This is a genomic window from Bacteroides sp. MSSM.1001136sp1_RTP21357st2_D2_RTP21359_211015 (assembly GCF_040913205.1).
GTDB lineage: Bacteria > Bacteroidota > Bacteroidia > Bacteroidales > Bacteroidaceae > Bacteroides > Bacteroides ovatus.
On record NZ_JBDFVF010000009.1, the window covers coordinates 115,343 to 164,508 of the forward strand.

Genomic DNA, 49,166 nt, shown 5'->3' on the forward strand with positions numbered 1-49,166 from the left:
AAAATGCACTGACAAATCCTAGAAAAGCAACGAACTTTGGTTTTCAATTTTATAAACATCCCATAGCACTTAAAGGATATTATAAATTTAAAGCTGGGGAAGTTTATTCTGTAGAAGGACAGCCACAAACCGGAAAAAGGGACAAATGTGATATTTATGCTGTTATGTATGAGGCAGAAAATAATTCTATCATGCTTAATGGTGATAACGTATTTAACTCTGATAAATTGGTATTATTAGCACGAATAGAACCTGAAGATATTGTTGAATCAGATGAATGGAATGAGTTTACTATACATTTCGAATCAGTAAAAGGACGAGAAATTGACGATACGAAACTACAAAACGGTAAATATAAATTAGGTATTGTACTATCATCCAGCGTAGATGGCGCCTATTTTAGAGGAGCTGTCGGTAGCACTCTATACGTTGATGAGCTAGAACTTATTTGTAAAGAATAAATAAAACTAACACAATGAAAAAATATCAATCAATCAATATCATAGTTGTGCTGCTATTTGTAAGCATATTCACAGCTCAAGCACAGGAAGAAAGAAACCAAGGTATCATCTGGTCTTATTTACATGGATGGGAATATGGAATAAAAGCCGGTTTCAATATTGGTGGAACTTCACCATTACCTCTACCAAAAGAAATCCGTAAAATTGATAGTTATGCACCAGGAATCGCAATTTCAATTGAAGGTAATGCGACGAAGTGGTTCGATCCCAAATGGGGGATGACTGTAGGAGTGCGACTTGAAAATAAGAATATGACCACCGAAGCTACCGTAAAAAATTACGGTATGAAAATTATCAACACCAATGGTGGAGAATTACAAGGATTATGGACAGGAGGAGTAAAGACCAAAGTTAAAAACTCATATCTGACAATTCCGGTGGTTGCTAACTATAAGATAAGCAAGCGTTGGAAATTGTCTGCAGGTCCATACATATCATACCTCATCGAAGGAGGATTCTCCGGACATGTATACAACGGTCATTTACGTACCCCGGACCAAACAGGTTCACGAGTTGTTTTCTCTGGGGAAAGCATAGCTACCTATGATTTTTCCGAAAATCTCCGAAAATTTCAATGGGGACTACAACTAGGCGGCGAATGGAGAGCATTTAAACATCTAAATGTATACGCTGACTTAACGTGGGGGATGAATGATATTTTCAAAAAAGATTTTGATACAATCTCATTTGCCATGTATCCTATTTATTTGAACGTGGGATTTGGATATGCATTTTAGCATATTGTTTTATACTAAACGATCCAGAATATTGTGTCAATAGAAAACTACGGGAATTCTTCTCGTAGTTTTTTATTTATGTATGGGCTAAATCAATAAATACAGGGTAGTATCGTAAGCGTCTCTGCGTTTCTATACCACCAAAAAGCGGGTATCTCTCATCAATAAAATAGTCCAATAAGGTTCAAACAGGCGTAAGATGGCTTGTTTTTGTTGCAATGAATCTATATAAATCCGGCTTGTATGGCTTAATAATCCCACTTTGATAGCCAGGGCTGTACAGCCTACATATGTAGGCTATAAAAAGATTACCGTTTCCAATGTATTATTTAGCTGCCAAATACAAGTTATCATCCTATAAAGTGAATATTCTTGTGGCTTCATATGGGTGTTTTTCCATGATACTACACTAAAGCGGATGCAGTAGGGGTATGATAGATACCTGTTTGAGAAATCATCTATCACACTTATCTTATTGAAAATTAGCTTAATATAAAAATAAATGATAGTATGGTAAATATTTTTCACTATGTAGTATTTGCTGAGTTCAAATTCATTGAAACTTTATATCCGGAGTTATTCTATAGTGAACAAATTCTTTTCTGTATCGTATATTGAATGACATTTTGGGTATGATTGCCATAAACAAATAATTATTCTCCCTCACTACAAAAAAATTCCCCACTGTCCAAAAACAGTAAGGGAAATTTATTTAATATTTATTTGATATATATACAGGATTTTACAGAAAAACGAGGATATCCTCATAGACACCCTCGTTTATACAATAAACACACATTAAATGTATGCCAACTTATATTATAACAATCTTATTCACATATTACTTCAAATTCATCCACAATCAAAGTACTACCACCAGCACCTTTAAATAAATCACCATCTTTACTTGAAGAGCAAACTATAGCAAATTTATATTTTGCATTTCGATCATACTCTTGTAAATATTCAAATTCAATGTTAAAAGGAGTATATTCTTTAATATCCTCAACGATAATATTAGCAACAGCAACTCTTAATTCCGAAGTGTTCACATCGTGACCTGTCAATACAATCTCTTTACCATCCTCGCCTGTTTGCACTTTATACAATACGGCTTGAATCTGTCCTTTATCTTTAATATCAACCGGTTTTACATCTTCATAATTAGAAGCATCAAGATAATTAGAACCTGATTCATATTTATAAACACCCTTAAAACAAAGCGGTTTTCCACCTAAACTAACTGTTTCTGCATCAAGACCAAATTTAGTACAACTCAACCTATCACCTTGTAAAGCAGGCATCATATCAAATTTACCAATAAAAATAGAACCGGCAGTAATCTTCGGAACTAATGAATTTGGCTCATTTGGATATTCAAAAGTTATCAGTTTAGCCGCATACGTACCATCCTCTCTAGTTTCCTTTCTCAACAAAGTACCACCTAAAATACCAGCTCCAGCAGCACTTCCTGCCCACAAATCTTTGGGTAACAGTTCATCATTCTTACTACCTTCCTTCCAGTCTTCAAAAGAATATTTCAATACCTTACGAGTACCTTCCACAAAAGCTGTATAAACTTTCACGGTGCCATCTTCCGCCGTCACAGTATAAGTCACTTTCTTATTATTCGAGAAGTCCTGTGCTACGCCGGAAGCCGGAGTAATAGTTGCTCCTTCAGATATTTCAATAATAGGAGTAAACTTTAAAGATTCTACTTCCTCATTAACAGCAAAAACAATCGTACCAGCTTCTTCATTTATAACTGGTTGTTCTACTACTGCCTCATCGTCAATAATAAAACTTGTTATTTTAGCCTCCGAACTTTCACTACCTGTCAATTTACGACCAACAAAAGTAGCCTTTACATTTTGATTTAAAGGAGCACCAACCTTTACACCTATTTCAATATTAATATTGCTACCTTTCACAGTACCAGAAATACTAACAGGGCAATTACCAAGTGGCTGTACCAAATCTAGATTCTGTTGACCTTCAAAAGCATAACCACTATCTATAGCTTTCACAGTGCAAGGATCAACTTCAATATCACCAACATTTACCAAAAAAGTAAAATTCTTCAATGATAATGCAATTTGGTTAGTTCCCTTATTAGACTGTGAAATTGTGATTTTTTGATTTTCGGTAGTTCCCATTTGATTACCATCCACATTTACAGACAGATTACCAACATAGCCTCCAGCCAATTCTGTATCTATCGGATATTTCACTTCATCGTCATCATCACTACAACTCATGAATATGCTAACAGAACAAACAAGCATAAACAAGTACAATAAACTCTTCTTCATAATTCTCATAATTAATTAATAATCTATTTGATCACAAAAACGAGTGCAAAGTAACAACTTTATAATAATTCACACAAGGTCAATTCTTTGTATTTTATGTTCTATTTTTAAGATTATAAGACCATATTTCCTGTCTATATAGACTTTTTTAAGGTTAATATTCACACTATACGGTATGCTACGGAAGATTTAAATCATATTTTAATTTAGTTAAAAAGACCAACGGTCAGAAAATAGAATCTTATCAATTCCAACACATAAAAAAACGATCCTCCTAGTACTTCCAAAATTTGTTTCACATTAAATTATTGCGAGTTCCACTTAAAAAGGCATCAACACTACTCCCAGCTTCTTCTTTCCATCCATCTTGACCACCATCGGTTTCTCAAAGCGAACATGACGAAGATATTTCGTTTCTTCCACCGCAGGTTGCGCATTGAGGAAGTCCTGATTATACACACCATCATTCATAAAGGCGTTAATAGTAAAATATCCAACTCCAAATGAAGTCAAATTTTGGAAAAAGTGTGTCCCTTGACTTGGATCTACCCGATAATTAGTCAATCCGGCTTCCACAATCACACGGGCAGCCGAAATATGCGGCCACTTCACAGGGATGCCGAGCCAAGTATCGCTGCTTCCCCAACGTCCCGGACCGACAAGCACATAATTCTTTCCTTCATTCAAGAATTGTTGGTTAATCTTTTCTATCTCCCAGGCAATTGTCTGATTGTTGGAGGCACTATAATTATCGGTCTTTACATAGACCACATCATAAATATCATTCATGATACCATGTCCCAATGAATTATATGAGCGGAGAATCACATCTTCATCCGGTATCTCGTTCAAATCCTCATCCAGCATTTCTTTACTGTCTACGATAGGACGGATCTGCAACAGATAGAAAGTTCCGGATTTATCATGTTCGCGACTTAACGTTGCTGCAAATTCAATTTCAACCGGACGGCGCATCTCCTGTTCACCATATTTCAATACTAACTGCAGAATACGAGCTAACGGAAAAACATCATGTTGCAGGATATTAGCAAAAGTAATCACCTTACGTCCTCCCGGATATAAACCATCACGAATGATCTGATCGTACGGATCGTAGGTAGAAGCAATATAACGCAGAGCACCGTCACTTTCTGCCTCTTTGACATGAAGTTTCAGCAAATTAAAACCATCGTCGATAGAAAAATCATGTCCGGCATTTTTCAAATCCAATGCATAGAAACGGGTTTGAGTCTCCTTGAGAGCAATTTCCATTTCGCTGGTCTGTAACACCTGATTAGGATGATAAGGAGAAAAACGAAGGGTCATGCCACCGTCAACAATATATTTTCCTAATCCCAAAGCCAGATTCACCGTTCCCTCTTCTGCCTTTTCATTCCCCAACGGATAATAATTGAGCGAGCGTGCCACACCGGACATGGAAGGATAATAACGGTCACCATACTGATTGCCAACTACTTCCTGTAAGATAACAGCCATTTTCTCCTGATCGATTACATTCGACGTAGCTTGCATATACGCTTTGCTGTCACGGAAATAAACCGAAGCATACACCCCTTTGATGGCATCGGAAAGCATCCGCAACATTTCATAGCGGTCGTCCAGATAAGGAATCATGTAAGTGTTGTAAATTCCGGCAAACGGTTGATAGTGAGAATCCTCCAACAAGGAAGAAGACCGAATGGCAATCGGAGACTTCACGACATCGAAGAAAGTGAAAAAGTCCTCTATCAACCGGTCCGGTAATTTAGCCTTCAGGAAGTATTTCAAAATCGTAGCATCATCCGCATCCGACAGTGCAATCTGATACAAGTTGTTGGTGTCCATGAACTCATCAAAGACATCCGTACAAAGCACCACTGTTTTAGGAATAGCAATACGCGCATTTTCAAACTCGTCAAACTCCGGATGACGCTTCACCATATTATCAATAAATGCCAGTCCACGCCCTTTTCCTCCGAGAGAGCCATCCCCGATACGGGCAAAGTTAGAATAACGGTCGAAGCGATCGCGCTTAAAGACCGCCACAACTCCCTGGTTCTTCATCTTACGATATTTCACAATCGCCTCAAAGATGATTTTACGGTGAGCATCCACATCCTGAAGACTATTCCAGGTTATCGGTTTCAAAAATTCAGCCACCGGGAACATGGCACGTGAATAAAACCAACGCGACACGTGATTCCTGCTGATATGATATAAGAAAGATTCCGCAGGTACGGCAAAAAGAATGTTTTGCAGCTCCTTCAAATTCCGGACGCGGGCAATCTCCTCCCCGGTATCCGGATTGCGGAAAATAAAATCACCAAAACCAAAATTATCGGAGACGATACGGCGCAAATCAACGTCCATCTTCTTGGAGTTCTTATCGATAAAGCTAGCACCATACTTGACTGCATAAGACGAATTTTCAGATTCGGAAGACTGAATAATCAAAGGAACAAACGGATCATTCTTACGTATCTCCGCACACAGCTTGATACCTGCCAGACCGTCTTTCTCTCCCCGTTCCACTTTCGGGAAACGGACGTCAGTGATTACCCCCAATATATTATTCTGATACTTATGATAGATCTCCATCGCCTCCTGATACGTACGTGCCAACACTATTTTAGGACGTCCGCGCATACGGAGCGTACGCTGGTGTGCATTCAAGGCTTCGGTAGAGAATTCCTGACTCTGCTTCAACACGAACTTATACAGATTCGGCAAAATGGAAGAATAGAAACGAATGCCATCTTCCACCAAAAGAATCAGCTGCACACCGACCTCCTGTACATCGTGTTCCAGATTCATCTTGTCCTCTATCAACTTAATGATAGACACCAACAGGTCGGTATTACCCAACCAGCAGAACACATATTCGAACGCACTTAAATCTTCATTGATAATCCGTTTGGTAATACCATGGCTAAAAGGAGTCAGTATGACGATAGGAATATGCTCGTATTTCTCTTTGATGTGACGGCCGATATCGAAACTGTCATTATCCCCCGTGCTCGGCATACAAATCACCAGGTCGAACGACATATTTTCCAACTGTGACAATGCTTCCTCCTCCGTAGATACCTGCGAGAAACGAGGTGGATAGCGCAGAGACAAAGAAGTGTATTCATTGAAAATCTTCTCATCAATGCGCCCGTCATCCTCCAACATGAAAGCATCGTAAGGATTAGCGATTAATAACACGTTAAAAATCCGCCTTGTCATCAAGTTAGCGAATTGCGTATCTTTGAAGTAAAGCTGGTTTAATTTATATTTACTAAGCATAAAGTCATTCTCCTTTCTTATTTCAAATCGTCTATCTGCAGAATCACATTTTGCAAAGTTAATTCTTTAAATCTCATTTTCCACCATCTTCTTTATAAAGTTTACTTGTTTATCTCTTATTATTTTGTAGATTTGTAACTTTAAGTTTATTCAAAAAGACTTTTTATTCACATGAAAAAAGTAACTTTATTAATGAGTGGAATCATGGTGATGTCATGCGCTCCCCAACAGAAAAAGCTAGTCTACCCCGAGACGGCAAAGGTAGACACCGTAGACGTGTACTTCGGTACACAAGTTCCCGACCCTTACAGATGGCTGGAAAATGACACCAGTGCAGCTACTACTGCCTGGGTAGAAGCACAAAACAAAGTAACGAATGAGTATCTAAGTCAGATTCCATTCCGGGAAAACTTGTTGAAACGATTGACCACACTGGCCGATTACGAGAAGATCAGTGCGCCAATCAAGAAACATGGCAAATATTACTTCAGTAAAAATGATGGCCTGCAAAACCAGAGTGTATTCTACGTACAGGATTCACTGGACGGCGAGCCTCGCGTTTTCCTCGACCCGAACAAGCTCTCGGACGATGGCACAGTGGCACTGACCGGTCTTTACTTCTCAAACGACGGCAAATATACCGCTTACAGTATCTCACGCAGCGGATCGGATTGGTCTGAAATATTTGTCATGGACACTGAAAGTGGCAAGTTATTGGAAGAGCACATCGAATGGGCCAAATTTACCGGTGCCGCCTGGCAGGGAGACGGCTTCTACTACAGCGCCTACGATGCTCCCGCCAAAGGAAAAGAATTCTCCAACGTAAACGAAAAGCACAAAATCTATTATCACAAAATAGGTGAACCGCAATCGAAAGATAAACTGATTTATCAGAATCCGGCTTATCCGAAACGTTTCTATACAGCCAGCACCAGCGAAGACGAACGTATTCTCTTCCTCACAGAATCCGGTGCCGGAAGAGGCAACAACTTATTTATAAGGGACCTGAAAAAGCCGAATTCTCCTTTTATCCAACTGACTACCGACCTTGACTACCAATACTACCCGATTGAAGTGATCGGCGATCAGATGTATATTTATACTAACTATGGCGCACCGAAAAACCGGATCATGGTAGCCGACATCAACCGTCCGAAACTGGAGGACTGGAAAGAACTCGTTCCCGAATCGGAAGCCGTTCTTTCAAACGCAGAAGTGATCGGTGGCAAACTGTTCCTTACTTACGACAAAGATGCTTCGAACCATGCATACGTTTACGGCCTCGACGGCAAACAAATTCAGGAGATTCAACTGCCGTCACTCGGTTCCGTAGGCTTTAGCGGCAACAAAGACGATAAAGAATGTTTCTTTGGATTCACTTCATTCACCATTCCGGGTGCCACTTACAAATATGATATGGACCAGAACACCTACGAACTATACCGTGCACCGAAAGTACAGTTCAACTCGGATGATTTTGTGACGGAACAAGTATTCTTTGCCAGCAAAGACGGTGTAAAAGTCCCGATGTTCCTTACCTATAAGAAAGATCTGAAGAAAGACGGCAAAAATCCTGTATTCCTCTACGGATACGGTGGTTTCGGCATCAGCCTCAACCCGGGTTTCAGTGCAATGCGCATCCCATTCCTCGAAAATGGCGGTATCTACGCACAAGTCAACCTGCGTGGTGGCAGCGAATACGGTGAAGACTGGCACGTAGCCGGAACTAAGATGCAGAAGCAGAATGTATTCGACGACTTCATCTCTGCTGCCGAATATCTTATCAACGAAAAATATACGAATAAAGACAAAATCGCCATTGTAGGTGGCTCCAACGGTGGTCTGCTGGTAGGTGCCTGCATGACACAGCGTCCGGACCTGTTCCGTGTAGCAATTCCGCAGGTAGGCGTGATGGATATGCTTCGCTATCATAAATTTACTATCGGTTGGAACTGGGCAAGCGATTACGGAACAAGCGAAGACAGCAAAGAAATGTTTGAATACCTCAAAGGCTATTCTCCATTGCACAACCTGAAACCGGGCACGAAATATCCGGCAACACTAGTGACCACTGCCGACCATGACGACCGTGTGGTTCCCGCCCATTCATTCAAGTTTGCCGCTACGCTGCAAGCAGACAACGACGGTACAAACCCGACACTAATCCGCATCGACAGCAAAGCAGGTCACGGTGCAGGCAAACCGATGGCAAAAGTACTTGAAGAACAGGCAGACATTTACGGTTTCATCATGTACAATTTGGACATGAAGCCGGATTTTAAGAAGTAAAAAGTACAAAGTATTAAATTCAGGTATCAAGTATTAAGTATTAGCACTGAATACTTGATACCTAATGCTTTTTCTACTATCATTTTATCATTATTTAATCAAAATAATGGCATAAAATCAATCACATCTGAAAAATTTTCCTATATTTGCAGTGAGTTAGTTGACATTTTATCAGAATTAACCTTTTAAAATATAGTATCATGAACATCCAGAAAATCATGTCCTCTTTGGAGGCTAAGCATCCCGGTGAATCTGAATATCTTCAGGCAGTGAAGGAAGTTCTTCTTTCTATCGAAGATATATACAATCAACATCCTGAATTTGAAAAAGCTAAAATCATAGAAAGATTGGTAGAACCTGATCGTATCTTCACTTTCCGTGTGACGTGGGTGGATGATAAAGGTGAGGTGCAGACCAACCTCGGTTATCGTGTACAATTCAATAATGCGATAGGCCCATATAAAGGTGGTATCCGTTTTCATGCATCCGTTAATCTTTCCATTTTGAAGTTCCTCGGTTTCGAACAAACATTCAAGAATGCACTGACTACCTTGCCTATGGGTGGCGGTAAAGGCGGTTCCGATTTCTCTCCACGCGGAAAGAGTGATGCTGAAATCATGCGTTTCTGCCAGGCATTTATGCTGGAGTTGTGGCGTCATCTCGGACCGGACATGGATGTGCCTGCCGGTGACATCGGCGTAGGAGGACGTGAAGTGGGCTATATGTTCGGCATGTACAAGAAACTGACTCGTGAATTTACCGGTACATTCACTGGTAAAGGATTAGAATTCGGCGGTTCATTGATTCGTCCGGAAGCTACTGGTTTTGGAGGACTGTATTTTGTCAATCAGATGCTTCAGGCAAAAGGGATTGATATAAAAGGTAAGACAGTAGCCATCTCCGGTTTCGGCAACGTTGCCTGGGGAGCAGCTACTAAAGCTACCGAACTGGGTGCAAAAGTGATTACGATTTCCGGTCCGGACGGATATATCTACGATCCGGATGGTATCAGCGGCGAGAAGATAGACTATATGCTCGAACTTCGTTCTTCGGGTAACGATATTGTGGCTCCTTATGCTGAACAGTATCCGAACGCAACCTTCGTAGAAGGAAAACGCCCGTGGGAAGTGAAAGCAGACATCGCACTTCCTTGCGCCACCCAGAACGAATTAAATGGAGAAGATGCTCAAAATCTCATAAAAAATGACGTACTTTGCGTCGGAGAAATTTCCAATATGGGATGTACCCCTGAAGCTATCGATCTTTTCATTGAACATAAGACGATGTACGCTCCGGGTAAAGCGGTCAACGCAGGTGGTGTAGCCACTTCCGGCTTGGAAATGTCTCAAAACGCAATGCACCTTAGCTGGAGTGCTGCCGAAGTGGACGAAAAACTCCATGCAATCATGCACGGCATCCATGCACAATGCGTGAAATACGGCACGGAACCCGACGGATACATTAATTATGTGAAGGGTGCCAACATTGCCGGATTTATGAAAGTAGCTCACGCAATGATGGGGCAAGGCGTTATTTAGAAGACTTTGTTTAGTTGTATTTGTATTTGTGGTTTGCGCTGCTCGTCTCCTGTGACAGGACGCGGGTAGCGCTATTTTTTTGAGATTAACATTATTTTCGCTGGAATTAATTATCTTTGTAGCATGATAGGTTAAATAATAGTTTGTGAATTTGTTATATGCGATAAACAACTCACAACTAATAATTTACCATTATTGGTTTTGTAATTAATAATCAAGTAATAAATAAAAAATGCTACAACCCGAATTGAAATTTCGCCGTGACAAAATTCGCAGTCTGATGGTGTCGCAGGGCATTGACGCCGCACTTATCACGTGTAATGCAAATTTAATTTACACGTATGGCTGTGTAGTCAGTGGCTATCTTTACCTCCCCCTTCATTCGCCTGCACTATTATTTTTTAAACGTCCTAATAACATCACAGGAGAGCACTCATTCTCTATCCGCAAACCGGAACAAATTGTTGATCTGCTGAAAGAACAAGGATTACCGATGCCAACCAAACTGATGTTAGAAGGTGACGAACTTCCTTATACGGAATATTGTCGTCTGGCCGGTCTCTTCCCGGAAGCGGAAGTGGTAAATGGTACCCCGTTGATTCGCCAGGCACGCAGCGTGAAAACACCTGTAGAAATTGAAATGTTCCGCCGCTCCGGCATTGCTCATGCAAAGGCTTATGAGCAGATTCCAGGTGTTTATCGTCCCGGTATGACGGATATTGAATTTTCCATCGAAATAGAACGCCTGATGCGCCTGCAAGGTTGCCTCGGAATTTTCCGGGTATTCGGACGCAGTATGGAAATATTCATGGGTAGCATACTGACCGGAGATAATGCCGGTTACCCCTCTCCTTATGATTTTGCCTTAGGCGGTCAGGGACTTGATCCTGCCTTGCCGGGAGGAGCAAATAAAACTCCGTTAAAAGAGGGACAAAGCGTTATGGTGGACTTAGGTGGCAACTTCAACGGTTACATGAACGATATGAGCCGTGTATTCTCCATCGGCAAACTGCCCGAAGAAGCTTACACCGCCCATCAGGTTTGTCTGGATATCCAAGAAAAAATTGCTTCCATTGCCAGACCGGGTATTGCCTGTGAAGTGCTTTACGACACAGCAGTCGAAGTGGTCAAAGCAGCCGGATTTGCCGACAAATTTATGGGAACAGGACAACAAGCCAAATTTATCGGTCACGGCATCGGGCTTGAAATTAACGAAGCTCCGGTACTGGCTCCCCGCATAAAGCAACAATTAGAACCGGGTATGGTCTTTGCCCTCGAACCGAAAATCGTTATTCCGGGTGTAGGTCCCGTAGGTATCGAGAACTCTTGGGTAGTGACCAACGAAGGAATAGAAAAACTGACGAACTGCAATGAAGAAATCATTGAATTAAGTTAAACAGACGATGAAAAAGATGTGTCCGGCAAAGAACAGGCACATCTTTTTCTACTAATAATAACACACTTAACCCCCAAAACCAATGAAACAACCTTTCATTCTAACCCTTGTATCCTCTGTTGCCTGTGCTGCAACAGCCGCCAATAAAGCACCGGAAAACACCACACCGACAAAGTCAAAAACACCCAACGTTGTATTTATCTACGCCGACGATCTCGGCTACGGCGATCTGGAATGTTACGGAGCTAAAAACGTACAGACACCCAACGTCAACCGACTGGCAAAATCGGGAATCCTTTTCACCAATGCTCACGCAACAGCCGCCACCAGCACCCCTTCCCGCTACTCCATGCTAACCGGAGAATACGCATGGCGCAAAGAAGGAACGGATGTAGCGGCAGGAAATGCCGGAATGATTATCCGTCCCGAACAATACACCATGGCAGATATGTTCAAAAGTGTCGGTTACACCACTGCCGCAGTAGGCAAATGGCATCTGGGACTCGGAGATCAAACCGCCACTCAAGACTGGAATGCTCCGTTACCGTGCGCACTGGGCGATTTAGGTTTCGACTATCATTACATTATGGCAGCCACAGCCGACCGTGTACCCTGTGTATACATCGAAAACGGGAAAGTAGCCAACTATGATCCGAGTGCTCCCATCGAAGTCAGTTATCAAAAGAACTTCGAGGGTGAACCTACCGGAAAAAGTAATCCTGAATTACTTTATAACCTCAAGCCAAGTCACGGTCACGACATGTCGATCGTTAATGGAATTTCACGCATCGGTTTTATGAAAGGCGGTGGAAAGGCGCTCTGGAAAGACGAAAACATTGCTGATTCACTTACCACACACGCCATTCAATTCATCGAGGAAAACCAAAACAAACCTTTCTTTCTCTACTTTGCCACCAATGACGTACATGTGCCCCGCTTTCCTCACGACCGTTTCAGAGGAAAAAATCCGATGGGATTAAGAGGCGATGCTATCGTACAGTTCGATTATTGTGTCGGTGAAATCCTGAATACACTCGAAAAACTGGGATTAAGAGAAAATACACTCATTATTCTTTCAAGTGACAACGGCCCGGTAGTAGACGACGGATACGATGACAAAGCAGAAGAACTACTCAACGGTCATAGTCCTGCGGGACCACTACGGGGCAACAAATATAGTGCCTTTGAAGGAGGAACCCGTATTCCTGCCATCGTCAGCTGGCCTGCAGGAGTAAAAAAAGGAATGACTTCAGACTTATTGGTTTCACAAGTGGACTGGCTCGCCTCTCTCGCTTCCCTGACCGGAGCTACGATGCCTAAGAATACCGCACCGGATAGTTACAACTATCTGGGAAGTTGGCTGAGTAAAGAAAAGACAGACCGCCCGTGGGTAATAGAGCAGGCTTCTAATCACACGCTTTCTGTCCGCACCAAAGACTGGAAATACATCGAACCGAATGACGGACCGAAAATGATTCAATGGGGACCGAAGATAGAAACCGGAAACTCTAAAGAACCCCAGCTTTATAAGATGAAAGAAGTGAAAGAGGTAACCAACTATGCAAAGAATATGCCGGAGAAAGTGGCAGAACTGCAAAGTATCCTTCAAAGCGTACGCGAAGGAAAGGACTTAATCGGGAAATAATTCCAGATATGAAACACTGAAACGCTTTTATTTTAATGACAACAATATCATGAATTATCAATCAATCCCGTTGATAGGCAGTGCCCTGCTCCTATCTACCCTATCTGCCAACGGACAGAAAAAAAATACCCAGCCCAATATCCTCTTCATCCTTTGTGACGATATGGGATATGGAGACTTAGGATGCTACGGTCAACCATTTATCCGTACCCCTCATATAGACGCCATGGCCGGTGAAGGAATGCGTTTTACGCAAGCATACGCAGGAAGTCCCGTCAGCGCCCCTTCCAGAGCTTCATTCATGACAGGACAACATTCAGGCCATTGTGAAGTACGAGGTAACAAGGAGTACTGGAAAAATGCACCGATCGTGGAATATGGACAGAATAAAGAATACTCAATAGTGGGGCAACACCCTTATGATCCCGACCACGTAATCCTGCCGGAGATAATGAAAGATAACGGCTATACCACAGGTATGTTCGGTAAATGGGCCGGAGGTTACGAAGGTTCCTGTTCCACTCCCGACAAACGGGGGATAGACGAATACTACGGTTATATCTGTCAGTTTCAGGCTCATCTTTATTATCCCAATTTCCTGAACCGTTATAGTAAAGCGTTGGGTGACACCGGAGTGGTACGTGTAGTGATGGATGAAAACATCCAATATCCGATGTATGGTCCCGACTACCTGAAACGTCCGCAATATTCGGCCGACATGATTCACCAGAAAGCATTGGAGTGGCTGGATCAGCAAGACGGCAAACAACCGTTTTTCGGCGTATTGACTTACACCTTACCTCATGCGGAACTCGTTCAGCCGGAAGATTCTATCCTGAATGAATACAAAGCTAAATTCAACCCGGATAAAGAATTTAAGGGAAGCGAAGGCTCACGATACAACGCCATCACGCATACACACGCCCAATTTGCCGGAATGATTACCCGCCTGGACTATTACGTGGGCGAAGTTTTGAAAAAACTGAAAGAAAAAGGACTGGACGAAAACACATTGGTTATTTTCTCCAGTGACAACGGCCCTCACGAGGAAGGCGGAGCTGATCCTACTTTCTTCGGCAGAGACGGAAAACTACGCGGACTGAAACGTCAATGCCACGAAGGAGGAATACGTATTCCATTTATCGCCCGTTGGCCGGGACACATACCTGCAGGCGAAGTAAACGATCACATCTGTGCATTTTATGATTTAATGCCGACGTTCTGCGAAGTTATTGGTATCAAAGACTACGAAAAGAAATACCGCAATAAGGAAAAAGAAGTCGATTATTTCGATGGGATTTCTTTCGCCCCCACACTCCTGGGTAATAAAAAGCAAAAGAAGCATGATTTTCTGTATTGGGAATTTGATGAAACAGACCAGATTGCCGTACGCATGGATGATTGGAAAATGGTAGTGAAAAAAGGAACACCGTTCCTCTATAATCTAAAAACAGATATTCATGAGGATCATGACATAACACTCCAACATCCGGATATCGTGGAAAAGATGAAGGCTATCATCTTTGAACAACATACTCCGAATCCTCATTTTTCGGTAACGTTGCCCAAACGATAAACACACAGATAAAGAAATAATGAGTAATCAGTAGTTGGAAAGCAAGTTATCATTCATTCCGATGTGGTTTTGAGGAAAATACAGATTTTCGAAACTCCATCCAATAGAATGATTATATTTGCATTTTGATTATAAGTAATAAATTACGAACCACTAATCAGTAAACAATGAAATTCAGCAATGTAAGATTATTAGTAAACGACTTCGCCAAATGCTTCAAATTCTACACCGAACAACTCGGATTGGAACCAGCCTGGGGAGATGCAACCAGCGGCTACGCCAGCTTTAAAGTAGCCGACGGAATAGAAGGCTTAGCCCTTTTTGTATCCGACTGGATGGCACCTTCAGCAGGCAATGCAGATAAGCAGCAACCTGTTGGGATGCGCGAAAAATCAATGATCTCCTTCAGTGTAGATAACGTAGACGAAACCTTTGCCGCTCTAAAAGCAAAAGGCGTGACATTTATTAATGAACCTACAGATATGTCCGATTGGGGGATGCGTACCGTGTACCTGCGCGATCCCGAAGAAAATCTGATAGAACTCTTTACTCCTCTGTCACGGGAGCAATATAGCCAGGAACTCCTCGAAGAAGATAAGAAATTTCAATAAGAGATATTGCTAACAGAAACGTGCCCATACAAGTGAGCCGGAAAAGACATTCAATAAGCCCCATAGTGACATCACTATGGGGCTTATACGTTCACTTGGCATCCCACTCAATACTGCCTTGTTTTACTCCAATTCAACTACTGATTCGCATAAATCAGTGTCTGAATACTATAGGATTACGATGCCTGATTTTATATATGTTCCGTCCTTCTATCAGCGAATAGGCGTCATTCCCATCTTCTTTGCCCGTTCCAGCATGAAAGCATGAGCCGCCTCATATTCATTCGGAATCACTCCATCCAAGATTGCATCTTTGATAGCACTCTTCAAGACTCCGACCTCACGACAAGGTTCCAAGCCGAAAATCTCCATAATTTCTTCTCCGCTCACAGGTGGCTGGAAATTACGGACACGGTCTTTCTCTTCCAAATCCTTCAGTTTCTGTCGAACCAACTGGAAATTATTCAGGAAACGCTGTTTACGTTCCATATTCTTGGAAGTAATATCCGCTTCACAAAGCATCATCAAGTCGTCAATGTCATCACCCGCTTCGAAGAGCAGACGGCGTACAGCCGAGTCTGTCACCACATCATCTGCGATAACGATCGGGCGCATGTGCAGGCTGACCAGCTTTTGTACATACTTCATCTTCTCATTCATCGGCAACTTCATCTTACGGAAGATATGCGGAATCATCTTTTCACCGATAAAGTTATGATTATGGAACGTCCATCCCGCTTTAGGTTCCCAACGCTTCGTGGCAGGTTTGGCAATGTCGTGCAACAAAGCAGCCCAACGCAGCCAAAGGTTATCAGTCTTCTTGCTGATATTATCCAGCACTTCCAACGTATGATAAAAATTATCCTTATGGGAACGTCCGTTCCGTGTTTCCACACCCTGCAAGGCGGCAAATTCCGGAAAAATCAACGACAGCAAACCGCTACGCTCCAAATCAATAAATCCTTTTGAGGGGATTGGAGAAAGAATAATCTTATTCAATTCGTCCGCAATACGTTCACGGGATATAATTTCAATCCGTTCCTTATTCCGGCAAAGCGATTCGAAAGTATCATCGTCAATGTAAAAACCCAATTGCGTAGCAAAACGGATGCAACGCATCATGCGCAAGGGATCATCGCTGAAAGTAATATCCGGGTCGAGGGGAGTGCGGATTGTCTTTTCCTTCATATCCTCCAAACCTCCAAACGGATCTACCAATTCACCAAAACGTGCTTTATTGAGACATACGGCCAGAGCATTGATCGTGAAATCGCGACGATTCTGATCGTCTTCCAGCGTGCCGTCTTCAACAATAGGTTTACGCGAATCCCGTTGATAAGATTCTTTACGTGCACCAACAAACTCTACTTCCGTGCCTCTATATTTTACTTGTGCTGTTCCGAAATTCTTGAAAACAGAAACATGAGCACCACGTCCCAACTGTTTTCCAAGGGCTTCCGCCATTGCAATTCCACTTCCTACAACTACTACATCTATATCTTTAGAGGGACGTTGCAGAAAAATATCACGAACATAACCACCTACCACATAACACTCCATACCGAGTGTATCAGCCGTTTCGGCTATCTGTCCGAAGATGGGTTCGCTAAAATGCTGCTTCAATTCCTCTTGAGTCAACTCTATCATTCTTTTTAGTTATAAGTTTTGAGGGGACAAAATTACAAAAATAAGGGATATATTTGTATTTTTGCCGCTAATAAAACCAGTAAATAGAATTTGTGATGAAAAAACTGATTATCCTCTTTTGTGGTACGCTGGCATTAGCTGCCTGCGGAAATGGCCTTGAGAAAAAAGCCAATGAAAAACTGATGGTTGCCAAGGCTGCCTACGAACGTGGCGACTATGAAGAAGCTAAGTTACAAATTGACAGTATCAAGATTCTCTATCCCAAAGCGTTCGAAGCACGTAAGGCGGGACAGGCACTGATGCTCGATGTTGAAACAAAAGCACAACAAAAAACGCTTGCTTACCTGGATAGCGCCTTTCAGGCAAAGACAGAAGAATTCAATGCCATCAAGGACAAATTCAAACTAGAAAAAGATGCCGAATATCAACAAGTCGGCAACTACCTCTGGCCTACACAGACCATTGAAAAAAATATGCACCGTTCGTACCTCCGCTTCCAAGTGAACGAGCAAGGTATAATGAGTATGACTTCCATCTACTGTGGTGCCGGCAATATTCACCATACAAAAGTGAAAGTGATTGCTCCTGACGGTAGTTTTGCAGAAACTCCAAGCTCCAAAGACAGCTACGAGACAACGGACATGAACGAGAAAATAGAAAAAGCTGACTACAAACTAGGGGAAGACGGAAATGTGATCGAATTCCTGAATCTCAATAAAGACAAAAATATCCGTGTGGAATATATAGGCGACCGCACCTATAAAACGACAATGAGTCCAACCGACCGCCAGGCCGCAGCAGGTGTTTACGAATTAGCACAAATCCTCTCGGCCATGGAACAGATTAAAAAAGAACAAGAGGAAGCCAACCTGAAAATCGGATTCATCAATAAGAAGAAAGAACGGAAAGCACAGGAAGAAATTACCGATTAGTAAAAGGAAAGCCATCCACCAGAAAAAGCCATTGGTTAATAATAAAATAGACGGGAATAGTTGTTATTTTTCATAAACGACAACTATTCCCGTCAAATGCATAATGAGACTCTTAATCCTCTGCGTGAGAGAAAAGGCGTTTCCTGGTAGGGAGAAAAGGCGTAGTCTGCCATCATCAAACGGCGTAGCCTGATAACCAAAAACGGCGTGGTCTACACGCCTTTATTTTATCCTTCTATTCAACTGATTATTAGCCTTTTCCTGCTTTGATTTTCCGACCCGTTTTCCGGTCGTCTTCTTTTTACCGACTGCAGACTTTGTCTTTCCGGCAAAAGGATTGTTACTTTTTTTGATTAACATAGACAGCACTTATATAAACAGTACTTATTTCTTATAATTCTTATTCTCCTTCGTAATACTCACCCAAAAACCAGCGAGCCACAAAATCCCAGTTTTCCTGCAATAACTCCTTTCCGTTCTCAAACGGGAACTGTGCTTCCGGCAACAAATCGTGTTCCATTCCATATTTCAGCAGATCGAACGGACACAAACCTTCTTCACAAAACAGCTCGTATGCTTCCTCTTCAGCCAGTTCGGCATTGTAGAGCGGATTACGTTTGTCTGCAAAATATTCGGCTACATCAGGACCGATCAACAACCCTTTCGGATTGGCAAAAACCACAAAGTTACCGAACTCCTTTAAGTCAGGCAACAAAGAATCCTCTTCATCTTCCCACTTCAACGACTGCACAAAGAAAAATTTTAGCGCTTCGTAAGAGTCAAAGTATAAAAGCGGTTCACCTTTGCTCGCTTCAAGGAAACGTTCTACGTTCGTAGGCATCTTTTCTCCCGGCAAAGCTACCGGCAGAGGCATCCGCTTCTTTTGCATCAGCTCCGTTTCCATCAGCCAGTCCGTTGCCAGATAATCGCTGATAGGAGCCAATTCGAACGCAGCATCCAAACGGTTGTAAAGCGTATCCGCAAACTCCAGCAAATCCGCATCCATCGGGTTCTCTACTCCATCAAAATCATCGCCAACCGGAGAATTGATGGCCCACAAAAGGAAAACAATATCTTCACGGTTAATTTCGTCCGGCAAATATTCCTCCGTCAGTGCGTAAAAAGGCAAATAACGTCCGTAGCTTTTCCGGTGCCAATGAATAAACTGACGCCAATTTCCTCCGTCTGCTACGCAATCTTCCAAATACAAGGCACACGTCAAAGCCACTCGCTTCTGGTCTTCCTCCCACTCTCTCCCACCGTATATAAAAGAATCTGCCACCAACGGCAATAGCTGGTTAGCGAAATCCAGATACCATTCATCCGTATCCACTGCTTTTGCACGACCATGAGCGTCCAGCCATGCTTTCATATATATCTTCTGTTGCTTCATACTACAAACGTTTCAAAGCCAGTTTGATAACCTTTTCTACCGGAGCATCCGGCTCCTCCTTCAAGATAGCCAACACCACCTTCTGTGAAGGTGCAGCAGCAAAGCCTAGCATCGTCAATGCAGACACCGCCTCTTCCTGCACTTCCGCATTGGCAGGTTGCAACAACAAACCTGCGGAAGCCCCTCCGGCAGCAGACATACCCATTGTTTTTATCTTATCTTTCAGGTCGACAATCACGCGTTGCGCAGTCTTCAGCCCGATGCCTTTCACCGTTTTCAACATGTTCGCATTTTCGGTGCTGATTACGTTCACCAGTTCGGCAGGCGAGAGAGCCGAAAGAATCATACGAGCCGTGTTCCCCCCGATTCCGGAAACGGAAATCAATAATAGGAAAATCTCCCGTTCCTGTTTCTCGGCAAATCCGTAGAGCACATACGCATCTTCACGAATCGCCTCGTAAATATATAGCTTACAACTTTTCTTTCCCTGAATAGCCGAATAGGTATTCAAAGATATATTGGCGGCATATCCCACCCCATTACAGTCGATCACTGCGGTTGCCGGACTTAGTTCGGCAAGTTCGCCTCTAATATATTCTATCATAACAGGGACAAAGATAAAACTTTCTCACCACAGATTACACTGATTTTCACAGATTATTCTTTTGTACATTAGATATGAAGAATATGAAAAAAATAAAAATATTAAAGCAGATGAACCAAAGTTAGTAGTAATTTGTTTACTTTTGCAAGCAAAAGAAAGAAATTTGTTCATTAAAACCAAGAAAAGAATGAAAAAAGTAAGAGCTGCCATCGTTGGTTATGGCAACATTGGACATTATGTACTTGAAGCGCTTCAGGCGGCACCTGATTTCGAAATAGCCGGAGTCGTTCGTCGTGCAGGAGCAGAGAACAAACCGGAAGAGTTAGCAAACTACGCAGTAGTGAAGGACATAAAAGAGCTGGGAGAAGTAGACGTAGCTATTCTTTGCACGCCGACCCGCAGCGTAGAAAAATATGCAAAAGAATATCTGGCGATGGGTATTAACACGGTAGACAGTTTCGATATCCACACCGGTATCGTAGACCTGCGCCGTACCTTGAATGCTACCGCCAAAAAACATAAAGCCGTATCGATCATCTCTGCCGGATGGGATCCGGGAAGCGATTCCATCGTACGCACCATGCTGGAAGCAATTGCTCCGAAAGGCATCACCTACACCAACTTCGGTCCCGGTATGAGCATGGGACACACAGTAGCCGTAAAAGCGATTGACGGAGTGAAAGCTGCCCTTTCCATGACCATTCCGACCGGCACGGGAATCCACCGCCGCATGGTATACATCGAACTGAAAGACGGATATAAATTCGAAGAAGTAGCCGCTGCCATCAAAGCAGATCCTTACTTCGTGAACGATGAAACACACGTGAAACTCGTTCCGAGTGTAGACGCCCTGCTAGACATGGGTCATGGTGTAAATCTGACTCGCAAAGGTGTATCCGGCAAAACACAGAACCAGTTGTTCGAATTTAATATGCGTATCAACAACCCCGCACTGACCGCACAAGTACTGGTATGCGTGGCACGCGCTTCCATGAAGCAACAACCGGGATGCTACACGATGGTAGAAGTTCCCGTTATCGACCTTCTCCCCGGCGACCGCGAAGAATGGATCGGACATTTGGTATAATATATTTTATACATAAAACAAAATTAAAATAGAGAAAGGCGGTACACCTTTCTCTATTTTTTTTATCTTTGTGAGCATACTACAAAAAACACAATTATGAGAAAATTATTCATTCTCTGCGCATTTCTATTACAGTTCCTGTCGCCTGTCTACCCACAACAAGCTACAACAGCCACCATAGAGCCCAATCTAAAGTATGGAAAACCTTCCAAAGAAGAACTATCTCTCACCTCCTATGCCCCCGACACCACCGCCACGGCTATTTATCTTTTCCATCAGGGACAAAGTGACTTCGTCTACCACGACGGTTTTCAACTGACTACCGAGCATTGGGTACGCATCAAAATCCTGAAACCGCAAGGAGTGTCATACGCCGACGTGTCCGTTCCCTACTACTCTCCCACCGATAGGGACGAAGGGAAGGAAAGAGCCAGTGACATAGAAGGCTGCTCCTACAATATCGAAAACGGGAAATGTATAAAAACGTCCATGAAGCGGGAATCTATCTCTTTCGAGCGGATCAACAACCTGTATAAAATGCTAAAATTCTCTCTGCCCGCTGTCAAAGAAGGCACTGTCATCGAATATCACTACAAACTCTACTCCGACTATTTTTCACACATCGACAACTGGATGATGCAGGAAGAACTCCCGATGCTCTACAACCAGTATAAAATCACCATCCCTCATGTATTTGTCTACAACATCGAACTCCGGGGAAAGGACTACATACAAGTGAAGCAAAGAGACTCCTCCATTCATGCCACAGAACGTGAAGGCTCCGGTGCGGGTGGAGTCAGCAAAGACTTCACCGTTTCGGCACAAGAAACCACCTTTATCTCACGCAACCTTCCGGCTATCCGTCAGGACGAATCCTACTGCTGGTGTCCGGAAGACTATAAGGTGCAAGTGAGCTTCGATCTGCAAGGCACTCAATTCACCCCCAATGAATACAAACCATACAGCCAGAAATGGGAAGATGTAGACAAGCAGTTGCTCAAACCGGAAAATACACAGTTCGGCGAACACCTCTCACTCACCAACCCTTTCCGCCCTGAAACCAAACAAGCCTACAACAGCGAAATGAATTTCGAGGAGAAAATCATCTGCGCCTTCCAGGTGCTCAAAAAGAAAATGGCCTGGAACGGACGGTATCAGCTCTACAGCAAAGAGCTCGAAAAAGTAATCAAGAAAGGAAGCGGCAGTAATGCCGACCTGAATTTCATCCTTATCAGCATCCTGAAAGACTTCGGGCTGGAAGCCTATCCGGTGGTTATGAGCCGACGTTCATCAGGTATGCTGCCGTACAACTTTCCTTCTCTGCAAAAACTAAATACATTCTTTGTTGCTATCCACGATATAAACAAACAAAAATATGTATTTTTAGACAGTTCTATGGACGTACCTGCCTTTAATATATTGCCGCTTGAATTGTCTGTAAACAAAGCACGCATGCTTTCCCTAAAAGAGAAAGAAGAAAAGAAATGGGTGAACGTGATGGCTCTTTCCCACAACAAAAGTTTTATGAAGATTGATGCTCGAATAGAGGGAAATCAAGTGAAAGGACATCGCAGCACGGTTCTCTACGGGCAGGAAGCCATCGAATATCAGGCAAATGAAAATCATAAACAGGACAATCTCGTTTCGAATCCTGAAAACAAAGTCAGCCAGAAAGAGAAACTCACTGTCACCAACCTGAAAGTGAAAAAGCAGGAAAATGACTGGGCACTGATAGAAGAAGAGTTTGACTTCGTCCTGCAAGCCGACCGAACGGACGATCACCTTTATATCAATCCAATGCTCTTTCCGCAATTGAAAAGCAATCCTTTTATCCAGACGGAACGGGTACTTCCCATCGAATTTCCCTACCCGTACAAATTCACGATGCTGTCTACGCTGACTCTCCCCGAAGGATATGAAGTGGAAGAACTTCCTCAATCACAATCTATCCGGTCGGAAGGAGACGGATTACAGTGTAAATATATGATTCAGCAACAGGGAAATACAATCCTGCTCAATTATGTATTCCACCTGAAAGGCTACATATTCCTTTCCGAACAATACAAACAACTGCAGGAACTATGGGCCAAAGTAATCGAAAAAAACAACGCACTCATCGTGCTCAAAAAAATATAAACTTTACCTGTTTACACCAATGATCCGTTCCAGCCACCCCATCCTGAAACAAAGGATATGCCGGGCATTCGGTCTGTCCTGTGTCCTTATCTGCCTAAGTCTGCACATACAGCCGGCATGTGCACAGGATATTCTCAAGGATGCCAATTCCATCATCGTGGAAGCACGCACAGAGGTTCTCTGCAAATCCATGACTCAATCCATAGAAAAAGAAAGCCTGACAATCAGCGTCCTCAACCGCAAAGGATTGGAGGCAGCCCGTTTCTTCTGCGGATGTGACATGTTCCGTTCTTTGCAGAAATTCTCCGGAGAAATCCTCAATGCCACCGGACAAAGTGTACGTAAGATAAAGAAATCCGAACTACAGAAAAGTGAATACAGCTCTTCGCTTACCACGGACGATTATTTTTATTATTACGAATGTAATCATCCTTCTTTCCCTTTCACAGTGAAATACGAATGGGAAATGAAATGCAACAACGGACTGATCGGTTATCTCCCTTTTGTCCCGCAGGCAGAATTTAACCAGGGAGTGGAGAAAGCGACTTACCGGATCGAGCTGCCCGCAGGACAAGGATGCAGATACCGCGAACTGAACACGCAGGGAAAAGAAATCGAAGTGAAGGAGTCCACCGGAGCCGACGGGCAACAAGTGATCGAAGCCACCGCTTCCAAGCTCTCTCCCATCATCAAAGAACCTTTCGGTCCGGATTTCGCCGAGCTATTTCCACGTGTCTACTTTGCTCCCTCCGCTTTCAAGTACGACAAGTCGGAAGGCGATATGAGCAGCTGGCAAAAGTACGGAGAATGGCAATACCAACTGCTCAACGGACGCGACCTGCTCACCGAACCTTTCCGCGCCAAGCTGCACGAACTGACAGCCAGCTGCACTACCGACCGGGACAAGGTGAAAGCAATCTACGATTATCTGGCCAAAACCACCCGTTACGTGAGCATCCAACTAGGCATCGGAGGTTTACAGCCCATTGCCGCCGCCGATGTTTGCCGCACGGGATTCGGCGACTGTAAAGGATTGTCCAATTACACCCGCGCCATGCTGAAAGAGTTGGGAATTGCTTCCACTTATACAGTCATCAGCACCACCAACGAGCGCTTGCTACCAGACTTCTCCAGTGCCAACCAGATGAATCACGTCATCCTGCAAGTTCCGCTTCCCCAAGATACGCTCTGGCTGGAATGTACAAATCCATCGCTTCCCTTCGGCTATGTCCACCAAGACATTGCGGGACACGACGCCTTACTCATCGAACCGACCGGCGGCCAGATGTATCGCCTGCCACCTATCCCGACTCGCTGAACACACAGCACATCGTTGCCAACATCACCCTCTCCCCCACAGCCGAGGCACGGATAGAGGTGAACGAAATCTCCCGGATTTTTCAATATGAGAATGAAGCAGGCATCGTCTATCTGGAGCCCAACAAACAAAAAGACCGCATCCGTTCAAGCATCAACTTATCCCAAGCCGATATTCAGAACCTGCAAATCAGCGAGTGCAAGGAACCCAATCCGTCTATCACCTTCGACTACACTGCCACCAGCAATCAATACGGGCATAAAACGGGCAACCGTCTGTTTATCCCCACCAATGTGTTCCGAAAAGAATTCAGTGTTCCTCCTGTGACGAAGCGCACCTATCCCATTTACATCAACTACGGATACACAGATACCGACAGCATCCGCATCCAACTGCCGGAAGGATATGTAATCGAAGGACTTCCGAAACCGCTTGACGTGAAAAGCAAGTTCGGCAGTTTCCATTCCGGTATTCAGGTGAAAGATAAGGAAATCTACATCACTCACCGATTGTTTATGCGCAAAGGGGTTTACAGTCCGGATGAATATGCGGCATTCATTGATTTCCGCAAGCAAGTGGCAGGACAATATGGAGGAAAAATCATTTTAAAAAAAGAATAAGGAGGGAAACGCTTTACAGAAAATAAAGTATCTTTGCGACTCAACATTTTTTGTGACTTAACCATTCAAAAAAAGGAACATTGAAGAACAAACGATACAATCATATAGAAGAATGGGCAAATACCCTTAGCCACGGAATAGGCATCCTGCTTGGAATCGTGGCCGGATATTTCCTATTGGAAAAGGCTTCCGAGAATATGGAACCGCAGTGGGCAGTTGCTTGTGTATCCGTCTATCTGGCGGGGATGCTTTCCTCTTATGTCAGTTCTACGTGGTATCATGGCAGCCGTCCGGGGAAACTGAAAGAGTTGCTCCGCAAATTCGATCATGGAGCTATCTACCTGCACATCGCGGGCACCTACACTCCTTTCACGCTACTTGTCCTGCGGCATGCCGGAGGATGGGGATGGGGAATCTTCGCTTTCGTCTGGCTGTCGGCTATTGCCGGTTTCATTCTTAGCTTCAAAAAGCTGAAAGAACACAGTAATCTCGAAACGGCTTGTTACGTAGGTATGGGAGCCTGTATACTGGTAGCCATGAAACCTTTGTTAGATCATCTGGCAGAGTTGGGAGCCACTACTGCTTTCTGGTGGCTGATCGGCGGAGGAGTTTCGTATATTGTGGGAGCTGTCTTTTATTCATTGCGCAAACCGTATATGCATGCCACTTTCCACTTGTTTTGTCTGGGAGGCAGTATCGGACACATCATTGCGATCTGGCTGATTCTGTAAGGAATGGTAGGGACAAAAAAAAGGCTATCTATCCCAGACAGCCAATCTTTGTTAACCTTAAATCTAATACTATGAAAAACACAGTACAAAGATACGGACTTTTCGGTCATCTCCAAATTTTCAGGCCAAAGCAGCCTAACTTATAACACGGTTTAATAAAAAGCAGATGTTCGTTAACGTTTAACGCAATAAAGTTAAAAATTAACGAATCGTTTATTAACGATTTAAATGATTGAATTGCCGCTAATGAGTTTTTTCCTTCTGAATTTGAAACGAACAAACAAACAGATTCACAAATTCGTTATATAGAAAAGAGGAACTTAAAACGAAAACGATTTAGAACGCAAATTTATGGATTGGAAAAATCACCTGATAAAACACCTGCAATGGTCGGACTCCATCATCAACCGGGAGGCAAAAGAACACGTAGCCCGTGAAATTGCCGCCACGGCAAAAGACGGAGATGTGATAGGAGCCGGCTCCGGCTCTACAGTCTACCTGACTCTGTTCGAACTCTCACGACGAATTCGTGAAGAGTACTTGCATATCGAAGTGATTCCCGCCTCACAAGAAATCTCGATGACCTGCATACAGCTAGGCATCCCCCAAACTACCCTCTGGAACAAACGCCCCAACTGGACATTCGACGGAGCGGACGAAGTAGATCCGCAACAGAACTTGATTAAGGGACGTGGCGGAGCGATGTTCAAAGAGAAACTACTGATTAGAAGCAGCCGCAAAACGTTCATCATCATCGACCCCAGCAAGCGTGTGAATCAGCTGGGAAGCAAATTTCCCATCCCTGTAGAGGTCTTTCCGGACTCACTGACTTATGTAGAGCATGAGTTGCAGCGGCTGGGTGCCTCGGAGATTGTTCTTCGTCCCGCTCGTGGCAAAGACGGACCTATCTTTACAGAAAACGGCAACTTTATCCTCGACACCCGTTTCAACTACATCGACTCTTCGCTCGAAGAACAACTGAAGGCAATCACCGGTGTTATAGAGAGCGGACTTTTCATAGGTTATGACATCAAAGTGATCGTGGCGGAATAAAATAACACAAGCTGAAAATCCCATTTTGCAGAGACGTAAATTTGATTTGTTCTAATGCAAATTAAATAGTATGGCTTTACCTTTATTTTAGTTAGTAGAACTAGGTTATCTGACACCCGGGTCTCATACATACCGACACCCGGGTGTCAACTTGCAGTCTTTTGCATTCTTCTTTACTATCACTCATAATTTCAATCACTATTAGATTGTAACATTTAACTCATACCTCCAAAACACGAATATTAAAAACGCCTAGATAAAGAAAAACACCGGGAAATTTATTAAAAATTTGGGTAGAATATTAATCCCTTCTCAAAAATCAATGAGAAACAAAGACTACTAAATTGATAAAGGAAGTTTCAATAAAAGAAACCGGAAGAATAGGTTAATTTTTAAAATCCGAAACAAAAACATTGAAAAACAACAAGATAGGAGAAAAAAAGCAGAAGGAAAGGAGGAAAGAAAAATCAATAAGTCTTAGCAGAACTTGGTACATTCGTGATTGTAAACTTACCGTCAATATCAGTGATAGTACCAAGGGTAGTGCCATTCACCAATATTGAAGCACCTACGACAGGTTGCCCATCTTCTTCAGAGGTAACCAAACCGGTAACTCTGGATGTTTGCGCTGTCACTAGACCTATACCTATAAAAAGGAAGGTCATTAAGAACATCAATTTTCTTTTCATAAATTCTCTCTTAAATTTAACCTATAAACAGATTTTTTGTCTCTAACAGGTTGCAAAGATAACACTAATTATGACAAACCGAAAAAAGTGTTACGTATTTAACTAAAAAGTATCGTTTTGAAAGCAAGAAGTATTCAAAAACTGATAGGTTAAAATAACACCTTTCCGATTTAGCATATTTTAAAAGATAATTTCTATCATAAAGATAGCACCAAAATCAGGCTTTTCAAGGAAAAGTGAACATTATTGCCTCCAAAACGGTATCTTTTTATCATTTTGCACCTTCAAAAGGGTTAAAGAACTATTAACAATGATAAAGGCAGAAACTTCTACATACCAAGTTCTGCTAAAACTTTGCGCGTTTCTTATGTAGGAATGATTTCGCAGGACGTTTCCATCAAACCGGGAGTGATAAAAATTGTTTTGAAAAGCGACGCGAAAGCACTGGATGAGGTTGTGGTGACAGCCATGGGTATCTCACGCGAGAAAAAAGCACTGGGTTACGCCGTTCAGGACGTAAAATCGGATCAACTGACGCAAGCTGCCAACTCTAATCTGGCGGGAGCGTTGCAAGGTAAGGTGTCCGGTTTGGACGTGAAGCCTTCAAGTGGTATGCCGGGAGCTTCTTCACAGATCACTATCCGTGGTGCACGTTCTTTCTCGGGTGACAACACTCCGCTTTACGTTATTGACGGAATGCCGGTGACCAGTACGCCGGATGTTAGCACAGACATTCAGAACAATGGTAGTGTGAGCGGAGCGGACTTCGCCAACCGTGCGGTAGATATCGACCCTAATGATATTGAAAGTATCAACATTTTGAAAGGACAGGCTGCATCTGCACTTTATGGTATCCGCGCTTCCAATGGTGTGATTATCATCACAACCAAGAGTGGTAAAGGACTGGAAAAAGGCAAACCGCAGGTTAGCTTCTCTTCTAATGTCAGCTTCGATGTAGTCGGTCGTCTGCCGGAGTTCCAGAAAACATACGCACAAGGTTCGGGTGGAGTATTCAGCACTACTTCGGGAACGTCTTGGGGACCTAAGATTTCCGAACTTCCAAACGACGCAACGTATGGAGGTAACACAGATAACGAATACACGCAGAAGTTCGGTAAGCAACAAGGAAAATATTATGTTCCCCAGCGTGCAGCAGCCGGTCTTGACCCGTGGGCTACTCCACAGGCATATGACAATGCAAAAGACTTCTTCGACACAGGAATCACCTGGAGCAATTCATTGAATGTAGCGCAGATGCTCGACAAAAGCTCCTACTCTATCTCATTGGGAAATACACATCAGGACGGTATTATCTCAAGCACTGGTATGGACAGATATAATGTAAAGGTTAGTGCTGACACGAAACTGACTAACAACTGGAGTTCCGGATTTACAGCTAACTATATCACTACTTCTATCGACAAGGCAGTGACTTCCGGTAACGGTCTGTTGAGAACGGTTTACGCAGCTCCTCCCAGCTATGATCTGGCCGGTATTCCAAGTCACGTAGACGGTAACCCGTACACACAGAATTCTTTCCGTGGTAGCTTTGACAACGCTTACTGGGCGATGGAAAACAACAAATTTACGGAAGATACCAACCGCTTCTTCGGAAATGTGTATGCAAGCTATCAGACTGATTTCGGCACAACGAACCACAAGTTGAACGCGAAATACATGGTTGGTGTGGATGCTTACACCACTCACTATGTAGACAGCTACGGATATGGTAGCAACACCGGTGGCGGTCGCGGACAGATCGAGAACTACGGCTGGACAAATGCTACATACAACTCATTGCTGACCATCAACTACGACTGGCATATCAATGAAGACTGGGGACTGAACGCGGTAGTGGGTAACGAAATTATCCAAAGCAACAGAAAGAAGTATTATGAATATGGTACGAACTACAACTTCCCGGGATGGAACCACATCAACAACGCCACTACTCAACAGACAGAGGAAGAGACATGGAAAAACCGTACGGTGGGATTCTTCGGTAACGTATCGGCTTCTTACAGAAATATGCTTTATCTGACCCTCACCGGACGTCAGGACTATGTATCCAATATGCCACGTAACAACCGCTCTTTCTTCTATCCTTCTATTTCGGCTGGTTTTATCCTGACGGAATTAGATGCATTGAAAAACAATATAGTTAATCACGCCAAATTGAGAGTATCGTATGCGGAAGTAGGACAAGCAGGTGATTTCCTTGAAAACTACTACTCTACTCCTACGTATGGAGGTGGATTCTATACGTTAACTCCAATCATGTACCCGATGAAAGGTACTACCGCCTATACTCCGTACTACACGATTTTCGACCCGAAACTGAAACCGCAGAATACACGTTCGTATGAAGTGGGCGCTGACGTGAACTTCCTCGATAACTTAATCACATTCAGTTATACGTACTCACGCCAGAACGTTAAAGACCAGATTTTTGAAGTGCCTTTGGCTTCTTCTACCGGTGCTAGCAAACTGCTCACCAACGGTGGTAAGATTCATACCAACACGCATGAATTCACTCTTGGCTTCAATCCAATCCGGACGAAGAATATCAACTGGGATTTTGCATTCAACTGGACGAAGATCGACAACTACGTAGATGAACTGGCACCGGGTGTGGAGAATATCTCTCTGGGAGGATACGTTACTCCGCAGGTACGCGCTTCAGCAGGTGAGAAATTCCCTGTCATCTACGGTGTAGGCTTCAAGAGAGATGCGAATGGTAATCGTCTGGTAGACGAAAACGGTTTACCTATCGCTGGTGAAGCACAGGTTATCGGTAAGGTTTCTCCGGACTTCCTGATGGGTTTCAACACCACATTACGCTTATGGAAGTGTACAATCAGCGCAGTGCTCGATTGGAAACAGGGTGGTCAGATGTATAGTAGGACAACCGGACTGGCAGACTACTATGGTGTCAGCAAGAGAACGGAAAACCGTGATGGTACTATCATCTTTGACGGCTACAAAACTGATGGAACTAAAAACGATATCGCCATCACAGGTGCAAACGCACAACAGGTATATTACAGCCGTTTGAACGACATCGACGAATCTTCTGTATATGACAACTCTTTCATCAAACTGCGTGAAGTGGCTGTCAACTACAAAATTCTTCAAAAACGTTCGATTGAACTTTCTGTAAACGCATTTGCCAGAAACATTCTGATCTGGGCACAATTGCCTGACCTCGATCCGGAAGCCAGTCAGGGTAACAACAACATGGCAGGAGCATTTGAAGATTATTCAATGCCGCAAACAGCTAGTTTCGGCTTTGGTTTCAACATTAAATTTTAATCTGCAAGACAATGAAAAAATATAAATCAATAGGAAAATTGCTGGCAGTTTCTTTCTTGACTGCTACCATTGCTTCTGCTTGTACGGAAGACGCAATGGATAAAATCAATGAAAACCCTAACAATCCGTTGGATGCGCCCGCTAAGTTCTTAATTACGGACTTAGGCGTAAGTACTGCATTCAGCACTGTAGGAGGGGATTTCTCGCTCTATTCTTCTGTTTACATAGAACATGAAACGGGTATATCCAACCAGCTTTACCGCGCGGAAGTACGCAGCGGAGAGCCCACAACGGCTACTACCTACAACAATGCATGGATCAACGTGTACGCAAATATCAAGAATGCTAAAATCGTTATCAAGAAATGCGAAGAAGATCCTTCGGAAAAAGGAAACGTAGTGACGGAAGCGATTGCTAAAATCCTGCTCGCCTACAATGGAGCTGTGGCAGCCGATGTGTTTGGAAACACACCGTATAGCCAGACAGGTATCCTCAATCCGGACGGTACACCGATGTATATGCAACCTAAAATGGATACACAGGAAAGTATCTATCAGGAAGTAATGCAGAACCTGGATGATGCCATCACTCTACTGAATAACGGTACTGCCAAAGATACGGGCTTATCCGGTGCAGTCGGTTCTAAAGACTTGATCTATGGTTCAAACACCAGTACACAGGCAAGTATGTGGCTTAAAACGGCCTATGCGTTAAAAGCACGTTATACAATGCGTCTGCTCAATAAAAGTGCCAACAAGACTACAGATCTTCAGAATATTCTTACTTATGTGAGCAAATCATTTGCCAACGCAAGTGAAGAATGTAAGTTGGCCGTTTACGATGCTGATTCGCAATTGAATCCGCTTTGGTCCTTCAGCTACAGCCGCAACAGTTTAGCAGCTAGTGCAAGTCTGATTGAAAAGTTCGTTGAGCGCAATGACCCCAGAGCACCGCAAGCGTTCCTGGAACCTGATCCTACCGGATATATCACTTATGGATACGGAGCTACGCAAGCTACGGACATCGCAGGCATCAAAGCGGCTCCTAACGGAACTCCGCAAGAGTTGCAGAATAATTATGGTATGTCGATGATATCATGGGCTATGTCGGCTCCTACTCTTTTAATCAGCTATCACGAAGTGAAATTCCTTGAAGCAGAAGCATTATGCCGTTTGGGAGGCAGACTGGGCGAAGCTAAGACTGCTTTGAAAGATGCAGTCACTGCCGGATTCGAGAATCTGGGAAATTCAATTATAGATGCTGCAGACACTTGGATATATGATGGTGACAGCGATTTGGGTGCAGATGTGGCAGAAGCCTATTTCACGGATGAAGTGGAACCGTTATTCGATGCCAACCCTCTGCAAGAGACAATGATACAGAAGTATCTTGCTTTCTTCGGCGCATCCGGCGAATCACTGGAAGCCTATAATGACTACCGCCGTCTGAAAGGTGCAGGAGAAAACTTCATTGTACTGAAAAACCCGCAGAACAGCAGTAAATTCCCATTGCGCTTCGGTTATGGAGCAGACGATGTATTGGCAAATCCTGAAGTGAAAGCTGCTTTCGGTGATGGACAGTACGTATATAGCGAGGCCGTATGGTGGGCTGGCGGAAACAAATAATGAACTTAAAATCTCTCAAAGGAGAGACTTTACATAGAGTCGTTTCTGTACTCTAACAAATTAACAGAGACGAACAAAAATAGGCCAACCGTGAGGTTCGCCTATTTTATTTTATCCAAATGCATTAGATGAAGTTAGGTCAATACCATTTTTCTACCCAACCATACTTTTTTTCCATGCTTTTACGTTTTTAACGCTTAAGCATTTTTTGATAAATTAAAAAAAATCTCGTAAGAATCAATCTTACCACTGCAAGTCTGGTAAATATTTACTCAACGTAGTGCGGAGAATACCCAAGGTGATAGGTTTCACTAATACTTCAGTTGCTCCTGCATTCATTGCATTTTCCTTATCCGAGCTAAAAGCATAAGCCGTCTGCATGATAATAGGAATTTCTGTGTTAGATTCACGGATTATCTTCGTTGCTTCCAATCCGTTCATCACCGGCATCTTAATATCCATTAGCATTGCTTTGGCTCTTTGCTGGTGTTGCTGAAACAACTCCACCATTTCCTGGCCATTTTTAGCCCACTCGATATCACACTTTTTGCCTATGATAGCCTTGATTAATTTAAAGTTGCTGTCATCGTCTTCAGCTACCAAAATTAAAGGTCTGAATTCATTCATTTGTTCGCTTTCCATATCGCTTATATATTGTTTTTTTTTATCTGTTTTTTTAGAGCTATCTTCCTTTTCAGCCCGCAAGGTATAAAAAATATTCATATATTTCGCTATCTTTGCGCCTCAATTTAAAAGAATAGTATGATTTCTGTTGACGGACTAGCCGTAGAGTTTGGCGGCACTGCTTTATTTAGTGATATTTCTTTCGTAATTAATGAAAAAGACCGCATCGCTCTGATGGGCAAAAACGGGGCTGGAAAAAGTACGCTGCTGAAGATTTTGGCAGGCGCACGGCAACCGACACGTGGAAAAGTTTCCGCACCCAAAGATTGCGTAGTAGCATACCTGCCTCAACATCTGATGACGGAAGACGGAAGAACAGTGTTTGACGAAACGGCACAGGCTTTTTCACATCTTCATGAGATGGAAGCGCAGATCGAAAAGTTGAACAAGGAGCTTGAAACACGGACGGACTACGAGAGCGACAGTTACATGGCGCTGATCGAGGAAGTGTCCAGCTTGAGCGAGAAGTTTTATTCAATCGATGCTACTAATTATGAAGAGGATGTGGAAAAGGCATTGCTTGGATTAGGATTCACCCGAGGAGATTTCCAACGCCAGACGAGTGATTTCAGCGGTGGATGGCGAATGCGTATCGAACTCGCCAAATTGCTGTTGCAGAAACCGGATGTGCTCTTGCTCGATGAGCCGACGAATCATCTGGATATCGAATCTATTCAATGGCTGGAGGATTTTCTTATTAATAATGGGAAAGCGGTCATTGTAATTAGTCACGACCGTAAATTCGTGGATAATATTACAACACGCACCATCGAAGTAACGATGGGACGTATCTATGATTACAAGGTAAATTACTCGCAATATTTGCAGCTGCGCAAGGACCGCCGCGAACAGCAACAGAAGGCTTATGACGAGCAGCAGAAGTTTATTGCTGAAACGAAGGAGTTTATCGAACGGTTCAAGGGGACTTATTCAAAGACGTTGCAGGTGCAGAGCCGTGTCAAAATGCTGGAGAAGCTGGAATTACTCGAAGTGGACGAGGAGGATACTTCTGCATTGCGACTGAAATTCCCGCCTTCACCCCGTTCGGGCAGTTACCCGGTCATCATGGAGGGTGTTGGAAAGACATACGGAGACAAAGTGGTATTCCGCAATGCTAATCTGACGATTGAGCGTGGTGATAAGGTAGCTTTCGTTGGTAAGAACGGTGAGGGTAAGTCTACGCTCGTGAAGTGTATCATGAAGGAGATTGAGCATGACGGTACATTGACTCTCGGACATAATGTGCAAATTGGATATTTCGCTCAAAATCAGGCTTCGCTGATGGATGAAAACCTGACGGTTTTCCAAACGATTGACGATGTAGCCAAAGGGGATATCCGGAACAAGATTCGTGATTTGCTGGGGGCGTTTATGTTTGGCGGTCCCGAGGAATCGATGAAAAAGGTCAAAGTGCTTTCGGGTGGAGAGCGTACCCGTCTGGCTATGATTAAATTATTGCTGGAACCTGTCAACCTCCTGATTTTAGATGAGCCGACGAATCATCTGGATATGAAAACGAAAGATATTCTGAAACAGGCATTGCTGGATTTTGATGGTACGCTGATCGTCGTTTCACACGACCGTGACTTCCTTGACGGGCTGGTTACCAAGGTGTATGAGTTCGGCAATCAAAAGGTGACGGAACATCTTTGCGGTATCTATGAGTTCCTCGAAAAGAAGAAAATGGATTCGTTGCAAGAACTGGAAAAGAAATAATAAATAATAAAAAGAGGGTATCGGCTACAGGCGAAATAAAAGTATTTGTATATTTGCACTTTGAAGCTCTGAAAAGCGGATAACCTCTAAAAGAAAGGATGAAAGGGAAGAAACGAATTATAGTAACTCTGCTGTTTTTTATCAACATTATTATGTTGGTGGCAGCGGTTATTCCCCATCATCATCACCCCAACGGAATGATTTGCATGAAGCAGGACTTGCCTGTAGAACAGCAATGTCCCACGCATCATCATCACCCGGGAAACGACTCATGTTGCAGCAGCGAATGTATGACTCGTTTCTACTCTCCCACTCCATCCATACATACGGATAGCGGACCGGATTACGTATTCATCGCTACCTTATTCACGGATGTAATCATCGAGCATTTATTACGACCGCAAGAGAAACGGATTAAAAACTATTACGTTTACCGAGACTCTCTGCATGGTACGGATACTCATCGTACCACTTCTCTTCGTGCCCCTCCCTACTCTGTTTTTGCGTAAAAGCGTAAATGCAAATTAGTTGCATCTGCGCTACCTTATCTTTGTAGCGTAAAAAGAAAACAGTAAAATTTAGTAGGAAAATATCATTATGAAAAAACTTATTTTCGTGGGAATCCTGGGCTTATTCGTGCTGGGATCCTGTAATAATAGTACCGTCACACACACACACGATGAACACGATCATGCCGCGGAAGAACATAATCACGAGGCAGAAGGACCCGATCATTCCCATGAAGGCGAATGTAGCGGAGAACACAATCATGAAGCAGCCGATGAATACAACGAAGCTGCCGAAGCCCACGGTGATGAAATCATTCTTCCGAAAGCGAAAGCTGAAGCAGCCGGTGTAAAGGTGAGCGTTATTGAACCTGCACCTTTCCAGCAAGTGATTAAAACCAGCGGACAGGTGCTGGCTGCTCAAGGGGATGAATCGGTTGCCGTAGCTACAGTAGCCGGCGTGGTATCTTTCCGTGGAAAAGTAACGGAAGGTATGAGCGTCGGCAGCGGCACTCCGCTAGTCACTATTTCTTCAAAGAATATCGCCGATGGTGATCCGGTGCAACGTGCCCGCATTGCCTACGAGGTATCCAAGAAGGAATACGAACGTATGAAGGAGCTTGTTAAAAACAAAATCGTATCCGACAAGGATTTTGCACAAGCGGAGCAAAGTTACGAAAACGCCCGTCTTAGTTACGAAGCTCTTTCTAAGAATCATTCGGCTATCGGCCAAAGCATTACGGCTCCTATTGCCGGATATGTGAAAAGTATTCTCGTGAAAGAAGGTGACTATGTGACAATCGGACAACCGCTGGTAAGCGTGACGCAGAACCGTCGTCTTTTCCTCCGTGCCGAAGTGTCGGAAAAGTATTACCCGTATCTCCGCACCATCAGTTCCGCCAATTTCCAGACTCCTTATAATAATCAGGTGTACGAGTTGAAAGCATTGAACGGTAAACTTCTCTCTTTCGGAAAAGCTGCCGGAGACAATTCTTTTTATGTGCCTGTCACTTTTGAGTTCGACAACAAAGGGGAAGTGATTCCCGGCTCATTTGTGGAGGTATTCCTGCTTTCTTCAGTAATGGAAAACGTGATTTCTCTTCCGCGCACCGCGCTGACAGAGGAACAAGGCATATTCTTCATATATCTGCAACTGGACAAAGAGGGTTATAAAAAACAGGAAATAACGATAGGAGCCGACAACGGCAAAAGCGTTCAAATCCTAACTGGTGTAAAGGCTGGCGACCGTGTAGTGACCGAGGGTGCTTATCAGGTTCGACTGGCAAGCGCAAGCAATGCAATCCCGGCACACAGCCACGAACACTAAAGAGACTAGGCGTCGCAACCGTTTTTTTTGTGCGGCGCATCTATCAAGTTATTTATAACTCTCAATTAATGAAATATCATGCTTAATAAAATTATACATTACTCCCTACACAACCGGTTGGTTGTAGTTTGTGCGGCCATCCTCCTGCTTATTGCGGGAACGTATACCGCCATGCATACGGAAGTAGACGTATTCCCCGACCTAAATGCACCTACGGTAGTAATCATGACCGAAGCGAACGGTATGGCTGCGGAAGAAGTTGAACAGCTCGTTACTTTTCCTGTTGAAACTGCCGTAAACGGAGCTACGGGTGTGCGCCGTGTCCGCTCTTCCTCTACTAACGGATTTTCCGTTGTTTGGGTAGAATTTGATTGGGGAACGGATATTTATCTCGCTCGTCAGATTGTTAGTGAGAAATTAGCGGTGGTCAGCGAATCGCTGCCGGTCAATGTCGGCAAACCGACTCTTGGACCACAGTCTTCTATCTTAGGCGAAATGCTCATCGTCGGTCTGACTGCCGACTCCACTTCCATGCTCGATCTTCGCACGATTGCGGACTGGACCATCCGTCCACGCCTGCTGTCTACCGGAGGAGTGGCACAAGTGGCTGTGCTCGGAGGAGATATCAAAGAATATCAGATTCAGCTAGATCCCGAACGGATGCGTCATTACGGCATCTCGATGGGAGAAGTGATGGCTGTAACACAGGATATGAACCTAAATGCCAATGGAGGTGTGCTCTATGAATTCGGAAATGAATATATTGTACGTGGTGTACTCTCCACTTCGAAAACAGAGCAACTTGGCAAAGCGGTAGTAAAGACAGTGAATAACTTCCCTGTCACGCTGGAAGATATTGCAAACGTAACCATCGGCCCGAAGGCTCCGAAACTGGGTACTGCTTCAGAACGCGGCAAATCTGCCGTCCTGATGACTGTTACCAAGCAACCGGCTACCAGCACACTGGAACTGACGGACAAACTGGAAGCATCTCTGAAAGACCTCCAGAAAAATCTGCCGCCGGACGTAAAAGTTTCAACGGACATATTCCGTCAAAGCCGCTTTATCGAAAGCTCCATCGGCAATGTGAAAAAATCACTCTTTGAAGGAGGTATTTTCGTTGTCATCGTGCTTTTCCTGTTCCTAGCAAATGTACGTACTACGCTGATCTCATTGGTGACACTGCCTCTTTCCCTGCTCGTTTCGATCCTGACTTTACACTACATGGGGCTGACAATCAACACCATGAGTCTTGGAGGTATGGCGATAGCTATCGGTTCATTGGTAGACGACGCCATTGTCGATGTGGAAAACGTATATAAACGACTGCGGGAGAACCGCCTGAAAGCGGAAGCAGAAAGACTAAGTACGCTCGAAGTGGTATTCAATGCGTCGAAAGAGGTGCGCATGCCTATCCTTAATTCAACGTTGATTATCGTAGTCAGTTTTGTTCCGTTATTTTTCTTGAGCGGCATGGAAGGCAGAATGTTGGTTCCACTAGGTGTTGCTTTTATCGTGGCCCTGTTTGCGTCTACGATAGTTGCCCTGACACTGACTCCGGTGCTCTGCTCTTATCTATTAGGAAGCAATAAGACGAACAAGGAACTGAAAGAAGCTCCTGTTGCCCGCTGGATGAAAGGGATTTATGAAAAAGCACTGACTTGGGTACTGGCACATAAACGTGTGACTCTCGGAAGTACAATCGGACTTTTTGTAGTTGCCCTCGGAGTGTTTTTCACACTTGGACGCAGTTTCCTTCCTTCGTTCAATGAAGGATCGTTTACTATCAATATCAGTTCTCTGCCGGGTATTTCGCTGGAAGAAAGCAACAAAATGGGACATCGTGCCGAAGAGTTATTGATGACAATTCCCGAAATACAAACGGTAGCCCGGAAAACGGGACGTGCCGAATTGGATGAACATGCGTTAGGAGTCAATGTTTCTGAAATAGAAGCTCCGTTCGAATTGAAAGACCGCTCGCGCAGTGAACTGGTAGCTGATGTACGTGAAAAATTAGGTACGATCACCGGAGCAAACATAGAAATCGGACAACCGATCAGCCACCGTATCGACGCAATGCTATCGGGTACGAAAGCGAATATCGCTATCAAGTTATTCGGTGACGATCTGAATAAGATGTTTTCACTCGGTAATCAAATCAAAGGAGCGATCAGTGACATTCCCGGTGTTGCCGACCTGAACGTGGAACAACAGATTGAACGTCCGCAGCTGAAAATACAGCCTAAACGGGAAATGCTGGCTAAGTTCGGTATTACTCTGCCGGAATTTTCAGAATATGTGAATGTGGCTTTGGCTGGAAAAGTGATCTCACAAGTGTATGAACAGAGGAAGAGTTTTGACCTGATCGTAAAAGTGAAGGATGATGCCCGGGATGAGATGGAGAAAATCCGTAACCTGATGGTAGACACGAACGACGGCCGAAAAGTTCCTTTGAGCTATGTAGCGGAAGTGGTATCGGCCATGGGTCCGAATACGATCAACCGCGAGAATGTGAAACGTAAAATTGTCATTTCCGCCAATGTGGCCGATCGTGATTTGCGCAGTGTCGTGAATGATATTCAGAAACGCATCGACACATCGGTACAATTACCCGAAGGTTATCATATCGAGTATGGTGGACAGTTTGAAAGCGAGCAGGCTGCCAGCCGGACGTTGGCGTTGACTTCATTTATCAGTATAGTGGTTATCTTCCTGTTGTTGTATAATGAGTTCCGCAGCGTGAAAGAATCCGGGGTTATCTTGCTGAATCTTCCGCTAGCATTGATCGGTGGTGTCTTTGCCTTGGTGATTACAACAGGGGAAGTCAGCATTCCGGCTATCATCGGTTTCATTTCCTTATTCGGTATTGCGACCCGTAACGGTATGTTGCTCATCAGTCACTACAATCATTTGCAAAAGGAAGAAGGTTTGAATGTATATGATAGTGTGATTCAAGGTTCTCTCGACCGTCTGAATCCGATTTTAATGACGGCATTGTCTTCTGCACTGGCACTGATTCCATTGGCACTTGCCGGTGATTTGCCCGGTAACGAAATCCAGAGTCCGATGGCAAAAGTGATTCTAGGAGGATTATTAACGTCTACTTTTTTGAACGGTTTTATCGTTCCGATTGTTTATCTGATGATGCATCGGAAAAAGGCCCAGAAAAGCCTGTAGAGAGGGATATTTTTCCTCGGTGAGAAAGCCATTGTTCCCCGGTGAGGAAACAAGTGTTTCTCGGTGAGGAACGGGTCGTTCCTCGGTGTCAAACAAATAGATGCCTTATCATAAAGTATCTATCAACAATAGCTTGTAATAAATAAAGAAATTAGAAATGAAACAAATCATGACCATAAGCGCTGCACTTCTTTTCTTAACCATAGGTGAAGTGCAAGCCCAAAACGGAATTGAACAGGTATTGAAGAATATCGAAACGAACAATAAGGAATTGCAGGCAAACGAGCAACTGATTACCTCGCAGAAGTTGGAAGCCAAAACGGATAATAACTTGCCTGATCCTACTCTCTCTTACGCGCATCTATGGGGAGCAAAAGATAAAAGCGAAACAATCGGTGAGCTGGTTGTTTCACAAAGCTTTGATTTCCCTAGTTTATACGCCACACGTAACAAGTTAAACCATCTGAAAGCCGGAACTCTTGACAGTCAGTCGGATGTTTTTCGTCAGGAGAAACTGTTACAGGCAAAAGAACTTTGCCTGGACATTATCATGCTTCGTCAGCAAAAGCATATTTTGGAGGAACGTCTCCGCAATGCGGAAGAACTTGCTAAAATGTACGCCAAACGTCTCCAAACAGGGGATGCAAATGCTCTCGAAACCAATAAAATCAACTTGGAACTGTTGAATGTCAAAACGGAAGCATCTCTGAACGAAACGGCACTTCGCAATAAGCAGCAGGAACTGAATACGCTGAATGGTAATATTCCGGTGGTTTTCGAAGAAAATCAATATCCGGCTATACCGTTCCCAAGCGATTACCAAATGTTGAAATCAGAAGTCATGGCTACAGACCGTACCTTAATGGCACTAGGCAACGAGAGCCTCGTTGCCCGTAAACAGATTGCTGTCAATAAATCCCAGTGGCTGCCGAAGCTGGAACTCGGCTACCGTCGGAATACAGAGACTGGTGTGCCTTTCAACGGTGTAGTGGTGGGCTTTTCCTTCCCGCTTTTCGAAAATCGGAATAAGGTGAAAATTGCTAAAGCGCAGGCACTCAACATCGACTTGCAAAAGGATAATGCTACACTGCAAGTGGAATCTGAATTGGCACAACTTTACCGGGAAGCGAAAACGCTGCATGCTTCAATGGAAGAATATAGCAAGACTTTCCAGTCTCAACAAGATTTGGCATTGCTGAAACAAGCTTTGACAGGTGGACAAATTAGTATGATCGAGTACTTCGTTGAAGTATCGGTGATCTATCAAAGTCATCAAAATTATCTGCAATTGGAAAATCAGTACCAAAAGGCAATGGCACGGATTTACAAAAGCAAGCTATAAATAGTACATAAAACCCTTTAGGTATGGGTTACGCTGAACATACTAATTTCTATTTTTAAGTTATATAAGTATGTTTATATAATAAATTAGGCACGGATTACACAGAATTCACGGTCTTTAGTATTGTCATAACTATAAAGCAACAGTGTTAATCCGTGTAATTCGTGCCTAAATATATCTCCTCTCTTTTTCTTCAAATTCCGACTGGATATTTCAAAACAATACATTACATTTGCAACGAACATAAAATCTGAATTATGAGACCTAAACATTTCTATTTATTCATGTTATGCTGCATCCTTACGCTACTAAGTGGCTGTAAAGATGATGACGACAATCCACTGCGTTTTTACAACAGTGAATACGAAGTACCTATGGGTGGCAGACGTTACCTCGGCCTGGAAAGCGGAAATGGTGACTACTCACTTGCAGTGAAAGACACACGCATCGCAAGTGCCGGAACTGAAACTGGCTGGAGTGGAGTACCTGCCGGACGTATGATTTATGTAACCGGTATCCTCACCGGAACGACTTATCTGACAGTAACAGACAACGCCACACAAGAAACCTGCACTTTACCAATCAAGGTGGTCGATAATTACGAAAATATGGAGTTGCTACGCAGCTACTTGTCTAACTTACCCAACGGAGATGCGAATCTTCTACCCGGTATTTCCGACATTTTTCTGATTAACAACCACGCACGGGATGCTTATTTTTTCAAACAAGGAGAACAGACCGCCTTTTCATCCGGACTTGAATTAATAACCCAAGGAAGTTACAAACTGGAAAAAGAAGAAGGAGACGATAAGAAAATGACACTAACCCTCACTTTTTCGGAAGATATGGCAACACCTGTTTCCGATCATAAATTCATAATATGGGGAAACTCGTACTTATTTCATCGGTTGGATAAAAGCCTAAATCTGAACTGGAACACTCCGCCTATTGGAGAAACGCGGACATCACCTGCACCTCCTCCTTCCTACACGCTGGAAGAAATAGCTGAAGGCACAGAAATCGGAAAAGGCAGACAGCTTAGCTTTAGTCTTTCCCAACAGGAAATACCTGCGGGAATACTGCCTTAATCAGTAACGTATTCTGATAAGATGCGTATATTTTCCGGTAAGTATCCACTACGGATGCGCCATTCTTGCGGATAAAGATTATTGGCACGATTGCCGATGTTCTTCACAAATCCGAGAGGAATATGCCGATAAGTAAGCAAAACATATCCACGAGGGGCTGTTACCGGTAAGGTAATGGCCTCTTTTCGTAAATATGTGATGGCCTGTTCATAACTTATTTCTTCCGTAGCGAATGCTTCCCGGCATAAAAGTGAGGTACACATTGCCAACGCATGGTTAGGGATCAAATCCTTTCCTTTCACCTCGCCTATCTCAATCCCTGCCGACACAATTTTCAGGCTTTGTTTCATCGTCGCCAATTCATTAGTATAGTACTGTGAGAAAGCTCGGATATTTGTTCCTTCCGCCAATAAAATATACTTGTCCGAATTTTCATCATTCAACCAACTTTTAGCCATATTCAGATATTCTTTCGATACAGGAGAAGATGCTGCTGTTCCTTTCTTATCCTTCTTCTTGAAAGCTTTCTCTTTGGCGGAAGAAGATACTGGGATCTCTTCTTCCGTCTCCGGCTTACGAAAAGCCACCAGAAAAAAGCCTTCACCTTTCGTCTTATGAGGGAAAAAATGATAGACGGGAATAGAAGATTTAGAATGATCCCCTTTATCTGACAAAAGATCTCCTGTTATATTCCAATTCTCCTGCACCTGCACAGTTAATGGTTCGCCCCCATACTCTTGTTGAATCCAACGTGCATTCTCTTCATCCTCTTTTGTATTAAATGTACACGTACTATATATAAGAATACCTCCGGGCTTCAACGCATCCCAGATATCTGCAATAATCCGTCGCTGGCGCTGCCAACAGATTTCCACATTCTCGGGGCTCCACTCTTCCACAGCTACCGGGTCTTTACGGAACATACCTTCACCGGAACAGGGAACATCTGTAAGAATCACATCAAAGAAAGAGAGTAAAGCCGAAAAATCTGCCGGATCATTATTGGTCACTACCACATCCGGATGTCCCCACTTCGTCAGGTTTTCAGCAAGAATCTGCGAACGATTCCGGATTACCTCATTGGCTACCAACAGGCTTCCTTCGGGAAGTACACTACGGGCATGAGTCGATTTTCCACCGGGAGCCGCACAAAGATCCAACATCTTCACCGGTCCCGTGATATATTGCCGGAGTACCTGCTCCACAAACATGGAAGAAGCTTCCTGAACATAATAACAGCCTGCATGGAATAAGGGATCGAACGTGAAAGTGAGACGCTCCTCCAAATAGAATCCTTCGGAAGACCAAGGTACTTTATCCGATAAAGAATGATTGATTTTCAATTGATTCAACCGGATGCTAACCGGTGGTTCCTGTTGGAGGGCAACAGCCAGTTTGTCGTATTCTTCATCGCCCAATAGAGCGCGGGTGTAGTCTATAAAAGAAGCAGGTAATTCCATCTTTCGTTTATTAATTTCCGCAAATATCAAAAATATTTCGTCTCTTTGCAACTTTCTATGATATTAACTACGTCTAACAGATAAAGAAATAAATTAAAAAACTATTGATATGAAAAATTTTCTATTAGCATTGATGGTTGTACTGACCACTTGCACACTGGCTGTTGCCCAGACCACCGTTGTTCGTGATTCCATCGGGAAAGTAAAAGTAACTGTGACCAAAGACAATAAAGCAAATACGAACAATACTGCTGTCACAGTGATTGGTGTAGACACAGCAGATGCTGATTCTGCAGACGTAAATGCAAACTCAAGTAATGTTAACACCACTCATGGCAAAGCCAGCTTCACATTCGATTCGGATGACAGCGATTTCCCCTTCCACAATGTTAGTGCCGGCGGAGGTATTCTGGTAGCAATCATTGCAATCATTGCTGTATTCGGATTTCCGGTATTCATTCTATTTGTAATCTTCTTCTTCCGTTATAAAAACCGGAAAGCACGTTATCGCCTTGCCGAACAGGCACTTGCTGCCGGCCAACCGCTTCCGGCAGAGTTTATCCGCGAAAACAAAACAGTCGATTCGCGTTCACAAGGCATCAAGAACACCTTTACGGGTATCGGTCTTTTCATCTTCCTCTGGGCAATCACCGGCGAATTCGGAATTGGAGCTATCGGCTTACTCGTTACATTCATGGGTATCGGACAATGGATTATCGGTAGCAAACAACAGACTCAAGACACAAATGCTACCCGGATGCATACGGGTAATAAGGATGAAAAAAAGAACCCGAATAACGTTAGAACCGATAGTTTCGAAATCATCCCTTCCGAATCCGAAGAGAAAGACAAAGGAGTAAACGAAGAAAAGAACGACGAGAATAAATGAGCCAACTCAATGATATATCGTTAGTCGCACAGGTCGTGGTGTTCAAGAACACCAGGGCCTTTGACCAGTTGGTGAAGGAGTATCAGTCGCCCATCCGGCGATTCTTCCTGAACCTGACTTGCGGCGACAGCGAATTGAGTGACGACCTTGCGCAAGATACATTTATCAAAGCATATACGAACATTGCCTCTTTCCGGAACTTGTCAAGTTTCTCTACGTGGCTGTATCGTATTGCTTATAATGTTTTTTATGATTATATTCGCAGCCGGAAAGAGACAGCCGACTTGGATACAAGAGAAATAGACGCCATCAACAGCACCGAACAGGAGAATATCGGGCAAAAAATGGATGTCTACCAGTCACTCAAAATGCTTAAAGAAGTGGAAAGAACCTGCATCACGTTGTTCTACATGGAGGACATTAGCATCGACAAAATTGCAGGGATTGTAGGAGTACCGTCAGGGACAGTGAAAAGCCATCTGTCACGCGGGAAAGAAAAATTAGCAACGTATTTAAAACAAAACGGTTATGACAGAAATAGACAATGATAAGCTCTTGCGCGATTTCTTCGCAGAAAACAAGCAGGAAATAGCAGATAACGGATTCAGTCGCCGTGTCATGCACCACCTACCCGATCGTAGTAATCGCCTGGCTCGTATCTGGAGCGCTTTCGTGATGACTGTGGCGGCCGCACTTTTTGTATGGTTAGGTGGATTGGAAGCAACTTGGGGAACCATAAGAGAAGTATTTATCGGTATGATTAATCATGGCACTTCAAGCCTTGATCCGAAGTCAATTATTATCGCAGCTGTTGTACTATTATTCATGGCTACACGAAAGGTTGCTTCGATGGCATAATTAACTCCTGGAAAGAAGTTATTTCGTTAAAGAATGATAAATTTGCCCTTGTTAGCAAAGGAGCCCAAACTTAGATATCGTATCTTTGTTCTTCTGTAAACTAAAAGAGTGAGAAGAGTTTTGAAATTACGTATATTTATTTTATTTCTGTTCCTGCCTATATTGAGTGTTCAGGCAGGTATCATCGACAGTCTGATGATACATCCCAGGGACTCAATCGGATTAACCAGCGATTCCCTTGTGCTACGTTATTTACAAGAATCGGGAATCCCTATATCTGATAATAATAAGGTAAAACTGCTAAAAAGCGGACGGGAGAAGTTTATCGATTTGTTTGAAGCCATCCGGGAAGCTAAACACCACGTCCATCTGGAATATTTCAACTTCCGAAATGACTCCATCGCCAATGCTTTATTTGCTCTGCTGGCCGAAAAAGTGAAAGAAGGGGTCGAAGTACGAGCTATGTTCGATGCATTCGGAAACTGGTCGAACAATAAACCGCTTAAAAAGAGACATCTCAAAAAAATACGTGAACAAGGAATCGAGATTGTCAAGTTCGATCCATTCACTTTTCCTTATATCAATCACGCCGCCCATCGCGATCACCGGAAAATAGCTGTCATCGATGGAAAAGTGGCTTATACCGGTGGTATGAATATCGCCGATTACTACATTAACGGACTACCCAAAATCGGAACCTGGCGTGATATGCACACACGCATTGAAGGGGATGCCGTCAATGATCTGCAGGAGATATTCCTAACGATCTGGAATAAGGAAACCAAGCAGAATGTAGGTGGAGCCGCTTATTTCCCCCAACATGAGGAACAAACGGACAGTACGAATATTGTGGTAGCAATCGTAGACCGTACCCCGAAAAAGAATAGCCGTATGTTAAGCCACGCTTATGCCATGAGCATCTATTCGGCCCAAAAGAATGTTCATATCGTCAATCCTTATTTTGTACCGACTTCTTCTATCAAAAAGGCGTTGAATCGGACAATCGACCGAGGCGTAAATGTTACAATCATGGTTTCTTCTGCCTCCGATATCCCGTTTACTCCGGATGCCGCACTTTATAAGTTGCACAAACTGATGAAAAGAGGAGCTACTGTCTATATGTATAACGGTGGATTTCATCACTCTAAAATAATGATGGTGGATGATTTGTTCTGTACAGTTGGCACTGCCAACCTGAACAGCCGCAGCTTGCGCTATGATTACGAAACAAATGCCTTTATCTTTGATACCAAAATAACGGGTGAATTAAATACAATGTTCCGGAACGATATCGAGCATTGCACTCAACTAACGCCTGAATTCTGGAAAAAGCGCTCCCCGTGGAAGAAGTTCGTCGGCTGGTTTGCTAATTTATTCACTCCATTTTTGTAATTTTGTGCGGAGAATCATTTTCACCACAACTTATTCATTATGAAACAATACCTGGATTTACTCAATCGTGTACTAACCGAAGGTACAGAAAAAAGTGACCGTACCGGAACCGGAACCATCAGCGTTTTCGGTCATCAAATGCGTTTTAATCTTGATGACGGTTTCCCGTGCCTGACAACCAAGAAACTACATCTGAAATCAATCATATACGAATTACTTTGGTTTCTGCAAGGTGATACTAATGTGAAATATCTTCAGGAACATGGAGTGCGCATCTGGAACGAATGGGCGGATGAAAACGGCGACTTAGGACATGTTTATGGTTATCAATGGCGTTCATGGCCTGACTATAACGGTGGATTTATCGACCAGATCAGTGAAGTGGTGGAAACAATCAAACATAATCCGGATTCACGCCGTATCATTGTAAGCGCCTGGAACGTAGCAGATTTGAATAATATGAATTTGCCTCCCTGCCATGCTTTCTTTCAGTTTTATGTAGCAGACGGACGGTTGAGCCTGCAACTGTATCAACGCAGTGCAGATATTTTTCTGGGTGTTCCTTTTAATATTGCATCATACGCATTATTGCTGCAAATGATGGCACAAGTGACGGGACTGAAAGCCGGAGATTTTGTTCATACCTTCGGTGATGCGCATATCTACCTGAACCACTTGGAACAAGTGAAGCTCCAATTATCACGTGAACCTCGTCCATTGCCACAAATGAAGATCAATCCGGATGTGAAAAGTATCTTCGACTTCAAATTTGAGGACTTTGAATTAGTGAACTATGACCCGCATCCGCATATTGCGGGAGCAGTAGCCGTGTAACTTTATGAGTAAAATATCTATCATTGCTGCCGTAGACCGCCGTATGGCTATCGGCTTCGAGAACAAACTTCTTTTCTGGTTACCCAATGATTTGAAACGTTTCAAAGCATTAACTACCGGAAACACCATACTGATGGGACGCAAAACTTTCGAGTCACTACCGAAAGGCGCATTACCCAATCGCAGAAACATCGTTTTATCTTCCAACCCGGCTACAGAATGTCCCGGTGCGGAAGTTTTCCCTTCACTCGAAGCAGCTTTGCAAAGTTGTAAAGAGGAGGAACACATTTATATTATAGGAGGAGCAAGTATTTATCAGCAGGCTCTTTCTTTCGCTGACGAACTTTGCCTGACAGAAATAGATGATATGACTCCCGAAGCCGACGCCTATTTTCCAGAAGTATCGCCAGAGATGTGGCAAGAAAAAAGCAGAGAAGCTCATCCTGCGGATGAGAAACATCTCTGCTCCTATGCTTTTGTTGATTACGTGAGAAAATAACGATTAATCTTCATCTTCTATGTCGACCATGATTGGCATCTGCCGCTTAATGGCTTCATGGAAGGAGATTAATGTCTCGGTACGCGCCAAACCCAATGGTTGTAACTTATCGTGAATAATACTCAATAAGTGATGGTTATTCTTTGCGTAAATTTTGATAAACATATCGTATTTTCCGGTAGTGAAATGACATTCCACCACTTCGGGGATAGCTTCTAAAGCTTTTGTTACCGAATCAAAGGATTCGGGATCTTTCAGATATATACCAATATAAGCGCAAGTCTCATATCCGATTTTCTCGGGGTCGATGACATATTCCGAACCTTTTAATATA

General features: G+C 43.4%; 36 protein-coding genes and 1 pseudogene (1 of these 37 cut by a window edge). 28 read left to right on the forward strand and 9 right to left on the reverse strand.

Features of this window, described 5'->3' with window-relative positions:
• Together AB5217_RS08285 and AB5217_RS08290 are read left to right on the forward strand one after the other, a co-directional pair.
• Window positions 1-461: the final stretch of a PCMD domain-containing protein gene (locus AB5217_RS08285; protein WP_004297660.1), read on the forward strand. 667 nt of this gene lie to the left of the window's left edge; the window shows 461 of its 1,128 coding nt (coding positions 668-1,128); the start codon falls outside the window, past its left edge; the stop codon is at window positions 459-461.
• 14 nt (window positions 462-475) lie between these two features.
• Window positions 476-1,258 (forward strand): porin family protein, encoded by a 783-nt coding sequence (locus tag AB5217_RS08290; RefSeq protein ID WP_008650346.1) that lies wholly within the window; start codon window positions 476-478, stop codon window positions 1,256-1,258.
• A gap of 830 nt (window positions 1,259-2,088) precedes the next feature.
• On the opposite strand, the gene AB5217_RS08295 is transcribed toward AB5217_RS08290, so the two are convergent.
• Window positions 2,089-3,570 (reverse strand): PCMD domain-containing protein, encoded by a 1,482-nt coding sequence (locus tag AB5217_RS08295; protein WP_022200237.1) that lies wholly within the window; start codon window positions 3,568-3,570, stop codon window positions 2,089-2,091.
• A gap of 321 nt (window positions 3,571-3,891) precedes the next feature.
• On the reverse strand, window positions 3,892-6,858 hold the full coding sequence (locus AB5217_RS08300; RefSeq protein ID WP_022200236.1) for a PEP/pyruvate-binding domain-containing protein: 2,967 nt from the start codon (window positions 6,856-6,858) through the stop codon (window positions 3,892-3,894).
• Window positions 6,859-7,029: 171 nt separating this feature from the next.
• Here AB5217_RS08300 and AB5217_RS08305 point away from each other — a divergent pair, with 171 nt between their 5' ends.
• The 6 genes from AB5217_RS08305 to AB5217_RS08330 all read left to right on the forward strand — a co-directional run bounded on the left by AB5217_RS08305 (window position 7,030) and on the right by AB5217_RS08330 (window position 15,913).
• Window positions 7,030-9,147, forward strand: coding sequence for a prolyl oligopeptidase family serine peptidase (locus tag AB5217_RS08305; RefSeq protein ID WP_004297998.1), 2,118 nt, complete (start codon window positions 7,030-7,032; stop codon window positions 9,145-9,147).
• Window positions 9,148-9,347: 200 nt separating this feature from the next.
• A complete protein-coding gene (gene gdhA / locus AB5217_RS08310; RefSeq protein WP_004317267.1) occupies window positions 9,348-10,685 on the forward strand; it encodes an NADP-specific glutamate dehydrogenase in 1,338 nt (445 codons plus the stop codon).
• Window positions 10,686-10,917: 232 nt separating this feature from the next.
• Window positions 10,918-12,081 (forward strand): M24 family metallopeptidase, encoded by a 1,164-nt coding sequence (locus AB5217_RS08315; protein ID WP_368112586.1) that lies wholly within the window; start codon window positions 10,918-10,920, stop codon window positions 12,079-12,081.
• Window positions 12,082-12,163: 82 nt separating this feature from the next.
• Window positions 12,164-13,726: a sulfatase family protein gene (locus AB5217_RS08320; RefSeq protein WP_032854794.1), complete on the forward strand. Its 1,563-nt coding sequence runs from the start codon at window positions 12,164-12,166 to the stop codon at window positions 13,724-13,726.
• 49 nt (window positions 13,727-13,775) lie between these two features.
• On the forward strand, window positions 13,776-15,302 hold the full coding sequence (locus tag AB5217_RS08325; RefSeq protein ID WP_004326066.1) for an arylsulfatase: 1,527 nt from the start codon (window positions 13,776-13,778) through the stop codon (window positions 15,300-15,302).
• 167 nt (window positions 15,303-15,469) lie between these two features.
• Window positions 15,470-15,913, forward strand: coding sequence for a VOC family protein (locus AB5217_RS08330; protein ID WP_004306829.1), 444 nt, complete (start codon window positions 15,470-15,472; stop codon window positions 15,911-15,913).
• A gap of 213 nt (window positions 15,914-16,126) precedes the next feature.
• Here AB5217_RS08330 and AB5217_RS08335 read toward each other — a convergent pair whose 3' ends face one another.
• Complete coding sequence (locus AB5217_RS08335) at window positions 16,127-17,560, reverse strand: CCA tRNA nucleotidyltransferase (protein ID WP_004321787.1); 1,434 nt, start codon at window positions 17,558-17,560, stop codon at window positions 16,127-16,129.
• Window positions 17,561-17,655: 95 nt separating this feature from the next.
• Between AB5217_RS08335 and AB5217_RS08340 the strand changes: the two genes are divergently transcribed.
• Window positions 17,656-18,492: a hypothetical protein gene (locus AB5217_RS08340; RefSeq protein ID WP_004297988.1), complete on the forward strand. Its 837-nt coding sequence runs from the start codon at window positions 17,656-17,658 to the stop codon at window positions 18,490-18,492.
• Between the two features lie 400 nt (window positions 18,493-18,892).
• Here the strand turns inward: AB5217_RS08340 and AB5217_RS08345 are convergent, their stop codons facing one another.
• Together AB5217_RS08345 and ruvA are read right to left on the reverse strand one after the other, a co-directional pair.
• On the reverse strand, window positions 18,893-19,885 hold the full coding sequence (locus AB5217_RS08345; RefSeq protein WP_004321790.1) for a DUF3843 family protein: 993 nt from the start codon (window positions 19,883-19,885) through the stop codon (window positions 18,893-18,895).
• Window position 19,886: 1 nt separating this feature from the next.
• Window positions 19,887-20,489 carry a Holliday junction branch migration protein RuvA gene (ruvA, locus tag AB5217_RS08350; RefSeq protein WP_004306823.1) on the reverse strand — a complete coding sequence of 201 codons (603 nt, stop codon included), beginning with the start codon at window positions 20,487-20,489 and terminating at the stop codon, window positions 19,887-19,889.
• Window positions 20,490-20,676: 187 nt separating this feature from the next.
• Between ruvA and AB5217_RS08355 the strand changes: the two genes are divergently transcribed.
• From AB5217_RS08355 to rpiA, 5 genes and pseudogenes are all read left to right on the forward strand, one after another.
• A complete protein-coding gene (locus AB5217_RS08355) occupies window positions 20,677-21,576 on the forward strand; it encodes a diaminopimelate dehydrogenase (protein WP_004321792.1) in 900 nt (299 codons plus the stop codon).
• Between the two features lie 96 nt (window positions 21,577-21,672).
• Complete coding sequence (locus tag AB5217_RS08360) at window positions 21,673-23,712, forward strand: DUF3857 domain-containing protein (RefSeq protein ID WP_032844845.1); 2,040 nt, start codon at window positions 21,673-21,675, stop codon at window positions 23,710-23,712.
• A gap of 19 nt (window positions 23,713-23,731) precedes the next feature.
• Window positions 23,732-25,650, forward strand: a pseudogene (locus AB5217_RS08365) (DUF3857 domain-containing protein).
• Window positions 25,651-25,730: 80 nt separating this feature from the next.
• The gene (gene trhA, locus AB5217_RS08370) at window positions 25,731-26,381 is read left to right on the forward strand and encodes a PAQR family membrane homeostasis protein TrhA (protein ID WP_004321798.1); all 651 of its coding nucleotides are present in this window, start codon (window positions 25,731-25,733) and stop codon (window positions 26,379-26,381) included.
• 351 nt (window positions 26,382-26,732) lie between these two features.
• Window positions 26,733-27,434, forward strand: coding sequence for a ribose 5-phosphate isomerase A (gene rpiA / locus AB5217_RS08375; RefSeq protein ID WP_004297978.1), 702 nt, complete (start codon window positions 26,733-26,735; stop codon window positions 27,432-27,434).
• Window positions 27,435-27,901: 467 nt separating this feature from the next.
• On the opposite strand, the gene AB5217_RS08380 is transcribed toward rpiA, so the two are convergent.
• Complete coding sequence (locus AB5217_RS08380) at window positions 27,902-28,123, reverse strand: carboxypeptidase-like regulatory domain-containing protein (protein WP_004297975.1); 222 nt, start codon at window positions 28,121-28,123, stop codon at window positions 27,902-27,904.
• 333 nt (window positions 28,124-28,456) lie between these two features.
• On the opposite strand from AB5217_RS08380, the gene AB5217_RS08385 reads away from it, so the two are divergent.
• Both AB5217_RS08385 and AB5217_RS08390 read left to right on the forward strand, forming a co-directional pair.
• On the forward strand, window positions 28,457-31,435 hold the full coding sequence (locus tag AB5217_RS08385) for a SusC/RagA family TonB-linked outer membrane protein (RefSeq protein WP_255421167.1): 2,979 nt from the start codon (window positions 28,457-28,459) through the stop codon (window positions 31,433-31,435).
• Window positions 31,436-31,446: 11 nt separating this feature from the next.
• The gene (locus tag AB5217_RS08390) at window positions 31,447-33,060 is read left to right on the forward strand and encodes a SusD/RagB family nutrient-binding outer membrane lipoprotein (protein WP_032843972.1); all 1,614 of its coding nucleotides are present in this window, start codon (window positions 31,447-31,449) and stop codon (window positions 33,058-33,060) included.
• A gap of 243 nt (window positions 33,061-33,303) precedes the next feature.
• On the opposite strand, the gene AB5217_RS08395 is transcribed toward AB5217_RS08390, so the two are convergent.
• Complete coding sequence (locus tag AB5217_RS08395; RefSeq protein ID WP_004297972.1) at window positions 33,304-33,702, reverse strand: response regulator; 399 nt, start codon at window positions 33,700-33,702, stop codon at window positions 33,304-33,306.
• A 120-nt stretch (window positions 33,703-33,822) separates the two neighbouring features.
• Here AB5217_RS08395 and AB5217_RS08400 point away from each other — a divergent pair, with 120 nt between their 5' ends.
• The 6 genes from AB5217_RS08400 (at window position 33,823) to AB5217_RS08425 (ending at window position 42,900) form a co-directional block, all read left to right on the forward strand.
• Window positions 33,823-35,460, forward strand: a complete 1,638-nt coding sequence (locus AB5217_RS08400; RefSeq protein ID WP_004297971.1) for an ABC-F family ATP-binding cassette domain-containing protein — start codon at window positions 33,823-33,825, stop codon at window positions 35,458-35,460.
• Window positions 35,461-35,558: 98 nt separating this feature from the next.
• On the forward strand, window positions 35,559-35,969 hold the full coding sequence (locus tag AB5217_RS08405) for a DUF6769 family protein (RefSeq protein WP_004306814.1): 411 nt from the start codon (window positions 35,559-35,561) through the stop codon (window positions 35,967-35,969).
• An 88-nt stretch (window positions 35,970-36,057) separates the two neighbouring features.
• On the forward strand, window positions 36,058-37,293 hold the full coding sequence (locus AB5217_RS08410; protein WP_368112591.1) for an efflux RND transporter periplasmic adaptor subunit: 1,236 nt from the start codon (window positions 36,058-36,060) through the stop codon (window positions 37,291-37,293).
• Between the two features lie 78 nt (window positions 37,294-37,371).
• Window positions 37,372-40,470: an efflux RND transporter permease subunit gene (locus AB5217_RS08415; RefSeq protein WP_032843974.1), complete on the forward strand. Its 3,099-nt coding sequence runs from the start codon at window positions 37,372-37,374 to the stop codon at window positions 40,468-40,470.
• 157 nt (window positions 40,471-40,627) lie between these two features.
• Window positions 40,628-41,812, forward strand: a complete 1,185-nt coding sequence (locus AB5217_RS08420) for a TolC family protein (protein WP_032843975.1) — start codon at window positions 40,628-40,630, stop codon at window positions 41,810-41,812.
• Between the two features lie 257 nt (window positions 41,813-42,069).
• Window positions 42,070-42,900 (forward strand): hypothetical protein, encoded by an 831-nt coding sequence (locus AB5217_RS08425; protein ID WP_004321813.1) that lies wholly within the window; start codon window positions 42,070-42,072, stop codon window positions 42,898-42,900.
• Here AB5217_RS08425 and AB5217_RS08430 read toward each other — a convergent pair.
• Window positions 42,897-44,360 carry a methyltransferase RsmF C-terminal domain-like protein gene (locus tag AB5217_RS08430; protein ID WP_004321816.1) on the reverse strand — a complete coding sequence of 488 codons (1,464 nt, stop codon included), beginning with the start codon at window positions 44,358-44,360 and terminating at the stop codon, window positions 42,897-42,899. The two genes, AB5217_RS08425 and AB5217_RS08430, sit on opposite strands and share 4 nt — an antisense overlap.
• A 109-nt stretch (window positions 44,361-44,469) precedes the next feature.
• On the opposite strand from AB5217_RS08430, the gene AB5217_RS08435 reads away from it, so the two are divergent.
• The 6 genes from AB5217_RS08435 (at window position 44,470) to AB5217_RS08460 (ending at window position 48,832) form a co-directional block, all read left to right on the forward strand.
• A complete protein-coding gene (locus AB5217_RS08435; protein ID WP_032843976.1) occupies window positions 44,470-45,249 on the forward strand; it encodes a DUF6249 domain-containing protein in 780 nt (259 codons plus the stop codon).
• The gene (locus AB5217_RS08440; RefSeq protein ID WP_004297960.1) at window positions 45,246-45,797 is read left to right on the forward strand and encodes an RNA polymerase sigma factor; all 552 of its coding nucleotides are present in this window, start codon (window positions 45,246-45,248) and stop codon (window positions 45,795-45,797) included. Before AB5217_RS08435 ends, AB5217_RS08440 begins: the two co-directional genes overlap by 4 nt.
• Window positions 45,778-46,107, forward strand: a complete 330-nt coding sequence (locus tag AB5217_RS08445) for a DUF5056 domain-containing protein (protein WP_004297958.1) — start codon at window positions 45,778-45,780, stop codon at window positions 46,105-46,107. The genes AB5217_RS08440 and AB5217_RS08445 overlap by 20 nt, the downstream gene beginning before the upstream one ends.
• Window positions 46,108-46,227: 120 nt before the next feature.
• Window positions 46,228-47,499: a cardiolipin synthase gene (gene cls / locus AB5217_RS08450; protein ID WP_032843977.1), complete on the forward strand. Its 1,272-nt coding sequence runs from the start codon at window positions 46,228-46,230 to the stop codon at window positions 47,497-47,499.
• A gap of 39 nt (window positions 47,500-47,538) precedes the next feature.
• Window positions 47,539-48,333, forward strand: a complete 795-nt coding sequence (locus AB5217_RS08455; protein WP_004311691.1) for a thymidylate synthase — start codon at window positions 47,539-47,541, stop codon at window positions 48,331-48,333.
• Between the two features lie 4 nt (window positions 48,334-48,337).
• On the forward strand, window positions 48,338-48,832 hold the full coding sequence (locus AB5217_RS08460) for a dihydrofolate reductase (protein ID WP_004311692.1): 495 nt from the start codon (window positions 48,338-48,340) through the stop codon (window positions 48,830-48,832).
• Window positions 48,833-48,835: 3 nt separating this feature from the next.
• On the opposite strand, the gene AB5217_RS08465 is transcribed toward AB5217_RS08460, so the two are convergent.
• Window positions 48,836-49,166, reverse strand: a 331-nt coding sequence (locus AB5217_RS08465) for an Lrp/AsnC family transcriptional regulator (RefSeq protein WP_368117363.1), incomplete at its 5' end; no start/stop codon positions are given.

Bases quoted from the DNA above. Each gene is read 5' to 3' on its own strand.
- AB5217_RS08455 (WP_004311691.1), top strand. From the start codon at position 47,539: ATGAAACAATACCTGGATTTACTCAATCGTGTACTAACCGAAGGTACA.
- AB5217_RS08320 (WP_032854794.1), top strand. From the start codon at position 12,164: ATGAAACAACCTTTCATTCTAACCCTTGTATCCTCTGTTGCCTGTGCT.
- AB5217_RS08390 (WP_032843972.1), top strand. From the start codon at position 31,447: ATGAAAAAATATAAATCAATAGGAAAATTGCTGGCAGTTTCTTTCTTG.
- AB5217_RS08290 (WP_008650346.1), top strand. From the start codon at position 476: ATGAAAAAATATCAATCAATCAATATCATAGTTGTGCTGCTATTTGTA.
- AB5217_RS08425 (WP_004321813.1), top strand. From the start codon at position 42,070: ATGAGACCTAAACATTTCTATTTATTCATGTTATGCTGCATCCTTACG.
- AB5217_RS08315 (WP_368112586.1), top strand. From the start codon at position 10,918: ATGCTACAACCCGAATTGAAATTTCGCCGTGACAAAATTCGCAGTCTG.
- AB5217_RS08440 (WP_004297960.1), top strand. From the start codon at position 45,246: ATGAGCCAACTCAATGATATATCGTTAGTCGCACAGGTCGTGGTGTTC.
- AB5217_RS08340 (WP_004297988.1), top strand. From the start codon at position 17,656: ATGAAAAAACTGATTATCCTCTTTTGTGGTACGCTGGCATTAGCTGCC.
- gdhA (WP_004317267.1), top strand. From the start codon at position 9,348: ATGAACATCCAGAAAATCATGTCCTCTTTGGAGGCTAAGCATCCCGGT.
- AB5217_RS08330 (WP_004306829.1), top strand. From the start codon at position 15,470: ATGAAATTCAGCAATGTAAGATTATTAGTAAACGACTTCGCCAAATGC.
- AB5217_RS08395 (WP_004297972.1), bottom strand. From the start codon at position 33,702: ATGGAAAGCGAACAAATGAATGAATTCAGACCTTTAATTTTGGTAGCT.
- AB5217_RS08325 (WP_004326066.1), top strand. From the start codon at position 13,776: ATGAATTATCAATCAATCCCGTTGATAGGCAGTGCCCTGCTCCTATCT.
- AB5217_RS08345 (WP_004321790.1), bottom strand. From the start codon at position 19,885: ATGAAGCAACAGAAGATATATATGAAAGCATGGCTGGACGCTCATGGT.
- AB5217_RS08335 (WP_004321787.1), bottom strand. From the start codon at position 17,560: ATGATAGAGTTGACTCAAGAGGAATTGAAGCAGCATTTTAGCGAACCC.
- AB5217_RS08355 (WP_004321792.1), top strand. From the start codon at position 20,677: ATGAAAAAAGTAAGAGCTGCCATCGTTGGTTATGGCAACATTGGACAT.
- AB5217_RS08305 (WP_004297998.1), top strand. From the start codon at position 7,030: ATGAAAAAAGTAACTTTATTAATGAGTGGAATCATGGTGATGTCATGC.
- AB5217_RS08415 (WP_032843974.1), top strand. From the start codon at position 37,372: ATGCTTAATAAAATTATACATTACTCCCTACACAACCGGTTGGTTGTA.
- rpiA (WP_004297978.1), top strand. From the start codon at position 26,733: ATGGATTGGAAAAATCACCTGATAAAACACCTGCAATGGTCGGACTCC.
- AB5217_RS08420 (WP_032843975.1), top strand. From the start codon at position 40,628: ATGAAACAAATCATGACCATAAGCGCTGCACTTCTTTTCTTAACCATA.
- AB5217_RS08380 (WP_004297975.1), bottom strand. From the start codon at position 28,123: ATGAAAAGAAAATTGATGTTCTTAATGACCTTCCTTTTTATAGGTATA.
- AB5217_RS08300 (WP_022200236.1), bottom strand. From the start codon at position 6,858: ATGCTTAGTAAATATAAATTAAACCAGCTTTACTTCAAAGATACGCAA.
- AB5217_RS08460 (WP_004311692.1), top strand. From the start codon at position 48,338: ATGAGTAAAATATCTATCATTGCTGCCGTAGACCGCCGTATGGCTATC.
- ruvA (WP_004306823.1), bottom strand. From the start codon at position 20,489: ATGATAGAATATATTAGAGGCGAACTTGCCGAACTAAGTCCGGCAACC.
- AB5217_RS08405 (WP_004306814.1), top strand. From the start codon at position 35,559: ATGAAAGGGAAGAAACGAATTATAGTAACTCTGCTGTTTTTTATCAAC.
- AB5217_RS08360 (WP_032844845.1), top strand. From the start codon at position 21,673: ATGAGAAAATTATTCATTCTCTGCGCATTTCTATTACAGTTCCTGTCG.
- AB5217_RS08410 (WP_368112591.1), top strand. From the start codon at position 36,058: ATGAAAAAACTTATTTTCGTGGGAATCCTGGGCTTATTCGTGCTGGGA.
- AB5217_RS08295 (WP_022200237.1), bottom strand. From the start codon at position 3,570: ATGAAGAAGAGTTTATTGTACTTGTTTATGCTTGTTTGTTCTGTTAGC.
- AB5217_RS08435 (WP_032843976.1), top strand. From the start codon at position 44,470: ATGAAAAATTTTCTATTAGCATTGATGGTTGTACTGACCACTTGCACA.
- AB5217_RS08400 (WP_004297971.1), top strand. From the start codon at position 33,823: ATGATTTCTGTTGACGGACTAGCCGTAGAGTTTGGCGGCACTGCTTTA.
- AB5217_RS08445 (WP_004297958.1), top strand. From the start codon at position 45,778: ATGACAGAAATAGACAATGATAAGCTCTTGCGCGATTTCTTCGCAGAA.
- AB5217_RS08430 (WP_004321816.1), bottom strand. From the start codon at position 44,360: ATGGAATTACCTGCTTCTTTTATAGACTACACCCGCGCTCTATTGGGC.